The organism is uncultured Helicobacter sp. (assembly GCF_949282165.1).
Taxonomy (GTDB): Bacteria; Campylobacterota; Campylobacteria; order Campylobacterales; family Helicobacteraceae; genus Helicobacter_F.
This window is the reverse complement of record NZ_CASDOV010000006.1, coordinates 1-57,671: the sequence shown is the minus strand read 5'-3', so window position 1 is coordinate 57,671 and position 57,671 is coordinate 1. Positions and strand designations below refer to the sequence as shown.

The following is a 57,671-nucleotide window of genomic DNA, read 5'->3' as shown; positions in this document are numbered from 1 at the left end:
GATACGCTACAATATATCGTGTTTGGCGTGCGTGCAGTGAATCTAGCAGAGCGTGTGCTCTGATGGTATCCTTTGGGACATTTTGATTATATCTTCCATAGATTTTTGTGTTTTTGGTTGGGGTTTTTAGCCCCTATATCTCACAAAGTTACAAAATGTAATATTTAGATTCTTGTATTGTTGTTACAATTTATGAGCCACGAGTGTATTAACTTTTTTAGAGAGATAATGCGGCACAGACTAAATGAGAGAAAGGATATGTATGATTCTAAAAAGATTGTCATTACTTCTGGCTAGCTTGAGTATTTTTGCGCTCCACACACAAGCCGCGAGCTATCCACCAATCAAAGATAGCACAGGCACAGGGCTTGCGATGACTTCTAGCCCATATTGCACTACAATAGGCAAAGCAGTGTTGGATTCTGGTGGGAATGCCATTGATTCTGCTGTGGCAGTGGGCTATTGTCTGGCTGTGGTGCATCCTGCTGCGGGGAATATCGGCGGAGGCGGCTTTGCGTTGTTGCATTTGGCCAATGGGGAAAATGTTGCGTTGGATTTTAGAGAAAGAGCCCCTATGAAGGCGCATAGGGATATGTATCTGGATAGTAAGGGCAATGTGATTGCTAATGCCTCTACCATAGGCTATTTGGCCGCTGGTGTGCCCGGGACGGTGAAGGGTATGAGTGCTATGCTAGAGAAATACGGGACTAAAAAGCTAGCTGACTTAATAGCCCCTAGCATAGAGTTGGCGCAAAAGGGCTTTGTGGTTACTGACAGACAAAGCGAAACCATGAAAGAAGCACAAGAAGATTTAGCAAAGTTTGCAAGCTCTAAAAAATACTTTCTCAAAAAAGATGGGAGTGTGTATAAAGGTGGGGAAACTCTCGTGCAAAAAGACTTAGCAAATGCCCTTGACTTAATAGCAAAAGAGGGCGAGCGTGCCTTTTATAAGGGCGCGATAGCGGATTTGATAGTCAAAGATATGCAAAAAAATGGGGGCATCATCACTAAGGAGGATTTGGCAAGCTATGAGGTTGTGTGGCGTAAGCCAATAGTGGGGAGCTATCGTGGGTATAGTATCGTGTCTATGCCTCCGCCAAGTAGCGGTGGGGTGCATATCCTGCAGATTCTAAACACCCTAGAAAATACGGATTTAGGCAAACTTGGCTTTGGGAGTTCAAAAAGCATTCACATTATTGCTGAAGCCATGCGTCAAGCGTATGCGGATAGATCGGTATTTTTGGGAGATCCTGATTTTATCAAAGTGCCTGTGAGCGAGCTTACAAGCAAGGCGTATGCTAAAAAGGTATGGGATTCTCTGGATAAAAAGGGAGCAAAACCAAGTAAGAAGGTTACCCCCGGGCTTGGGGTTATCAAGCAAGAAAATACCCCAAATCTCAAAGAGGGCAACCACACGACACATTATTCTGTGGCGGATAAATGGGGGAATGCCGTGGCGGTTACTTACACAATCAATGCGAGTTATGGTAGTGCAGCAGCGGTAGAGGGGGCTGGATTCTTGCTCAATAATGAAATGGATGATTTTTCTATCAAACCCGGAGTGCCAAATATCTATGGGCTAGTGGGAGGTGAGGCAAACGCCATAGAGCCAAATAAACGCCCTCTAAGCTCTATGTCGCCAACTATCGTGTTTAAAGATAAGGAATTGTTTATGGTAGTGGGCAGTCCGGGCGGAGCGCGGATTATTACCACGGTGTTGCAAGTGATTGTGAATGTGATTGATTATAAGATGGATTTAGGCAGGGCGGTGGAATATCCGAGATTCCATATGCAATGGCTACCCGATGAGCTGCGCGTGGAGGAATATGGCTTGAGCGAAGATGTGAAAGACAATCTAAAGAAAATGGGCTACACAATCACGGAATTACCCGATATGGGCGATGTGAATGCCATTATGCAGAAAAATGGCGTGTATTATGGCGTGAATGATCCTAGGAAAGAGTTTTAAAGCAAAAAAGGGCTTAAGGGAAGAAAGCAAAGATATTCTATGAGGCTTAGCGGGGATTAGATACGCTGCAAAATATCGTGTTTGGCGTGCGCGCAGTGAATCTAGCAGAGTGTGCGCTCTGATAGTATCCTATGAGCCCTATCCAAATCCTCTAGCGAATCGATATCGATACTTGAGGTGCTATCCATCACATAGTAGCTTGTGTGAGGCTGCAGGAAGCTTGGATTGTCCAAAAATGCGCGTGTCTGCACGATATAAATCGCCCCATTGCTTTTGTAAGTCTTTGGGAGCTTTTGGCGTGGCATAAAGGGATAAGCATCGTTGCAGATTCCGCGCAGATGTCCCCTCTCGTCAAGCACGAAGGCTTTGAGGATTGCATTATCGCATTGCGTTACGCTAATGAGCGCCTCACTGCCCTCTTTTGTAAATCGCTCAAAGGCTTCATCGATATGTCTCGCACTCCTAAGCGGCGAGGTGGGCTGGAGCAATATGAGCGTTTCACACGCATAGTGCTGCAGTGCGTGCGCGACTACCTTATCGCTTGTTGTGCTATCAAGTGCGAGCTCTTTAGGCCTTTGTAGCACCTCAATGCCCTGTGTCCTGCCATACTCTAATATCCCATCGCCATCACTACTTAGCACGATAGAATCCACACAAGCCGCCTGTTTTGCCGCCTCTATAGTGTAGTGCAGTAGCGGCTTATCGCCTAGGGGTGCGAGATTTTTGTTTGGTATGCCCTTGCTCCCTGCGCGGGCTGGTATGAGAGCTAGTGCCACTTTTGTGCCCTGATGGTATTAAACACCTTTTGCGTGGGTATGTCAAAAAACGCCCCACTTTGCAAATATTCAAAAAACCGCTCAGAGCTATTGAGAATCTCTGTGTGTTTTGCATCTGTCCTATCGATTTTGTGAATCTGCCCTATGGCCTCAAGTATCGCGCTAGATTGCGCCTCTACCTTGAGCACGCTTTGGCTTCCTGCTCTGCCATTTTGCCTGCTACCCACTAGGATTCCGGGTATGCCTAGATAGGGCGCTTCTTTGAGGATACAGCTAGAATTGCCGATGACAAACTCGGCATTTTTAAGCAGCGCGATAAAATACTCAAAGCGCAGCGAGGGAAAAAGCCTAAATCGCGCTAATCCACGCAATGCCTCATAAGATTGTGTAATAAACTCAAAGCCCAAGTCGTTGTTTGGATAAATCACGATATAGTTTTTTCCACTTGATTTAAGGGCGGAGACGAGATTTTCACTCTGGGCTTTCATATCCATAAATTCCGTGGTTACGGGGTGAAACATCACGATAGCGTAGTGCTCAAAGTCTATATCATAGTAGCGTTTTGCCTCATCAAGCGAGATGGTGCTCTGCTCCAAAAGCTCCATATCAGGCGAGCCGATGACAAAGATAGAATCTTCGCTCTCGCCTAGCTGCATAAGGATTTTTTTGGCGTTCTCATCATTGACTAGGTGGATATGGGCGAGCTTGGAGATAGCGTGTCGCAGGCTATCATCAATCGTGCCAGAGATTTCCCCACCCTCGATATGAGCAACTAGGATATTATTGAGACTGCCCGTGATCGCCGCAGCGAGTGGCTCTATGCGATCGCCATGCACGACTATGAGGTCAGGCTCTACCTCACTAACAAATCTTGAAAAGCCATCGATAGTCGTGGCAAGGGCTTTGTCCATTTGGTAGTATTTGTCGTAATTGATAAATTTAAAGATATTTCTAAAGCCATTTTTTTCTACTTCCCCAATTGTAGAGCCAAAATAAGAGCTTAAATGCATACCGGTAACAAACACAAAAAGCTCAAAATCGCTAGAATCTTCGACTTTGTGCATAAGCGATTTGATTTTTGAAAAATCCGCGCGCGTGCCTGTGATAAAAACGATTTTTTTCTTAGGGCTTAGCATTTTATTGCAATTTGCTTGGGGCAAATTGCTGCTGCTCTTAGATTCTGTAATGTCGCCAGTAGCTTTAGATTCTATTTTTTTCATCACTCTTTGCCTTATGCAAAGTCTTCATAGCGCAATTGCGTGTTGGATTCTATATCCTTTAGTGCCCTCTTGCCTAGCAGGGATTCAAACTCGTGGGCGGGGATTCCGCCTTTACCCGGGCGTTTTACCCAAATGTTTTGCATGCTGAGAATCTCCCCCTTTTTGATAGGTGCGATACTCACCACACTTGCGAAGGCAAAGTCTATGGTTACTTGCTCTTCCTTAGCCGCCTCTTTAGATTCTGTTTGTGTGCCACGCATTATCGCCATTTGCTCACTTTGGATGATGAGCTCCCTTAGGGCGTGCTCATCCATCGAGCAGACTATATCAGGTCCCTCTCTTGTCATAGAATCTGTGAAATGCCGCTCTAGCACACACGCTCCCAAAGCTATAGCTCCAAGGCACGCGAGATTATCTCTTGTGTGATCGCTTAGCCCTACGAGGCAGCCAAAGTGCTCTTTTAGACGCAGCATCGCATTTAGTCGCACGAGATGGGGTGGCGTGGGATAGAGATTAGTCGTGTGGAGTAGCACGAAAGGCACTTCATACTCTCGCAGTATCGCCACGCTTTTGGCGATAGATTCTAAATTATTCATACCTGTGCTTAGGATTATGGGCTTTTTGAAACTTGCGATGTGTTTTAGGAGCGGGTAGTTGCTGCACTCGCCCGAGCCGATTTTATACGCACTCACCCCCATATCTTCTAGGCGATTTGCCCCCGCACGCGAAAAGGGCGTGCTAAGATACACAAGCCCTAGGCTTTCAGTGTATTCTTTCAAAGCTCGCTCGTCTTTGTCACTAAGCGCGCATTGCTTCATAATCTCATAAATGCTCTTATCAGAGTTGCCCGGTATGATATTTTGGGCTTCCTTGCTCATCTCATCTTCAATGATATGCGTTTGGTGCTTGATGAGCCTCGCCCCCGCTCTTTTGGCAGCATCTACCATCAGTTTGGCAATCTCTAAACTACCATTGTGGTTTATGCCAATCTCTGGCACGACAAGCGGCGGAGCGGATTGGGAAATGGTAATGTTTTGGATATGGATTGTGTCCATATGCTTTCTCCTGAAGTGATACCGACACTTTTTGAAAAAATACAAAAAGATTGAAAATGGTAATTTTCATAAATGCCTTATTTGTGGAGTGTAGGAGAATTTTAAAAAGAGAGAAAATGCAAGTTTTTTGGCTACATAGGGATAGCCCTATGTGATTTTATTGTTTGCTAAATTGTGCGATGAGTGTGTCGGTAGCACCAAGTGATGCAAGGGTTTGCTCATAGGCATTTTGCAAAAGTGGATTATCGATGAAAGTTCCCCATTGTTTTTGTCCATTTGGCGCGCTGTGAGCTAACCAATAAAGATGGTTTGAGAGTGGGTAGCGTTGGATACATTTGATAAAATCCACTTTAAGCCCTGCTTTTTCTCCCAAAAGCCTTAAAGTATGTGGTGTGAAACAATACAAATGCACATTGGTGTAGATAAATTCTGAATACGCTTTGTTTTTATAAATGCTCAAAAGTGCTTCATTGCCATTTGGCACTTCAATAATCATTTTGCCATTGTCCTCAAGCAGTGCGGTAAGTTGCCGCAAAATCGCGATGGGATCTTCCAAATGCTCCATCACATGAAAGGCAGTGATGAGATCGTATCTTGCCCCCCCCCCCAATTTCGTTTAAATGACTAAATAGAGGAATGTTATTGTCTTTATAAATATCTTTAATGCGAGATTCTAATTCTACTCCCGCCACTTGGTTTGCTACTTCTTTTGCTTTGATGAGAAACTGCGCTCTACCACTTCCAAAATCCAAAAGACTTTTGCCCACAAGAGATTGCTTTATGAGATCAAAGCGTTTTTCCACAAACACGGCGTTGTGGATATAGAACTCACGCATTTTTGCATCGAGATTTTCACCCCCTCGCTTTGTGGTTTCAAAGAACTTTTCATCAATCATATTGTTGTTTTCATAAAATGCATCACCGGTATTTTGTTTATCCAAAAATACTAGGCCACAATCCCTGCATTCTAGGATATTTATGTTGTGATCCTCTCGCACTTTTCCTTCTCTTTTGAAGTGGTTTTCACTCCCGCACAGATAGCATTTCATCATCTCTCCTTTTTGATTTATTTTATGGTTGTGCATTATAACACATCACAAACACTTCGAAAATTTAGATTCTGTAAGGCAGGTAATTTTAGCAGTATGCGTGCGTGTTTTAATGTATTCTTTTAGCATAGATTCTATTTGGGCGTTGATGTGTTTTGTCTCATTTGGAGTGAGGCTTCGCTCTAGCTCCTCATCAAAGTAATTTTCCTCTATCAACTCATAGCCATCAAATCCAGCGATATGGATAGAATCTAGAGCAAAACTATCAAGCAATCGCAAAAGCAAAATCATAGAATTATCCAAATTCTCCCAGCCTTTTTTTATCACTCTTTTGAGGTTTAGGATATAGCTATTTGTCGATATATCAGGCTTGATATTTGAGAGCAAAATTTTAGGAATCTGTGCAAAATCCGCATCGTTTTGCCAAAATTGATACCGCTTTATATTACTCAAAAACATAAAGTCATTGCTAAAATCTTGATGGTAAAAATTGACACTGATTACGATGAGATTCTTGGTTTCTTGTATAAAGGTTTGTATTTTTTGCTTGTGCGTGAAAAGCGATTTGCCCGGCGCTAAAATCAAAACATTTTTGTGTGTTAATACATTTTCTAGCGCACTAAAAGCGACACTATCATCAATGCTTTGTGTGATATGCTCAAGGTATGTGGATTCTAACAAATCATAATCGTATCGTTTCCTTGTTTGTGAATCCACCTTATCTAGTATCGCCATAAGATCTTTTGAAGCGATATTATTTTTTTCTAAAAGATAGGTGATGTTGTTTGTATGTGCGCTACACATACCCGTGATATAGTAAGGTATGCTATATCCCCAAGTGCATTGTTTTTTGAGGGGATTGAGATAAATATCAATAGAATCTAAGATTTTGTCTAAGCCATAGTTATAGGCAAATTTTTCATTCATATACAAAGCCACAAGTTCTGTGCAGGTGTTTCCTGCCCCACGTCCCATACCATTGAGCGTGGCGTCTAGCACGATTTTTCGTGTATTTTGACTAAGGCGCACAAACTCTTGAGCAAGCGCACTTGAGAGCTGTAAGTTATTATGTGAATGGAAGCCTATTTGTATGTCTTTGTGTAGATTATGATTAATCAGCGTCCAGATTCTGCGCAAGTCCTCAATATACATTGAGCCAAAGGTATCCACAATGCTAAAAGCAAATGGCATAGCTTCATTAGCAATTTCTATAAGCTGCAAAATTTCCATATCGCTATACCCTAAAATATCCACGGGTTGGATAAAAAGTTTGTAGCCTTTTGCTTGGATTTTTTGTATGAGTTTTAGGCTCTCAAACCTCTCGTGTTTGAAAAAACAAAGTCGGATATTTTGAATCTTATCACTCGGACTATAGCTTTCTAGGTTTGTAAAATCATAGCGGCTAAAATCAGCCATCAGTGCAAATTCTGTAGATTTTGTATCTTTAGGGATATATTTAGCGGCTTCTTTGGGAGTCTTAAAGACGCTTTTGCCCTCGCCAAAACCCTCATTTTGCAAAAATCCTAACTCGATGATATCAATTCCTGCGTTGATAAGGTTGTTTATAATGCCTCGTTGTGTGTTTTCTCCAAAAGTCTTATCGACTAGATATGCCCCATCTCTTAGGGTGCAATCAAGTATTTTTGTATGCTTCATTTTTTTCCTTTGATGATATGTTTATACACAATATTTGCAAGCTCGAAGTCTCGTGGATAGTCGATGTCTATGCTTTCAATCTCGCTACATTCACATATATAGGGATTTGCGCCTGTCCTTCCTCGATATGTTTCAAAGGTTTGCTGTGTAAAGACATAGGGCGAGGAAACCTCGTGATATACGGGGGACATATCCTGTGTGCGTAACGCCCTATCGAGAGAAAAGTTTAGAGGCTTATTGCGATACCACACAAAATTTTGGTATTTTCTTGCTCCAAACGCAGAATCAAACATACCGGACTTGACAGATTCTATACATTTGATATAGGTTTGTGCATTGACAAATGGCGCAGTAGCATGTGCTAGGACATAAATATCAGATTTGATTGTATTGATAAAGGAATCTATGATATCCCCGCATAGCGTTTGTTGAGTGTCTAGGGACTTTGAGCGTTGCAAAAACTGCACGCCTTCAAGCAGATAGGGCTTTATGGATTCATCGCTACAATACACATAGATTTGACTAATATCAGGGATTTGCAAAAGTGTTCTTTGCACAAAATGTATCAGTGGTGTTTTGTCAAAAAAGGTTTTGATATTTTTATTTGGTAGCCGCTCATTGTTGAGCTTGATTGGGATATAGGCGACGATTTTCATCACGCCACCTCTTGCACAAATCGCACAGAGCGTGATAGAGAGCAATATGGGGATTGCAAAAAGTGTGCTAGACATCTACTGCCCCCCCCCCCATTTAGAATATTCTTATAAATAAGATTTGCAAATTCAAAATCTTGTGGATAGTCAATATCTATGGCCTCTATGTGATTGACTTCATAAAAAAAGTGCTTATCGCCACTTCTGCTGCCGTGTTTGAGAAACACATCTTTGCAAAACACGCAGGGTGAAGCTACTTCAGAAAATACGGGCTGCAAGTCTTGTGTCCTAGGAGGTTTATCAAGCTTGAAATTAAGTGGTGTGTTTTTAAACCAAACGAGATTTTGAATCTTAAGTGCTGGCATTGATGAGGTGTAGAGTCCATTTTTTACTGCTTTGATACAATTTTCATAAGTTTCAACGCTCACAAATGGCAGTGTGGCATGCGCTATAATGTAAATATCTGAATCTACTGCATTTATAAACGCTCGTATCAAATCCCCACAGAGCGTTTCTTTGCTATCGAGGCTTTCACTTCGCTTAAGAAACCTTATGCCATCTAGTAGATATGGCTTTATGGACTCGCTACTACAAAAGACATATCGCTCATCAATATCCTTGCACTGAAGTAGAGTTTTTTGCACAAAATGCACAAGAGGGGTCCCGTCATAAAATGTTTTTAGATTCTTTCCGGGTGTTCTTTCGTTATTGAGCTTGATTGGGACAAAGGCGACTACTTTCATCACGCCACCTCTCGTGTAAATCGCGCAGGATCTAAGGATATAGGGGCAAATATAGAATCTAACGCGTGCGCTGCTATACAATCTCCAAATGTAAGCCGCCAAGATTCCCAAGCAGATTGTGAGATTTGCGTAGTCTTTAGCGAGCATTTATCTCCTGCCCCCCCCCCTATATGATATTTTTTATACAAAAACTCTGCAATCTCAAAATCTAGCTCACTGTCTATATCCACGCCTTCAAGCTGGCTGAGGGTGAAAAAATATGGCTTGTCTCCCACGACATCGCATTTTTGTAGCATGAGCGTGCGGGAGATGATATAAAGTGCGCTATTGAGCACCAAAATATCTGGCAAATCTTGTGAGCGTGGTTTGTGTGTGGGATCATAATTGAGAGCTTTGCCATTGAGATAGAGGAATTCTTTGCAGAGATTTGTCGTAGCAAGTGAGTCGTAAGTTGAAAAATTTTTCTTAAATGTCTGTATGCACGCGATAATACTTTCATCTGTGATGAGCGGACTTGTGGCATTGCACAGCAGTATATACTCGCCCGGTGCGTTACTCGCGAAGTTATGCAATGCTTCGTTGATAGGCACTTCGCTGCTTGCGTAGTATTTCTCGCGCTCTATGGGTGTCGCCCCAAGTTTGGTAGCTAGCTCGAGCATAGCCTTAGAATCTGAATTGACAATCATTTCATCAATATGCCCAAGTGCCTTGATGCGCAGCATTTGGCGTATCTTTATCTCAAGCAGGGAGCTACTCGCAAAGGGTTTGGTATTTTTGTTTTTTACGCGTTGTGAGCCTTCACGCACTGGGATAATCGCCACATACATCATTTATCCTTTCAAAGAGCTTTATTCCACATTGTGCAAGATTGTAAATGGTAATTTTCATAAATGCAAAATCCCTATTTTTAGGGCTTTGTCGTTTTGTGATTTACAAAAAGTAGCACAATTTTTAAATAACTTTTAAGAAAAAAACACTAAAATACGGGGCTTAGCAGGCTTAAGATTGTATGAAAATTACCATTTTCAATCTTTTTGACATTAGGCGTATCGTGTTTAAGGAAGATTCTATGGAAATAACGGCTGTTGTGGTAGCGCGCAAGGGTTCAGTGAGGATAAAGTCCAAGTCTATGCTAGAGCTTGGTGGTCAAAGCCTCATAGAGCGCAAAATTCTCCAACTAAGAGCTACTAAGCAGATTCACAGAGTGGTTTTTGGATCAGATTGTGAGCAGATGCGCTCCATAGCACGAGGCGCAGGAGCAGAAGTTGTAGAGCGTGGGGCGTATTTTTGCGATGAGAGTAGGGCAAGTGCTAATGAAATGATAGGAGAGATGATGTCTCTTATCTGCACTGATGTTGTTGTGTGGGCGCACTGCACCAATCCACTCATTAGCGCGCCCACATACGATACCGCCATCAGCGCGTTTTTGTCCAATATCCCAAGATATGATAGCTTGTGCTCGGTAGTGGAGCTTAGAGAGCATCTGTGGCGCGGCGATAAGCACACACCGCTAAATTACAATCCATACGCACTCCGCCACACTCCAGCCAAAGCCCTGCCACCTCTGTATATGCAAGATGGTGGGATTTTCATACAACCTTATGCGCAAATGAAGGCAAATAGTTATTTTTTTGGCAAAAAGCCGTATTTGTTTGAGATACCAAAAGAGGAATTTTTGGACATTAATGAAATGCGCGATTATCTCCTAGCGAGGGCGATTGTAGAATCGTATGCTGCGAATGCTATGCAAGAGCGTGACTCTCGCGATACTCACGATGAGAGAATAGAATCTAGTGTTGCCAACGACATTGCAGAATCCAAAAAATCCCAAAACGATGGCAAATCCGCTCTCGGGGGGGGGGCAAATAGATATAGCTTATTTAGCTGCCTAAAAGATATTTATCCCGCCAATTCCTGCCTCAAGACACGCTCCACTTTGGGCAATCCGCTCGCATTAGTTGCCCCTACCAAAAAGGCGGCATAATGAAAATCGTGAGTGTTATGCCTATAAAATTACACAATAAAAGACTTCCAAATAAGAATCTCCTAAAGCTTGGCGACACATTTTTGCTTAATCACAATCTTAAAACACTGCTTTCCCTAGAGATTTTAGATGATATTTATGTGTATTGTAGTCAGGAAAGCATTATGGAGTATGTCCCAAGGGGAGTGAAGTTTCTCCAAAGAGATACAAGACTAGATAGCGATGAGAGTAATTTCACGCAAATTTTTGAAGCTTTTAGCGCTGTGGTGCGTGCGGATGTGTATGTCTATACGCACGCTACCGCGCCGTTTTTGTCACCAAAAACCTTGCAGGCTTGTATCGATAGTGTGCTCAAAGAAGGCTACGACTCGGCATTTAGTGCGACTAGGATTCAGGATTTTTTATGGACAAAGGATTTTATGCCACTAAACTTTGATGCGCGCAATGTCCCAAGAAGTCAAGATCTAGAAGTGATATATCGGGAAACCTCGGGTGTGTATGTGTTTAAAAATGAGGTTTTTGGGGAGCTACGCAGGAGGATTGGTAATAATCCCAAAGCCATAGAGGTGGGTTTGAAAGAAGCGATTGATATCAATACCAAAGAAGATTTTGAGCTCGCAGAGATTATCCAATCCTGTGAGTCTCGACAATCTCAAGATTCAAACAAAGGAGTCCAAATGCCAAAAATACTTGATTGCACCTTGCGTGATGGGGGCTATGTAGTCGATTGGGAGTTTGGGGAGCACAATATCATACAGATGATTGATGGGCTTTGTGGGGCACATATAGACTTTATAGAATGTGGGTATGTCAATCCACACATTCACGCGCCCAATAAAAGTATTTTTGCTAGCATTGAACGCATTGCGGATTTTTTGCCCACAGATAGGGGAGAGAGTAAATTTTTGGCGATGGCTGATGTAGCGCAGCTTGGCCCTCAAGATATTACAAATCGCAGTGGCAAGTCCATTGATGGGCTAAGGATTGTGTTTTACAAACACCAGATACAAGAGGCGCTAGCACTTTGCCAACAAAGTATCCAATGTGGCTATGAGACTTTTATGCAACCAATGGTAACCATAGACTACACGCTGCAAGAATATGAGAATCTAATCCGAGAGCTTTGTAAGTTTGACATACAATGTATTGCGATTGTGGATAGCTTTGGGTATATGACTAAGCGAGACATTAGGCGGTATTTTGATGTGATAGATTCTATCGCGGGCGAGAATGTGATGGTAGGCTTTCACTCACACAACAATATGGATTTAGCCTTTAACTGCGCTCAAGATGTTTTAGAATACGACACCAAAAGGACGCTTATCCTCGATGCTTCCCTAGAGGGTATGGGACGCGGTGCGGGCAATCTCTACACCGAGCTTATCGCGCAATACTACAATGCAATGCGCACTCCAAAATACGATATTGAAAAAATCCTAGATTTGATAAGTGCCTATATAGAACCTATCAAAAGATATAAAAAGTGGGGATATAGCCCATATTTTTTCATCACAGCTTTGTATGGGTGCCACCCAAATTTCGCTACCTATCTGCTAGAGATAGAGCCTAGTGTGAGTGTATCGGAGTTTAAGGAATTTGTGCGCCTCATACCCGCAGATATGAGAACAAAGTGTAAAAAGCCCTATGTGGAGGAGCTATATAGGATATTTAGCTCTCGGGGGGGGGGGGCAATTTAGTAGCCCTTATGGGCAATTATGGAGCAGCAAAGCTCGCGTCCATAAGAGCGCAATTTGCGTGGGAGAGTCGCCTCGCCCAAAAGCGCGGCGTATGTGTGGATAAGGCTGCCTAATGCGTATCGCACTCCTTGATTGCACCTTGCGTGATGGCGGGTATATCAACAAATGGGCGTTTAAGCAAAGCCATATCACAAAAATCCTCCGTGCCCTGCTAGATTCTAAGGTGGAGGTTATCGAGTGTGGGTATCTTAGTAATAAGGGCTTAGAGCGCGATAGCACGCTTTTTAGGGACATTGCTAGCATAGATAGGCTGCTAGATTCTGTAATCTCTAGCGACGCTATAGAATCTAAGCCCATAGATTCAGAGAGGGTGTGCGCGCCAAGATTCAATAATGGCGGAGCGAGTGGAGATTTACTCTCCACGAGCGGCAGCAATTTGCCCCAAGAAAATTTGGTTTATAAAAAAGGCGTTAGCCCAAGCGGCGTTGATGAGGTGGCGACACCAAAGCGCGATTTAGATTCTGAAAAATCTGCTGTATGTTCGCGCAGCGGAGCGAGTGGAGATTTACTCTCCACGAGCGGCAGCAATTTGCCCCAAGCAAATTGCAATGAGATGATAAGCTCAAGCTCGGTTTATAGAGAATCTGCCAACCCAAATCGCGTTCCTGACGCGCAGACACTAAAGATTCTAGAATCTCGCACTAGATTGAGTGTATGTTCGCGCAGCGGAGCGAGTGGAGATTTACTCTCCACGAGCGGCAGCAATTTGCCCCAAGCAAATTGCAATAAAACAATGTTTGTCGCAATGATAAATCTCGGAGACTTTAGTCTCTCGCATTTAAAGCCAGCGCAGGATTCACACATTACAGGTTTGCGTCTAGCGTTTCACAAGGAGCATTTATCTGAGGCACTTACCCAAGCTAAGATTTTGCAAGATCTGGGCTACAAAGTGTTTTTCCAGCCTATGGTTACGAAGCGATATAGCGATATTGAGTTTCTCACGATGCTAGAATCGCTCAATGCCCTGCGTCCCCACGCCTTTTATATCGTCGATAGCTTTGGCTCGATGACACTGCGTGAGTTTGGGCGATACTTGCTACTTAGTGATAGCAATCTGGATTCACAAATCGCGCTAGGCTATCACTCGCACAATAATATGCAGCTAGCCTTTGCCAATGCTATCAACCTTACCCAAAGCAATCTCAAGCGCGAGGTGATTTTGGACGCTAGTATCTATGGTATAGGCAGGGGTGCGGGCAATCTCAATACCGAGCTTATCGCGGATTTTCTCAATAAAGAGATGGCAAAGCACTATCACATCACGCCACTACTTGAAGTGATAGATTCTCTGCTAGAATCTCTTATGGCAAGGCATTCGTGGGGGTTTTCTCCGGCACAATACCTCTCGGCATCGCTTGAGATTCACCCAAATTATGCCAACTTCCTCACGCGCAAAAACAACACCCACATTGCCACGATTCAAAAAGTCCTCCAAAAAATCCCAGAATCCAGTCGCTCAAATTTTGACAAGGAGCTTATAGAAAAGCTCTACATCGACACACTTTTAGAATCTAAGCTCAAAGCACGCGGTGCATTGCTAAGTGATAAAAAATTCTTACTACTTGCCCCGGGTGCGAGCGTGCTAGAGCATAGCCAATGCATAGAATCTGCGATAAAAATGCAAGAGCACATAACTATAGCCATAAACCACAAAGCAGAATTTGTGTGTGATTATTATTTTTTTGCCAACCAAAAGCGTTATGATGAGTTTGCATCCACCCTGCCTTGTGAAAAAATCATCATCACCAACAATATCAAAACCACCAAAAGCCCATCGATTGTCCTAGAGTATCGTGATTTGGTATTTATCGATGGAGAGTTTTTTACCAATGCTACGGTGCTTTTGCTGCACTATCTCGCACGACAGGGCGTGGAGAGCGTGGAGATCGCGGGGCTTGATGGCTACCGCGTGGGCGAGCAAAACTATGCGTATGATGAGTGCGATATACAAGCCTATGATGAGGCGATGAGGGAGCAAAATAGCATTTTGCAACGCGCCCTTAGGAAGCTAAAAGGCAGGATAGACTTTAGCTTTCTCACGCCGAGTATTTTTGAGGAGTGCGTATGAGTGTGAATGTCTTTTTGCCCTGCAGGAGGGGGAGCCAGCGTGTGCCACACAAAAACACCAAGCCCATTGGGAGATTTGCAAATGGGCTTTTGGAGCTTAAGCTCTTACAGCTCTCAAGCACGCGTGAGATTGATAGGATTTTTGTGAGTTCTGATGATGAAAAAGTGCTAGGCTTTGCCCAAAGTCTTAAGAATGCCAAAATCATCACGCACAAACGCGATGAGAATCTATGCGCTAGCTCTACTAGCACAGATTCTCTCATCGCTTATGCGCGTGAGCTCATAGGCAAGGGGGAGATCCTCTGGACGCATGTAACTTCACCATTTTTTGGGAGCAAGCAATACAGCGAGGCTATAGAGCGATATCGCGCGTGTTTGGAGCAGGGATATGATTCGCTTATGAGTGTCAATGCGCTTTATGGATTTTTGTGGGATAGTGGCAAGCCCATTAATTACGACAGGAGCAGATTCAAATGGCCCCAGACACAGAATCTCACGCCGATTTTTGAGGTAAATAGCGCGTGTTTTTTGGCAAATGCGCGTATCTATCGCACACAAGGAGATAGGATAGGGCAAAAGCCCTATTTGTATATCACGGACAAAATCACGGGCTTTGATGTGGATTGGCAGGAGGATTTTGCCATCGCTCAAGCCATTTTAGAGTTTGCACAGAGCCAAAGAGTGAGCGCGCTAGATTTGTCCTCTTTCGGGGGGGGGGGGTAATTGCCTATAGGTCAAAACGAGAATCTGCGCTAATTTATACACGATCTTTTTACTCACATTACGCCCTCAACACCCCAAAACCAAACAACAATCTAGATTCTAAAAAACTTCTTGTATGCTCGCGCAGCGGAGCGAGCGAGGATTCACTCCTCGCAAGCGGCAGCAAGTTTGCTAGGGCAAACTTGCATAAAATGATAAGCCCTAGCTCGGTTTATAGCAAAGGTGCTAGCCCAAGTGGCGTTCCTGATGCGCTGACACTAAGGATTCTAGAATCTCGCAAAGATTGTAGTGTATGCTCGCGTAGCGGAGCGAGCGAGGATTCACTCCTCGCAAGCGGCAGCAAGTTTGCTAGGGCAAACTTGCACAATATGATAAGGCGCGCGGTATGATGAAAAATACAATTTGTGTGATTCCTGCTAGGTATGCCTCTAGCAGATTTCCGGGTAAGCCTTTAGCGGATATTTGTGGGAAGCCTATGGTGTGGTGGGTGTATCAAGAAGCCAAAAAGCTCACAGATGTCTGTGGAGTGTATGTCGCCACCGAGAGTCCCCTGCTGCTGCGTGAGTGTCAAAAAATGGGCTTAGAGGCGATACTCACTGCCGATACACACGCCAGCGGCACGGATAGAGTTGCTGAAGTTGCGCGTAGCATTAAGGCGGATTGGTATCTCGTGTGGATGGGCGATGAGCCACTTATCAGAGCCAAAGAGGTTGCAGAGCTTTTGTCAAAAGCGCGCACAAAGGCGGGCTATGAAGCCTATATGCTTGCAAAAACTTTTGATAATCCCGTAGATGTAGTAAATCCCACGACTATCAAGCTCGCGCTCAACAAACGCCAAGAGCTTGTGTTTATGTCGCGCTCCTGCATACCATTCCCCAAATCCGCACTGCATTATAACTACTACAAAAATATAGGCGCATACTTGATGAGTGCGAGGGCTTTGGAGTTTTTTGCACGCACAGAAGTTGGGGATTTGGAGCATATTGAGGATATTGAGCTTTTGCGCCTTTTAGAAAATCACAAAAAGATATATGTGAGCGTGCTTGAAGATTGTGTGTCTATGTCGGTGGATACGCCCAAAGACTTACAACGCGTTGTGAAAATCATAGAATCTCATATGGCTAGCGACACTACAGAATCTAAAGCCCAAAATAACCACAGATTTTTATCCTCCGGGGGGGGGGTAAATAGATATTCCCTTAAAAGACAACATTCAGAATCTAGTTTTAGCACTTTAGATTCAAATTTAGAATCTAAGGCAAACTTAGAATCTAGCCTTTTAGATTCACTTTCTCACGGATATTCCCTAGATTCTCATCATCGCTTGTTTGCGCAAAAGAAAAAGGGGTGTTATCCCCTCCCCGCTCCCCTTAGCCCCGAAAAAGCCGCCGCTTTTTGCGCAGCCAAAAGTATATCTTTTGGCGGGAGTGCCTCGCTGTATCCTTGTCTAGGCAAAAATGCTAAAAATGCACTCCTGCATTCTCTTAACGCATTTTTTCTAAAGAAGCTTGCGCTTTGCCACACACGACAAGGGCGAGAGGCGGTTGGTGCTATCGCACCTACATATTGTAATGGGGCAAAGCCAAGCGCGGAGTTTAGAGAAAACATAGAATCTCGTGTGGGCTTAGGCTCTAGCTCGGTTTATAGAGAATCTGCCAGCCCAAGTGGTGTTCCTGACGCGCTGACACCAAACAATACTTTAGATTCTAAAAAATCTGCTGTATGTTCGCGCAGCGGAGCGAGCGAGGATTCACTCCTCACAAGCGGTAGCAAGTTTGCTAGGGCAAACTTGCACAATGTGATAAGGCGCGCGGTATGATGTTTGGCACAGAAAAGTTCCTCTATGAGCAGCTTTGCAAACTAAAAAACGCATTTGGGCTGCAGGGCATTAAGGCTGAGTTTGAGGCGGAGGGCGCGAGCTTTCGCGATATTATGCGACTTAGGCGGCTTACCTCGAGTGCGGGCGTGAAGCTACATATAAAAATCGGTGGTGTGGAAGCCCTGCGGGATATAAAAGATGCGATAGAAATCGGTGTAGATGGGATCATCGCGCCTATGGTAGAGAGTGTGTTTGGGGCTAAAAAGTTTTATGAGGGCATTAAGAAATTTTACAAAGACACGCCTATCCACACTACGCTTAATATCGAGACTAAAACCGCCATCGACAACCTAAGCGAGATTTTGGCGTATGCTAATGGAAGGTTTCATAACATCAATATCGGGCGTTCGGATTTAAGTGCTTCGTTTTTGGATTTGGGCATTACGCCAGAGAGTGAGCAAATCTATGCCACTCTCTCTAGTGTGGTTTGTCAAATGCGAGGCTACCCTCTCACGCTTGGCATTGGTGGGGGACTAAGCCGCGCTAGCATTGAGAATCTAAACACCACCTACGCCACGCTTAAAGCCCATATCAATCAGCTTGAAACGCGCAAAGTCATACTCCCCACGCAGAGCTTTTGCGAGAAGAGTGAGGCGATTACAGAGGCGTTGAGGTTTGAAGAGCTCTATATCCTCTCCAAAAAAGAATTTAGCGATTTGCACATAGATTCTGAAATCGCGCGCCTGCCCGAACTCAAAAGGAGAATGCTATGAACAAAGACAATGTGTGTGTGATAATCCCCGCACAAGATTCTAATCGCTACCACAAAGAGGGCGATCTCGCGCCATTTGGCGATACGACACTGCTAGAGTGGAAAATCGCCCAATGCAAAGAGTTCGCCCCAAAATCCCAAATCTACATCAGCTCCCAGAGCCAAAAAATACGCGATATGGCGTTGCGTGAGGGCGTGGAGTTTGCCCCACGCGATAGCACAAAAAGCTATATGCAAAATATCCAAGAGTTGCTTGGGTGTCTTAAGTTTGAGGATATTGTCTATGCGCATTGCACGACGCCATTTGTCAGTGCTAGCGTGTATCAGAGTATGTATGAGGAGTTTGTGGGGGCAGGGCATAGCGCGCTTGTCTCGGTTAGGGAGCTCCACGAGTTTGTGTTTTACCAAGGCAAAAGGCTCAATGTAGAAAACGCCTTTGCTCTGCGCACGCAAACCCAGCCAGTGCTACTAGTAGTCAATGGGTGCTATATCTTTAAACGCGCCAAAGCTAAGAGGACACAAAATTTTATCTTTGCAGATTCTGCATTTTTTAGGCTTGAGAATCTCGCAAGTATCGAGATTAAAGACATAGAGGACTACACGATAGCCAGAGAGCTCATCACGATGTATTTTGCTAAGGAGGTTGGATATGGGCATAGGCATTAGTGCGATTATCCCTGTGCGGGAGGGATCAACGAGGCTAAAACACAAAAATATTTTGCCCTTTGGGGAGTGCAATCTCCTCATACATAAGATTCGTCAGCTTAAAAAAGTGGCGGGGATAGATGAGATCATCGTCTCATCAGATAGCGAGCTAATGCTAGAGATGGCACGGAGTGAGGGGGTGGCTACACACAGACGAGCGCGAGAGTTTGCCGATGAGCGCACTAAAAGTTTTAGCGAGCTCATCGAGCATTTAGCAAGTGAAGTGGGGAGTGGGGAGCATATCTTGTATGCGCCCTGTGTGTGTCCGCTCTGTGATGAAAAAGACTTAGCAAACGCCATAGAAGTGTATCAAGAGAGAGTGCTAGGCTCTAAGCCAGCTTGCGACATTACAGAATCTAGAGAATCTAAGCCAATGGATTGGGGCAGTGTATGTTCGCCAAGATTCAATAATGGCGGAGCGAGTGGAGATCCACTCTCCACGAGCGATAGCAATTTGCCCCAGAATCTAGCGTATAGAAAAGATGTTTGCCTAGAACGCCTTGATGACGCGCTGACACCAAACGATACTTTAGATTCTAAAAAATCTTTTGTATGCTCGCGCAGCGGAGCGAGTGGAGATCCACTCTTCACGAGCGGTAGCAATTTGCCCCAAGCAAATTGCAATAAAATGACAGGCTCTAGGGAGTTTGATAGCGTGATTTCTGTGCGGAGTTTTAAAGAATATCTGTGGGATAGTTTTAAACCCATAAACTACCGCACAGGCGTCCATCATACGCCCTCACAGAATCTCCCCGAGTATTTTGTGGTAGTCAATGGATTTTATCTCGCTGCGCGTGAAAATATGCGCAAATGGCGGTATTTTTTTGGCGCACGCCCTTATTTGGTGTGTTTGCCCCAAGCCCACGCTATAGACATTGATACGGAGTTTGATTATATCTGTGCTAAGGCGGGCTATGCGTATTTAAGGGAGCAAAACCACTTCCAAAATCGCTCTCGGGGGGGGGGCAATTTAGAATCTAGTTTCACAGACTCACAATCCACAAGCGATAGCAAGTTTGCCCTAGCAAACTTGCATAAAATGATAAGCCCTAGCTCGGTTTATAGAGAATCTGCCAGCCCAAGTGGCGTTCCTGACGCGCTGACACTAAGGATTCTAGAATCTCGCACTAGATTGCGTGTATGCTCGCGCAGCGGAGGCAATGGGGGCTTAGCTCACATTGCCGATACACAAGTTTTGTGTAGCAAAACTTGTGTAAATAGAATGGAATGGGTGGCGTGATGAAGATCTTAATCACTGGCGGAGCGGGGTTTATCGGCACGGCGTTGGCACGCAAGCTCACAGATTTAGCTTATGAAGTGAGTTTGCTTGATTTGCCCCAAAGGTTTAAGCCCTATCACAAAGAGTATGAATGCTATGAGGTGGATATCCGCGAGGCTGCAAATTTTGGGATTTTGCACCACAAGAGCTTTAGCCATATTTTTCATCTAGCTGCCCAAACCTCCGGGGCTATCTCACAAGAAAATCCAACCCTAGATGTCGATACCAATGTCAAGGGCACGCTCAATGTGTGCAACTTCGCCCGCGCTTGCGGGGCGCGAAAGATTATCTTTAGCTCTTCTATGGCGACATATGGCAACCAAGAGGGCGAAATCTCTGAATCTACCCCCCTCGCTCCTCTCTCAAACTATGGCGTCTCTAAGCTCTGTGGCGAAGCCTATATCAAAAGCTTTGGGCAGTTTGGCGTGAAATGGAGCATTTTTAGGCTCTTTAATGTCTATGGAGCTGGGCAGGATATGCACAACCTTAGGCAAGGCATGGCAAGTATCTTTATGACACAAGCCCTTACATCAGATTGTCTGCGCGTAACGGGCTCGCTGCAGCGATATAGGGATTTTGTGTATGTCGATGATGTGGTGCAAGCCCTGCTTTTGGGGCTAAAATCCCAAACAGATTCACAAATCTATAATGTCGGAAGTGCGAAGCCTACGCGTGTGGGCGAGCTCATCGAGTGTATTTTGTCGCTATGTCCTAAGCCTAGAGAATCCTTTGAAGTGCGTAATGTCGGAGGGCACGAGGGCGATACATTTGGCTCGCTCGCAGATATTGCTAAGCTCCAAAGCCTTGGCTGGAGTCCCAAAGTCTCGCTCACAGAGGGACTTAGCAAAATGTATGCGTATGCTAAGGACGTGCTATGAAAGTCGCGGCATTGCTCACAGGCAGGGGGAATAACACATTGCCAGATAAAAATATCCTCCCGCTTTTTGGCGCGCCGCTTTTGAGCTATCCGGCAAGGGCGGCGTTGGCGGTGGAGGGCATACAGAGGCATTTTGTCAGCAGTGATGATGAGAAGATTTTGCGTATCGCACAGGATTTGGGCTACACGCCCATTAAACGCCCACAGGAGCTAGCTCTGCCCACTTCTCAGCATATCGATGCGATAAGGCACGCGCTTGAGTTTATGGATTCACACTTTGGCTTTGTGCCCGATGTGCTTGTGGTATTGCTCGCAAACTCCGCGACGATTAAAAGTGAGTGGATAGCACAAGCTATCGCGATGATAGAGCGAGATTCTAGCATTAGCGCAGTCGTGCCGGTGCAAAAGGATCAGGACCATCACCCCTATCGTGCCAAGCGACTAAACGCGCAGGGAAGCCTCGAGCCGTTTTTTGAGTTTGGCGATATGGAGATTTCTACCAATCGGCAGGATTTGCAATCTTGCTATTTTTTGTGCCACAACTTTTGGGTGCTCAATCTCACAAAGTCTCTGTATGCCAAAGATGGGCAAAAGCCGTGGGTGTTTTTGGGCAATAACATAAAGCCCATTTTCACACAAGGCTGCTTTGATGTGCATACGCTTGAGGATTTGGCTAAAAGTGAGCAGTGGCTAAGGGAAAATGGCGGAGTGCCTCTTTCGGGGGGGGGGGGGTAAATACATATTCCCTTAAAAGCAGCGTAGCGCTCGCGCAATTTTTTAGAGATTCACGCAGAGATTCACACACAGGCTCGCACACAAACTCTCTGGCAAACATTATAGAATCTCACAGGATTTACGCCTTTAGCGTCGCTAGATTCACTTCGGCGGTGCGCTATGCTTGAGAGTTTGGCAGTGGTGATCCCCGTGCGTTTGGGGAGCTCTAGGATTAGGCACAAAGCCCTGCTGCCCTTTGGCAATATGAATCTGTTGGAGTGGAAAATACGGCAGATTCTAGAGATTATGCCACCAAACAATGTGTTTGTGAGCACCGAGAGCAAGCAGCTAGCTCTAATTGCTAAAAAATGCGGCGTGCGCGTGCATCATAGGGAGAGATACCTCGCTATCGGGCATAGGGCGAGCTTTAGTGAAGTGATAGTGGGGATTGTGAGGGATATAGAGTTTGCGCATATCGCGTGGGTTACAGCCGTAGTGCCGCTGATGAAACCTAGAGAATACCAAGAGGCTTTTAGAATCTATGCTAAGTGCGTGGCGGGGGAGCGGCGATACGACTCGCTTTTTAGCGCGAATTTGCTAAAAGAGTATTTTTGGGATAGCCATAAGCCCCTAAACTACCAAGCCAACAGACATCACACCATTAGCCAAGAGCTACCCGATATCTTTCGTGTAACCAATGGCTTGTATATGAGAGATAGAGAATCTATCCTAAAAGAGGGCTATTTTTTGGGCAAAAACCCTTATAGATTCTGTGTCTCAAAGCTTGCGGGGATTGACATCGATGAGTATGAGGACTATGAGATGGCACGAGCGCTTCTAAGCTTGTATCACGGCTAGAGTCGCTATAATGGCGGCTTAGAATCTAGCAGTAGATTCTATAATTTTTCTAAGGAGCGCAAAATGCAAAATGTGATTATATTTGGTGCAGGCAGTAGTGCAAAAATCCTCGCCCAAGAGTTGCTAGGGCAGGACAATGGGCAAAATCCACTTCCGGGGGGGGGGGGGCAATATACTCTTCTTTGTAGATAACGATTCTAAAAAGTGGCATACACAGCTAGAATTTCGTGTAGCCGATAAATCCTTTACCTTCAGCGTGCAACCTCCCAAGCAGATTCTAAACACACAATTTGACAAGATTATCCTAGCGACAATGGTGGGCTATGACGATGTGCTAGCGCAGCTAAAATCCTATGGCGTGCCGATGGAAAAGATCGAGCACATACACCTTAGGGTAAAGCTAGAGGCGCGCATAAACTTCTTAAAAAGCTTTGCTAAGGAGTGCAAGGATAAGAGCATAGAGGGCGATATAGCTGAAGTGGGCGTGTTTCAGGGGGATTTTGCCAAGCATATGAATGCGTTGTTTGCCGCTAAAACTCTCTATCTCTTTGACACCTTTGAGGGCTTTGATAAGCGGGATTTGGATAGTGAATCTCGTGAGGTTAAAGAATACTTTAGCGAGGGGCATTTGGGCGATACTTCAATAGAGCTTGTGATGAGCAAAATGCCAAATCCAAGTAAGGTGGTTATCAAAAAGGGCTATTTTCCACAAACAGCGGCGGGGCTAGAGAATGAGCGATTTTGCTTTGTCAATCTCGATCCGGATTTGTATGAGCCTATTTTAGCGGGATTAGAGTTTTTTTACCCTAGGCTTTCACGCGGAGGAGCGATCCTCATACACGATTATTTTAATTCCGCATATCCGGGTGTTAAAAGGGCAGTTGATGAGTTTTGCACCAAGCATAACATCTTTGCCATACCCATAGGCGATGACATCAGTATCGCGGTGTGCAGGGCATAGGAGTTGGCTTGTGGTATAATGCGCGCATAAATTTAGTGCAAGGAGTTTGTATGCAGTGCTATCTATGCGGAAGTGAGAGGTATTTTAGGCGTGAGGGCAAGGTGCGCGATAACCCTAGTATCGAGATTTTGGAGTGTGAATCTTGTGGTTTGGTGTTTTTGAGTGAGCAGAGCACAAGCGATGAGTTTTATGCTCAAGGCGGTATGCACAACCAGCAGCAAGTCTATGAGCTAACAGGACGCAAGGACTTTATCAATGATATGTATAAGTTCAATCGCTCACGGCTAGAGTTCGTGCTAGATTCACTCATTGGCAAGGACATTGTGGATTTTGGCAGTGGGTATGGGGGATTTCTTATCCAAGCCAAGCCCTTTGCCAAAAGCGTGCTAGGTATCGAGCTAGAATCCCAAGTGAAACCTGTGTATGAACGCTATGGCATACCGCTAGCTTCTAGTTTGGAGGAGGCATTTGCAATCGCGCAATCATGCCAAGCCCAGCAACAAAACCACCCCGATAAAACCACTTCCGGGGGGGGGGGAATTATGATCTCTTAACAGCCTTTCATGTCATCGAGCATTTGGCAGATCCTATCGGGATTTTGCGCCAGCTCGCCTCACTGCTTAAAGACAATGGCAAGATGATTATCGAAGTGCCAAACGCCAATGACGCCCTACTGACTATCTACAAAAACAAAGCTTTTAGTGAATTTACCTATTGGAGTCCGCATTTGTATCTCTACAATCCCCATACCTTACGCAAACTTGGGCAAAAGGCGGGATTAGCGGTGGATTTTGTCAAATGTGTCCAGCGCTATCCACTCTCAAACACGCTGCATTGGCTTAGCAATGGCTTGCCAGCGGGGCAAAAGATATGGGGAGGGTTTTTGGATTCTCAAATCCTGCAAGAATCTTATGAATCCGCTCTCGCCTCCGTAGGCGCGACGGATACGCTCATCGCGCAGTTTAGGAAGCGATAAATCTTTGGCACGCTTTGGCTTAGAATCTTTAATGTTTTTTAAGGTTTTTTAGTTACAATCCGAGCCTTTTATATTTAGATTCTAAAGGATTTGTAATGCAGAGATTTAAGCCTAACTTCGGGGGGGGGGCAATTTAGTAAAAATCCTTCCCATTACATACTTTCTACCAAACGACTTCCCACGCGCCGAGCCGTTATCTGGCTGGGGCAGACTTGCAACCTTAGCTGTTATTTTTGCTACTTCGCTTCGAGGATTGCCGATAGGACACACCCAGAGCACCCCTTTTTCACATTAGAGAAAGCCAAAGCAATGTGCAAGATATTTGTAGAAGAATACGGCTGCAATAGTATCGATATCCAAGGTGGCGAGCCCACGATTTATCCACATATTTTTGAGCTTATTGAGTATTGTGTGAGTATCGGGCTTAAACCCACGCTGATTACCAATCTCATCGCTCTAAGTAAGTTTGAATACGCCAAAAAATTTAAAGAGGCTGGGATTTATGATTTTTTGGTGTCTTTGCATGGTATAGGGGAGAATTATAATAGGATTGTGGGCAAAAAGGGGGCTTTTGAGAAGCAAATGCAAGCTTTGCAAAATCTCAAGACTTTAGAAGTCCCTATCCGCATAAACGCCGTGTTAAGCAATGAAGTGATTGAGGATTTGGAGTCTCTTACGGATATTGCACTAGATTCACACGCGAGGGTAGTGAATTTCCTCGGATACAACAACTCGGGCGATCAGAAGCGACTTCGTGATACATACCAAATCCCCTATTATGACATCATCGCTCAAAAGCTCATGCCCTGTATCGATAGACTAGAAGCCAATGGCATAGAAGTGAATCTGCGCTTTTTGCCATTTTGTGTGGTTGATGAAAAATATCGCAAAAATATCTACAATGGCTTACAGAGTGTGTATGATATACACGAGTGGGAGCATAGCCTACGCCTATGGACAGATAGGGCAGCCCAAAGGCAGGCAAAGGCACTCATAGAGCCACGATCTACACGCTACTATCTCACGCGCCTTAAATTAGGGCGTGCCTTTAGGCTCAAAAGCCTTATGTGGCTTAAAAGGGCAATTATGCCATTTGTGAATCTTGCGCCACGATACGCACCCACAGAGGATTATCAAGATAAGATTGTGCGCAAGCTTAGATTCTATACGCCCTTTTGTGAGCTTGATCCAAGTCTAAGTAAAGTCGAGCATTTCTACAAAGAGCAGCATAAGGTTTTTAGGGATCTCACACACGAAAAGATCCACACCAAAAAGTGTCAAGAATGCAGTATAAAAGCCATTTGTGATGGATTTGCTTGTGATTTTATTGAGGAGTTTGGGAGCGCGAGTGTCAAGCCAATCAAGCTTGATAGGGAGGTAAAAGATCCCAAGTTTTACTCCAGACATCAACTAAAAGTCATCGAAACACAAGAGTGGGAGTGGTATTTTACCCCTCAAGAGATTGAGGAGATAGAGAGAGGCTAATGAGTGCGCAACCACAAGTAGAGGTCATCATCTCCTTATACAATTATCAAGACTATATCGTGCAGTGCGTGGATTCTGTCCTTAAACAAAGCTATACAAACATCATAATAAATATCATTGATGATGGGAGTAGTGATAAGAGCGTAGAGGTATTAAGGCGTGCATTTCCTAGTGAATTTCCCACTTCCGCGCGCCTAAAGCTCATCACTCAAGCCAATCAAGGGCAGCTAGGCGCGTTTAACACAGGCTTTGAGAATCTTGATAGTAAGAGTGAGATCGTGCTTTTTTTGGACGCTGATGACTATATGCAGCCCGAGTATGTAGCGCACATCGTGGAGCAATTCCAAAGCCAACAATGCGATTATATTTTTTGCAACCCAAAGATTTTGGATATGGGCATAGAATCTAAGCCCATTAGCGACATTATAGAATCTAAAGAATCTCAGCACATAGATTCAGGGCTGACATGTGCGCGAAGCGGAGCGAGTGGAGATTCACTCTCCACGAGCGATACCAATTTGCCACAAGCAAATTGCGTAGAAATAATAGAATCTCAGCCCATTAGCGACATTATAGAATCTAAGCCATCTAAACGGGTAGATTTGGAACTAGCCAATAGCTCTTTTGATAAGGTAATGCCCTCACGAGGGCTTGCATTGCCTATAGGGGACTTGTCCTTTGGGATTTTTCGCACCTACTATTTGCTCACATACTTTGGCACAAGCACTTCAAGTATCGCTATCACACGCGAGACCTTAGCCAAGATCCTACCGCTTAGGAGTATAGAATCTAAGTGGCGGATTCGGGCTGATGATTGTATCATTTATGGAGCTGCGCTGGTGGGGGCTAAGATGTATCGCACTTCATATGAGGGTATCGTGTATCGGGTGCATACAACTAATAACTATTGTGGCAAGAGCTTTAGCCCAAGCTATGAGTTTGGCAGGACTTTGGCTGTGCAGGAGCTTTTTGCTCAAATTATGGAGAAAAATGGTATTTTGCTCACATATAGGGTGTTTATGCAGGAGTTTCTCCTTGCACCTAAGCCCAAAAAGCGTGATTATCTCAAGATTTTGAGTTTGTGTGATTTTACACTAAGTCAAAAGATTTGGGCATTTTTTAGGATTGTGTTGCACTAGTCTAAAGAAATATTGTATTTTTTGACATAATCCGCAATGTTGTTGTAATTTTGTATATCGTTTTTGATGATATCTCTAAATGCTAGGATACATTCTTCAAAAAAATGGAGGTTATCATCTGATAGCTTTTTATCTAAGTGCCCATTGATCACATATTTGCAATACAAGTCTATTGCCATAAGGAATTGTGTTCTAGCTTCCTGTCGGTATTCATCACTTGCATTTTTATCATACATTGTGCCTACATATTCTTTGTAGGCATTGAGGATAAAAATCTCTGTTTGGAGAGTGGTTGTTCTTTGGAAAGATATTCTTGAGAGATGGATATTTTTGATTGCTGCGTATGCACTTATAGCCGCTATAAAGACAGCTATAAGAGATATAAGAAATTCGCTATTTTGCAGTATTGCTTGCGTTATATCCATCATTTGTTACATTTTGTGTTTGTCTTTGTTTGGTTGCTAGCATTCGCAAGGTTTTAAGTCCAGCATTAAAACTACCTGTGAGCTTTTTGGGAGCTGATTTTTTTTGGGTGCTCATAATTCCCCCTAAGGCATTGATACCGGGATTTTTCTTTAAGGGCGTTTTATTCATAGGAAACTCCTCTTACTGATTTTGGCTGATTGTAGCTCAAGAAACTGAATCTAAATTTATGCTACCATTGTGGGATTTTTTCACAAAGGAGTGCTATGCCACAATGTGTTATTTGGGATTTTGATGGTGTGATTCTTGATAGTCTCGCGGTGCGAGATTATGGGTTTAGAGAGATTTTGCGCGGGTTTGAGCGTGCGCATATAGAGGAGCTCATCGCCTATCATCATCGCAATGGCGGACTTTCTCGCTTTCACAAAATCGCTTATTTTTTTGATGAGATTGTGCGTGAGCCTATTAGCGATGATGAGGTGGCGCGCTATGCGGCGAGGTTTAGCGAGATTATGCGCCGTGAGCTTAGCAATCCAAACTACCTCATACACGACAGCCTAGAGTTTATCAAACAAAATCATAAAGCAATGCGCTTCCATATCGCCTCAGGCTCGGAGCATAATGAGCTAAACTTTTTGTGCCAAAATCTTGGCATAGCGCAATATTTTCACTCCATACACGGCTCGCCCACGCCCAAAATCGATTTGCTCGCGCAGATTCTCTCGCAAAATCGCTATGAGTCTAGAGACTGCCTGCTAATTGGCGATAGTGTCAATGACTACGAGGCAGCGAGGGCTAATGCCATCGCCTTTTATGGATACAACAATCCGAGTTTGCGCGAGCTTGGCGCGGGCTATATAGAGAGCTTTGGGGACTTTGTGGTGGGGTAGGAGTGAGAGTTTATGTAGTTTTTTGACTATAACTCCGCACGAAGTTTTCAAAATCCTCGCGTATATCGAGGTTGCCATAGTAGCGAATCTGCGCGGGAGTGAGCATATCGGCAGGCAGCACCTCGATGATACCGCGCAAGCCGTCATTGCGCCGATAAGATTCTAAGCGCAAAAGCGCGCTGAAAGTCTCCCCGATGAGGTGGAGGTCTTGTTTGCTTTGTGGGTGGAGATTTGGCAAGTCAAAGGTTTGGGCGAATTTGCAATCGAGGTTAAACAGATAGTATTTTATCGTCGTGTAGGAGTTTTGGGCGATAAAGGCGTCATCGATATTAAGCCCAAACAAAAATTCCTTATCCTCGCCAAAATGCACCGATTCTCGGAATTCCGTGAAGTTTTTGGAATCTTGTGGCGCGCCTTGGTGCTCGCGCTCGAGGTTTAGGAGCATATGCAGCAGCTCATCGATTTGCGTGCCAAAATGCTGCGCGTTGGATTCTATCTGTGCGATGAGTGCGTCCTTTTGCTTGATGGTTTGCAGGAGCGCGGCATTGCGGGATTCTAGCTCATCGATATAGCGGCTTAGCGAGGCGGTTTCTGAATCTTTTTGCGCGAGATTTTGTGTGAGCGTCGCGATAGTTTTTTGGAGATTCTCACACTCTGCGCGCAAAGTCTGAATCTCGCCCTTTTGTTGCTGGGCGATTTGGGCAGTGAAGTCAAACTTATCCACGCGCGCTCACCACATATTTGAGAGCATTGATATAGCTCTGCAGGCTTAGCTCCTTAGCCTTGTAGGCTTTGTCAAACGCCACGCCGTGATCGACAGAAGCGCGCAATATGGGGAGATTTAGCGTTACATTGATACTCTGCTCAAAATACAGAGCCTTAAGCGGGGCTAGCCCCACATCGTGATACATACTCACATAATGCTTAAAGCGCGCGCGATTGTGCGGGCTAAAGGCGGAATCTGGCGGCAGTGCCCCCACAAACATCGCCCTGCCCAAAGCCTCATTAGCCTGTGTGATAGCTTGCGTGATGAGCGCGTCCTCCTCGCCCATAAGCCCCCCATCGCCGCAATGGGGATTGAGCCCAAGCACCGCGCACTCGTTCATATCAGGCACGCACCGCGCAAGGTTTAGCAAAAACTCTCTAAGCGCGCGTGTGTGGATACGCGCGCTGACATCTTTTAGCGCGATATGATCGCTAAAGAGCGCGACAAAGAGAGATTCACAGCCTAGCATCATAATCCCCTCGCTCCCATAGCGGCTTTTAAGCGCGTCGGTGTGCCCTATGTGGGGGATACCTGCCATCTGCCACGCGAGCTTGTGGATGGGGAGGGTGAGCACTGACGCACATTCCCCGCTATCTACCAAATCGCACGCGTGTGTAAAGCTCGCATAGCTATACGCCCCGCTTAGTGAATCTAGCGCGCCGGGCGTGATGAGTGGGATCTCGCGTGTGGGAGGGGGGCAGAGGGAGGACTCGGGCAGTTTTGGTAGCTTTGATAGGGCTTTGGTGGATTGTGTGGTGTGGGATTTTATCATACTAGATTCTATAGCACTAGATTCTAAAAGCGCGTAGGCTTGCTCTAAAATTTCCTTATGCACGCAATACATTGGCGTGGCGTATTGGCTAATGTGTGCGTGCGCTCTGATGGCAATCTCTAAGCCTACGCCATTGACATCGCCGATACTTATCGCCACTTTCTTTTTTTGCATAGCTCGCCTATGTTTGCCTATGGTGCGGGTTTTGGGGGGTGCGTCTGCAGAGGGTTAGCATATCGGCTATGGCGCGCTCTAGCCCCACAAAAACCGCGCGCGCGATGATAGAATGCCCGATATTGAGCTCGCTAATCTCATCTATGGCGCGTATTGGCGCGATATTTTGGTAGTTTAGCCCGTGCCCAGCAAAGCACTCTAGCCCCACTTCACGCGCGGTTTTCGCGCTATTAGCAAGCAGGGTGAGCTCAGAATCTAGCAGAGATTCTAACTCGCTAGCGGGGAGGGCAAACTCGCTAAGGCTATGATGGGTTTTGGGGAGGTTGGAGCTGCGCATAAGGTGGAGGTTGGCATACTTGCCCGTGTGGAGCTCGACGCAATGCGCGCCTAGCTCTTTAGCAAGTGTAACATTCTCAACGCTAGGATCGATAAAAAGTGCGGTATGGATACCGTGCGCGTGGTAGCGCGAGAGGGTGCGCGCGATAGAATCTTGGTGGGCTTTGAGGTCTAAGCCTCCTTCAGTCGTTACTTCTTGACGTTTTTCGGGCACGAGGGTTATGCGATGCGGAGTGAGAGCGCAGAGAATCTCGGTGATAGATTCTGTGAGGGCGCATTCGACATTGACAGGTAGCGGGGATTGGGCGATGATGGAGCGCACATCACTATCGTGGATATGGCGTCTGTCTTCGCGCAAGTGGATTGTGATTTGGTGCGCGCCCGCATTTTTGGCGACAAACACCGCTTCTAGCGGATTTGGCTCATTGATAGCCCTCGCCTCTCGCAAAGTCGCGATATGATCGACATTCACACCAAGTCGCATACGCTGCCTAACGCTCTATGGCGACTACGCCACTGCGGATGACTTCTTTGGGCTTGTATTGCTCTAGGGCGCAGAGGAAGCTATCGATACGAGCGGGCTCATCGGTGGCGGTGATGATGATATGCTTATCGGTCGCATCGGCGATGAGTCCGTTGTAGGATTCACACAGGGCTTTAATATCGGCGAGAGGCTGCTTGATAGGGAGTTTGATAAGCACCATTTCTTTTTGCAAAAGCGTATCGCTCTCCACGACGCTTAGCACGGGTATGAGCTTGTGGAGTTGCTTGACAATTTGCTCAAAGACTTTGGCATTGCCCTTTGTGGTAATTGTGATATAGGAGAGATCGGTATTTGGCAGGGGCGCGACGCATAGGGTTTCGATATTATACCCCCTACCGGCAAAAAGCCCCGATATGCGCGCTAGCACGCTATGTTCGTTGATAACTGTTACACAAATTGTTCGTTTGGATTCCATCATTTCGCCTTTTTAAACAAAATCATTTCATTAAGCGCGCCGCCCGCTGGCACCATAGGCAGCACATCCTCGTATCTGTCGATAATCACTTCCAAAAAGCACACTTTTTGAGAATCTATGCACGCTTGCAGAGCCTTGGCAAAGTCGGCTTTGTCCTTGACTATCACGCCATAGCCGCCAAAAGATTCTATAAGCTTGATAAAGTCTGGCTGCAGGCTCAAATCGGTGTGTGAGAATCTATGATCGTAAAAAAAGCTCTGCCACTGACGCACCATACCTAGGTAGTTGTTATTTAAGATGATATTTATCACAGGGATTTGGGACTCCACACAAGTCATCAGCTCTTGGATATTCATAAGAATGCTGCCATCGCCGCTGATATTGAGCACATAGCGGGGTGTGAGCCCTCCCTCACGCATAGCACAATACGCGCCCATCGCCGCAGGTAGCCCAAAGCCCATCGTCCCAAGCCCGCCGCTTGTGAGGAATTGACGCGGAAAGCTAAAGGGATAAAACTGCGCCGCCCACATCTGGTGCTGCCCCACATCGGTGGCTATGAGTGCCCTCTCTCCTAGCATCTCGCCTAGCTTTTGGATAACCCATTGGGGCTTTATCACTTCATCGCTATCTTCATAAAGCAGTGGGTTTTCTTGAGCGCAGAGGGCGAGCTTTTCTTTCCAAGATTCTATCTTTGTCGTATCATAGGAGTGCAAGCTAGCGATGAGCTCCTCTAGGACATTTTTCACATCGCCCACTATGGGAAAATCCACATCGACGATTTTGCCAATGGAGCTAGGATCTATATCGATATGCGCGATTTTGGCGTTTTGGGCAAAGGCGCTAAGCCTGCCTGTGACGCGATCGTCAAAGCGCACGCCAATGCCAATAAGCAGATCGCACTCACTCATCGCGATATTTGCTGCGTAAGTGCCGTGCATTCCCACCATACCGAGCAAAAACGGATTGTCATAGCCCAAAACCCCGCGCGCCATAAGGGTTTCAACCGCTGGAATCTGCGTCTGTGCCACGAGCGTGCGCAAAAGATCGCTCGCATCGCTTAGCACCGCGCCCCCGCCGAGGTAAAAGAGAGGCTTTTTGGCAGTATGGAGTGCTTGAGTGAGCTTGGCGATTTGCCGCGCGTTGCCTTTAGTCGTGGGCTTGTAAGTGCGCAGCGTGATAGAATCTGGATAGACAAACTCCCCCAAAGTCCCGCTAATGTCTTTGGGCAAGTCAATGAGCACGGGTCCGGGACGCCCCGTGCGCGCGATATAAAAAGCTTCTTTTAAGATTCTAGGGAGCTCTTTTATGTCTTTGACTAGGTAGTTGTGCTTGGTGCAGGGGCGCGAGATCCCCACTGCGTCGATTTCTTGGAATGCGTCTGTGCCGATTTGTGTGATGGGGACTTGTCCGCTGATGACTACTAAAGGGATAGAATCCATATAAGCTGTGGCGATGCCCGTGATGGCGTTGGTAAAGCCCGGACCGCTCGTGATGATAGCCACGCCCACCTCGCCACTAGCGCGCGCATAGCCATCGGCGGCGTGGATGGCGGCTTGCTCGTGGCGCGTGAGGATATGGCGGAAGTGTGTTTGCTTATAAATCTCATCATAGATATGCAGCACTGCCCCGCCCGGGTAGCCAAAGATCACTTTGACGCCTTCTAGTGCTAGAGATTCTATTAGCATTTGCGAACCTGTAAGTTTCTTGCTCATCGTGTTGATTCCTTAGAGAATGTGATTTGGTAGCGGGCTAGATTATAGCAAAAGATGGGGGAATTTTCTACTATTTTTTTGATGTGTGGGTGTGGCGTGGGCTTGGTGTGGTAATTGTGTAGTGGTGTGTGTGAGTATGATAGCCTGCATTGAGGCAGCGGCGGTGATGAGCTTTGCCCTGCTTGGCACAAGGTATTTATGGCTTGATATTGTGGGATTTGTGCTTATTCTCTTTGCCGTGTTTTTTAACGCAAGATCAAGGCGGTAGCAAGCCTCTAGGCGTTATAGTTTTTGCGATATACCACACAATATTACTTATATCATAGCCCATTTTCCCACAGACTCTTCAGTAAGGTGATATAGTGAGGTTGATTCTTGGCTAGGACTTTGAAAGATTCTAGCATAGCACACAAATCCTCTTTATCAAGTCCATAGAGTTTAGCAATCTGTATATCAAGCCTAGCCCTTAGCGTATCATACGCCTTTTGTGTGCTTGGAATCTGTGCTTTATCAATCCCAAAGGCACTTTGCAACTCCTTAAAATGCCCCGCCTTATCATTATAAAGCTGCAAAAGTAAAGCCGTGGTATAGATCTCTTTATAGCTGGCATTAGATTCTAGCTCCTCATCACTTGGCTGTGGCAGTGGAATTCTCACAATATAAGTTTTATTTAAATGGATTTGCACCATACCTCTAGCGATATAATCTACGACTAGAGAATTACAAATACCTAGAGCAAACAAAATCCTTTTATAACTCATGCTTTGTGCCGTAACAGCATTTTTAGAATCTAAAACATATTTTTTAGGGATACTCGCCCATAAAGTATTGCCACAACCTACATTTTTTGGTATTAATGAAAAAATAGCCGTGCGTTCATCGGTATCCCTTGCCACATCTCTAAACCCCAGTCTAAAAAACTCCCTATCATAGCGGATGATAGAATCTTCTAGCTCTTCTTTTGTCATTTTAGATTCTTTGCCCTCTAGCATAGATTCTAATAGTCTCTCGTATTCCTTGCTATTTAGTCCCAAGTCTTGCTTTAATCGGTGGATTTCCTTGCTTCTTAGCCTCTTATCAAAGGCTTTAGAATCTAAGAAATATTTAGCCTCGCTAAACTCGGCACAAAACTGATGTATCATCTTGCCCTCATAGAGCGGCAAAAGCCCATCGCTATAAGATTCTCTAAATAAATCCTTATCCGTGGTCATATTGAGATCTTGTTTAAAATCCAACCATTCAAGACTAAGAGGTGCGTAAGCCTTGTAACATTTGGCTAAAATCGCTAAATCTTTAGCATCTCTCACTTCTTGCAAAGCAAGCTGCTTTGGGCTTAGAGCCCTTATGTCTTGCAGGCTTGTGTAGAGAATATTTTTGGGGTCATAGGCAGATTCTATATCTGTCTTATAAAACATCGTTTTTATGGTGTGAGGAGTATTATCTGATTCTATAAGAGAAGTGTTTAGCACCTGCATAAGAGCAAATTTATAGCGTGAATCCACATCTCTAAAAATCCCCTCACGATTCTCAAAACCATAAAAAAACATAAGTTTTTTGTTCTCTAAGATTTCCTTGCGTAAGGCATAGCTACCCTCCTCTAGCATTAAGGCACTTGGTAGAACATAGTTGAGGCTAGCATCTTTGCTTAAAAGCCATAGATTGCGTTCCACAAAAAGACGAAAAAGATTTATATCCTTGCCACCATGATTTAGTGGATATTTCTTTTTATAAAAAATATTTAATGATTCTATAAAGCCCTCTTGTTCTTTGTATTGGGCTTGTATATAAGATTTTGCAAGATAATTGCTTTGTATTTCTTGCTTTTTACTATTTAGTAAAGTGCGGTAGTTGCTCACAAACTGTGGGAAAAGTCATTATCACTGAATTCTGATTTATCCCACGGTGGATTGCCCACAATGACATCAAAGCCCACAAATGCACCCTCCTCTACAATCTCGGGAAACTCTATCTCGTAATTAAAAAAGCGGTATTTGCGGTTTAAGGATTCTATAAGCCATCTAGCCTGCGTTACATCGTTTTCTTTGCTTTCTGTTAGAACTTGGAGTTTGTCTGTTTGTAGATTTAGGAGAATCTGCTTTTCTTGGGGGTTTGCAAAATGCTTGGCATTTTCGTAGTTTAGATAGAGATTAAGCTTCTTTAGTGTGGGGAGAATCTCCTCATTATAAAGCCTCTTGCTCTCTTTGATGTCAGATTCGGTATTGTCTTTGAGAGAATCTAGCTTATAAAAGACTTCTTGCAAGACATTAAAAGCAGAATCTAAATCCCGCAAGAAAAGGCTTTGTTTGCTTGACTCTAGGGTGTTTTGCTTAAACTCTGCTATGCTGCTACCCACAAGGGCATTGCCACATTTGATATGATGCTCTAGGAAACTTAGAGGCGTGCCAAAGATAAAGCTATCTATCCACAGGGCAAGTTTGGTTAGCTCAACACTAAAGGGATTGACATCCACTCCATAAATCACGCGTTTGAGCAAAAGTCGCTTGAGAATATCACTCTCATCGATTTTGTAGTCTGGAATGAATTGTGCGACATTTTGCGTGATAGAATCCTTTTGGCTTTCATAGAGGGCTTTAAAACTAGGAAAAGATTCAAAGTTCTCTAAGACGATTTTTGTAATGGCATTTAGGGATTCTATGAGGAAATGCCCACTCCCACAGGCATTATCCAAAATCTTAAAATGCAGCAGAGTGGAGTCCTTTAGCCTTTTCTCTAGGGCTTCTTGCAGGGCAGATTGGCAGAGGAATTTGGTAATAGATTCTGGCGTGTAGAAACTTGCTGTGCTTTTTCTTGAGTTACTCGTGTTTTTGAGGTAGATTTCTCCTTTTTTGTAGCTTTGAGCTTTGTGAATCTGCAAGGCTTTATCATTAGCGATGTGTGCGTAGTCATAGCTATCAAAGTAGCCCTCTATGCTTTTGCTCTCTTGTTTTTTAGCCCTTTTGGGTGTGTATTCTAGGTAGAAAATATCTTCACTAGCTATCTCAAAAAAGTAGGAGAGCAGCCCCTCATAAATCGTGCCAAGATGGGCGATGCTTAGGGTGCGATAATCGCGTCTGTAAAGATTCAAGCCGTCTTTGAAGTAGAAAAGGGATTCTAAAATATCTATGAGTTCTTGGTCGTTAAAAATCTTTGGTAGGCTAAGTAGCGGGGTCTTGGTGCTATCAAATAGCCCGCCATTAAAGATTGGCATATCATAGTTTGGCTTGCCCTCATTGTAGATTCTAAAAATATCTTCTAGTTTGCCTATGCCTATAAAGCTTTTCTCTTTGGTTTTAGAATCTTGCAGCTCTTTTAGGAGGGTTTGGAGGCTCATTCTTGCTTTAAAGCAAGAATGCTGCTCTAAAACCTCATCGAATTTATCCTCAAAATAGGCGATAAAAAGCAGGCGAAAGGTAAAATACAGGGTGTTTTCATAGATGGCATTGAGATGTGCTTTTTGGTCTTTTTCAGGATTTTGCGTTTTTTCTTGCGTTGTGCTGCTGTGGGGTGAAGATTGAGATTTGTAGCTCATCTTAGCCCTATACAGACAAGCTCCGATTTTCTCAAATACAGAATCCTTGCCATTAATACCATAGATAAGCGAACGCAAATCCTCCTCTATGAGGGTTTTAGATTCTGTATTTTTCTCTAGGCTGTGTTCTATTGTTGCTTTATTTTGTGAATCTTGTGAGAAATTCTTTGCGTGAAAGATATGATAGAAGTAGTTAAAGGCTTGGAGTTGCTCTGCGCCCTCACTAGAGAGTTGCAAGATGGCTTCTACATCCACTTCATAAAAAATTTTTGTGCTACTAAGCTTTGAGTTGTCATAAAATCGCCAAATGCGTCCGTTGGTTAAGATTCCATAGTCTTTTTTGAGATTTGAGAGATAACGCAGGATTTGAAAGTGTGGGTTGTCTTTGATTTTTTTTATTATCTATTTCTACTTTGTAGGCTTTAGATTCTGCGATGACACTAAAATGCTCGTTATTTGCCGTGCGTTGCTCTTTTGGGATTTGCAAATAGGTATTTTTAGAATCTTGATTTGTGAAAAGCAAAAAATCTGGCTTTTCTAGCTTACCTTGAATGATTTTCTCCTCTTGTCTTATAAAGCTCCAACCTAGAATCTCTAATACTTCGCTAATGAAATCATCTTCAAACTGGTGTTCATTTTGGCTTATAAATTTTTCTTTATTATATATAGCTTTTATGGAATCTAGGGCTTTTTTAGCTTGGTCTTTATTGCCCTCAAAGTCATAAATTTGTGGGAAATCAACTTCTAATGTGTAGCTGGTGAAAAGATTATTGCGTAAAAAGCGAAAAGCGTGTGACATTGGGATTCCTTAGAGCGTTAAAATATCTGATAGTATTTTAACATTTTTGATATTGTATGCTAATTGATTTATCGTCGTATTTTTGCCCTAAAAGTAGCTCTATCTTTAAAAACTCAGAAATATTTTTAATAGTCCCTATAGCTATAAAATTATACTCTGTATCTGTTTCTATGTCTTTTGGTATAAAATGTTTGGGGATATAAATATTGAACTTTTGTTTATTTTTAGCAAAAATTTTCAAGAAAGCATAGTGTTTCTTATCTTGAATTATCTCCTCAACACTTAGCTTAACTCTTCCGTAGAAAATACAAATACAAGCCAAATCTTTTTCGTTGATAGCTATATTAAAGCTTTTTCTTTTTATCGCTTGTATTTCCTTTGTTTCTTGTGATTTTTGTGTTTTTATGAGCATTGGATTATGCTCTACATTATTGCTTGAGGTATTTTCATTTCTTGTGTGTTGTGCTACGCAAAGATAGCGCATCATAGAATTAAGCTTATTTTCTATTTGCTCACTAGTTAGATTTGTAAAATATTTGATTATTGTTTTATTAGAAGCTACACTGTAGCTATAGGAGCAGCCTTGAGTGTGTGTGGAATTTTGTTTTGTTCGCAAATGAGGAGTCTTATTTGTATTACTTACAAATGATAGTTCAGCACTATGACAATCTGGACAAAACATTTCATTTTGATAGTATAAGTGGTTGTTATTTATATCCATAATACTTACTATGCGATTTTCACGCCTAAAGAAAAACTCATCATATTTTAAGTCTCTACTCATTTATTATTTCCTCATCGTAGCTTTAGTATTTATTTTAAAGCGTATGGTAGCTGAAAGTCCTAAATCATTAAGAAATGATATTCTTATACATCTTTTCTGTAAGCCACAATCTTATACTCCACATCATTTTCCTCTAAAAACTTTTTTACCATAATCTAGATTCTCACAGCTAGTTATGAAAACTCGCCTTATATTCTTTTTAGCAAATATTTTTTGGTTTTTTCTAAATACGCCGTGTAATCGCCACAAGAATATACATAAATGGCAGGATTATTAAATAGCGATTCTTAAATATTCTTGCCTAACCTGCGAGTATTCCTAATTTTTACACTTAAAAAGCCACATTAACACACTATCTCATCAATAATTTCTTTTACGCTACTCTTTTTGTATTTTTCAAAGCCTATAAATTCCCCCACATTTTTATTATAATAAAAAAGATAAGTTTGAATCTTTTTACCTCTATATAAAAATTCCTTATCCTTAAATATCGCTTCAAAGCCTTTTATTTTATCTCTTGGGTTTGCCTCTATTTTAAGCCCCTTTGGGTCTATGAAAATGATTGTATATTCTCCATTTTCTTTACTTTTAAACCAAAATATGAAGTCTGGATAAAACTTTCTTTCGCTTTGTGCCTCATTATCAAAATATGGGATATAAATAGTATCGATATTTTCTACAAGTTTAGAAAAGCACCATTCGTATTTAATAAGTTCTTTAGAATCTCTTTGCAAAAACTCCTCTAAATCTTGTAAAAATTCCCTTTCACTCTCCTCATTTATTGCAAAATTAATCCCAGAATCTCTATCGTTTTTACTATAAATAATAAGCGGATTATAGTAATGCTCTCTTAGTTTTGCACTGATTTGATAAGAATCAATAATCCTACTTTGTTTTTTGGCTTCAGATTCTAAAATAGCTGGGATATATTCCTCTGCTACTCCCTCTTTTTGCAAATCCTCTCTTGTTTTTAAGGCTTTATGTGCATTGAGAGTTTTTATAATCCCATTTATCTCATTTGCGAAACTTTCTCCCAAAGTGGTTTTAAAGCTTTGATAATGATTGATTTCATCGCTTAAATCTACAAATTCTTTAAGCTCTCTGTTTCTAACATTTAAGATTCTATGAATATGGCTAAAAGTCTTATTTTTATCAAATTCTTGAAAATCCCCGTATTGGATAATTCTCTCGCTTTTATCGTCTAAAAAATCTTTAATTTCTCTTAATGTTTCATAGCTACATTCTTTACTTATCACGCATTTACTAAGGGCTAAAATATCCTCATCATAGCTTTGCACATAAGCCCTTAGTGCCTCTGCCTCATCTATACCGATTTTATATCTTCTCTCTTTAGATTCTGTATTTTTATACTTTGGAGTAGGAAGAGGGCTTAGAGTATTTGTCTTTTTAAAGCCTTTTAGTGGATATTGAGTGATGAAGCTTTCAATCTCTTCTAAAATATATTTAATAGCCTCATTATCGCTCGCTAAGATAAACAAAGTCTCTAGCCCACAAGCAAGATTATTTAAAGTCTGCCTTGTGTTATACTCATACATCTCACAATATCGCATTCTCTTTCGCACATTAGAAAAAGGCTCGATTCTAACACCTCTACCGATAGTTTGCAAAACATATTTTTTAGCATTTTTGCTGCCAATGTTGATAAAATAGATAAGATTCACGCGGTTGCTATCCCACCCTTCGCTAAAGACTTTACTTCCAAGCATAATATTAATGCTTGAATCGCCCTCATTGATATGTTTAAAATAACTCTTTTGCAAATCCTTAAAGCTCTCTACTCCAAGCTCTAATAAATGCTCTTTCTCCCATTTTTTAGCCTCTGCGATATTAAGTAGCATAAAAGACTCATTGGCATTCTTACTTTTAAAAGCTAACTCTTTTTCATTTGCCCTAAAGCACTCTAGGTGTGAGGGCTCACTCGCATAAAAGATATTTTCCCTCACATTTTTAGAATCTGTATTTTTCACATATTCTAACAACTCATCGCTTAAGACATCTTTTGCAAAATACAGCTCTTGATTTTTTAGTTTTTCATAAAGATTCTTGGCTATCTCTTGTATATCTTTATCTTCTTTTAGAATCTGTAATATCGCTTTAAAATACAGCTTTATCCCAGCATCTTGGGTATTGACCTTATCAGATACGGCGATGATTAGGGGATTATGATATTGTATATTTGAGATACCAAAGTCCCTAGCCTTACGCAATAACTCCTTTTTACTTTGTTTGATAGCACTAAAAAGTATAAAGCCCTCGATGATTCGTATTATCCGTTCACTCTCATCACTCTCTTTACTAAAAGATTTGAGATGAGAATCTAGCACAGCGATATTTTTGCCATATCCATCATTATTAAACTTTTCTAAATTATAATTAAAAGCACAAGTAAGAAAATCTAGCTCATCGCTAAAAGTCGCTGAAAAATTAAAAATAAAGCCCCTAGAGTAGCCATTATAAGAGTAGCCCTCATACTCCCTAAGCTTATCCCCGCAAGCTATCTCATTGATGTAATATTTTCTAATAGATTCTTTGCTATCGCCTCTGTGGGCTTCATCTAGCAGGATATACCAGCCCTCATTGTTGCAGTAATTTTTATAATCAAGTCTTTTGGCACTTTTATCTTTGCCCACATTTTGTGCGCAATCTAGCAAATCGCTCCTTGCAATAAAAACAGTAGTCTCTCCAAACAAACCACCCTGTGTTGCACTCTCATATTCTCTAAGCTCTTTGAGGGTGATGAAATCTGTATTGTGATTATTGTATTTTGCTACATTGTCTTTAAATTGTGCTAAAATCGTATCATTTGGAGCAAGTAGCATTATGGGCTTATTTGGAATCTTTTTCTCTCTCACTGCCTTACCCAAGAGTGAGAGTAGCTTTATCATCACTATGCTTTTGCCACTGCCTGTCGCCATCCAAAAGGACGCACGGTTAATCTCCTCTTTTTCTAGCTTACAATCTTTGTATTGTTCTTTATAGATTCTATAAAGCTTTTCGCCTCTAGTTTTTATATAATCAGAATCTTTATAACACATATATAAGTCTAAGGCTATAAGGGCATTTTGCAAACTTGCTATTTGATAATCTTGCAAAGCAATATCCGCACTAAAGCTTTTTAAATCATAGTTTTCATAGCTTTCTTTATATTGCACTCTTTTGTTGTTGCATATTTCACTTAAAAGCAAATGTTTTTTTATACTTGTGTGCTTTGGCATTATCTATCCTTTAGAGCCTTGTAGGTTTTTTCTAGCATTTTTTCATCTTCTAAATCAGCTTTGATTCTTGTTTCTTCTTTTCTCTTTTTATCAAAAATTTCATATCTTTGCCTTACGACTTGCTCCATTTTTTCATTGGAAATGCTACCATTGCCCTTTAATATATCCTTGCCTTGAAAGGTAAGCAAACTATCTACATTTTCTTTCCAAAAATCCATAGTCAAAACTTTATTGTCCCTTACTCTAAGCTCTGCTGATTCCAAAAAGACATTGACAAGCCTATTTAAATTATCTAACTCATCTTTAGAAAGATAGTTTTTAGCGATGATAATATCGCCCTTTCGCACCTTAGTCCCTTTCCAAGAAGTAAGCCCCATATTTGGCTTATTAGGATTAGCCCTATTGCAGATAATTTCAGCCGCAGTTTGTTTGGTAATGGCATATAAAAGCTTGTTTTGCGTATTGGCAAAAAACATTTGTGTAGCCTTATCACTAGAATCATAATCTACACACAAAGCAAATAAATCTCTTATCTTTTGATAAAACCTTTTCTCACTAGCTCGTATATCTCGTATTTGCTCTAACAGCTCATCAAAATAATCTGTTCTACCATTTGAATTTTTAAGCCTATCGCTATCGATGATAAAGCCTTTTTGTAGATAGCTCTTTAAGTGTTCATTAGCCCAGATTCTAAACTGCACTCCCCTTTTACTTCGCACTCTAAAGCCAATGGCTAAAATCATCTCTAAAGAATAAAATTTTACTTTATATCGTTTGTTATCTTTAGCAGTTGTCAAGTATTCCTTGACAACTGAATCTGCATTTAATTCGCCTTCTTTAAGGATATTTGCGATATGCAAACTTACATTTTGCTTTGAGGTGTCAAAAAGTTTTGCGATTAAATCCTGTGTGAGATACACACTCTCACCAAACTCATATAACTCGACTTTAATTTTTTTATCTTGCGTGGTGTAGAGGATTAGGTTATTTTGCATTATTGATTACTTCCAAAAAACTCATATCCATCTATATCACATTTTCCATTATCATCTACTTCTGTTTTACATTGAATTAGGTTATCCTCTGATGAATATGTAGGTCTTTTTTGTGACATAGAAGCGGGATAAAGAATAAGACTTTTTGCATTTTCTATGGCTGTATTAAAATCAATATTTTTACTGTATTTATGCAAATAACTTTTATAAAGATATTCAAAAAATATTTTAGAGCTTTCTATTTGTCGTTTAGCCTTTTCTCTAGTTTCCCTAGTGTTGCTAGATTTTATTTCACAAAAAAATATTTTTAAATCTCTATTTTTTGTTAAGAGTACAATAAAATCACAAGATTCTATTCTATTTTCATTGTTACCAAATAAATTTGTGATTGGAGGACAATTCTTAATGTCCTGTTGAATAATTAAAACGTTATCTCTTTGGGCAAACTTGAAAGTGATTTCCTGTATTACACTTTCTTCTTCTTGTTCTTTAACAACAAGATGTATACCTTTTTGCATAGCTTTCAGACTACCATGCAAACAATTTTTAAAATCTTGCAACTCCCTATTTGTCATCTTGTTTCCTATACATTTCTTCAAAAATCAAGCCTTGATTTTCATTCTGCCATTCAATGGCTTCATCAAAAGTCTCCATAAAAATACCTTGCTTCTGTGTTATATTCACTTTTTCTAAAGTATTTTTTCCTTTAATATTTTTTGCTACATATGCTTTAATCTTGTCGCTATTTAATTTATATTCTTTGCAATAACCCCTATTTTTAAGCTTTTGTATTGCTTGGTCTGTTAGATTACTAAGCATGATACAATTACTCAATTCTCTCACAATATAATCACTATGAGTGGTGATAAAAATTTTAATCTCCGCATTTGCTAGTAGTGCAAAAAGTCTTGCCAGCAGAATCTGATTTTTAGGATGCAAGTTAAGCTCTGGCTCATCTATCATCAAAATATCGCCTTTTTGAGCTTGGTGTAAAATATAAAAATATAACATCAATAAAGATCTAGCTGAACTTGAAGCTACTTCAATATTGAAAAATTTTTTACTACCTTTTGGCTGAAATAAAATACCATAATCTGTAGCTTTATACTTTCCACCCACAATATTTCCTAATAAATTCAGGATATTTTTATATCTTTCTTTGTCTTTCTTAAACATACTTTCTAATTTTGTTTTTTGTTGTATATCTCTTATAAAATTTATATTGTCTCTTACGGGTTTTGGATAAAGCTGATTTTTTTCTTCTAATTTTTTTTGAAACTCAAATAAATCAACATCTTCTTCTTTTAGCATTTTTTGCATAGCTTCTAATTTTGCTATTTTAATAAAATCTAATTCATCTTGAAAAATAGAAGCCCCTGTTCTTTCAACACTTAAAATAAAATTTTTTATAAAAATATAACTTAATAAAGAATCAAGAAATATAATCAAATATTCATCAAATTCAAGTTCATTTAAATCAAAAAAACCAATACCATCATCGTATACTATATGCTTAACCTTTATCCTACGTTTTTGACTTAAATTCAAATCTTCTAGGTATTGTTTTATAGACTTTTTCACGCTTTCTAAAGATATTTGAATAGTTGCTTTAAAATCCGCATTTTCAAAATCCTCATTTTTCCCAGCTAAAATTTTTACAAGTATACGATCACGATATAATCTCGTTTTGTTGCTTATATGGTTTTCTAGTTTATCTTTAATATCGACATATGTTAATTTTCTTTCTCGTTTATTTTTAATATTCTCTTCTTCTAGTTTGTCAGTATCAAAAAGCTTTCTTCTTCTAATAAACAATCCTTCTCTAGCCAATCTCATAAAATCCAAATAACCATATAAACTATAAGTTGCATAAGTTTTTCCAGTATTATTTTCACCGCAAATTAAAGTAATATCGCCTATTTCAAATTCAGCTTCATCAAGCATTCCTATATTTTTTAGTTGAATTTTCATTTTACCTCTCCCACCAAATGAGATTTGTTAGCTTTGGATATTTACATAAATCCACGCTATCACTAGATACTATATCGCCATTGTCAAATTCTACGCATTCTATGCCTTTAGAATCTAAAAAGAGTCTTTGTATCCTTAGCCCTAAAACATTTGCCATAGTATGCAGTATATCAAAGTCTTTTCTATACCCGCTCATATCTAGGCTTATAGTCTCGCCTTTATTTAGGGCTTTTATGAGTTTTCTTGATTTGCGGTAGTCAATGATTGAATCTTTATCTAGCACATACTCGCAGTTACTTAAACTTTCCTCATAAGATTCTAACTCATAATATCTAAAAGCACCGCCTCCTTTAAAATTTATCATCTTTGAAAGAGATGATCTTCTTTGTTTATCAACAGCACAAAATTCAATATCACCAGCCAAAACATTTTTTATTCTACCAAGCAATCCTAATCTATGCTCATATTGTTTAGTATCTTTATTAAATACTCGATATTTCTCATAGAAATGTTCCCCCATTTCTACTCCTAAATATTTCCTATTAAATTTGTGAGCAACAGCTAAGGTTGTTCCACTACCTGCGAAAAAATCCATCACGATATCATCTTGATTTGAACTAGATTGTATTATTCTTCTTAACATATTTTCAGGCTTTTGAGAACTATAAAAAGATACATTTTCACTAACTCTCATTTCAGACTGAGTGAAAGAATATAAATCATTCCAAATATCGCCTAATGGATATATTTTCTCATCTTTTATATCAATATCTTTATAATCCAATTTGCCATTGCTCCATTTTTCAATCTTGTATTCATAATCGATTATCTTTTTTGGGGATTCTATTTTAGGAATCCCTATCAAATCAAGCTGTCCCAAATTTAATAAAGATGTATTTCTATTTGGTTTCCATAATTTATTAAAAATACTATTTTCTTTTTTACAAAAAAGAATAGTTGAACTTTTCAAAACAAAATTATTTCCAAAGCTTTTGTAACCAAATAAATCAGCTTCATCGTCTTTGGTAGCATTTGTATCAAATGTAATCTTTTTATGCTCCATATCATCGAAAAATTCATTAAAAAGCTCTTTACCTCTGTAATCAGCATTTTCATCTAAATGCAAATAAAAACTTCCTCTATCACTTAAAAATTCTTTCGCTAATTCTAAGCGATTTTCCATAAGGGTAAGCCATGTAGAATCTTGAAATTTATCTTTATACTCAAAGTCGCTTCCTGTGTTAAATGGTGGGTCGATGTAGATTAAATCCACCTTGTTTTGATACTTTGGCAGCAAGGTATTGAGAGCTTGAAAATTATCACTTTTTATCAGCTCACCATTGAGGGTAGATTCTATATCCTTAAAAGAGCTTAGAATCTTGTATTTTGTCGTTTTACTAAAATGTTTGGTATCAAGGGGTAGAAATTTATACTTTTCATCACTAATATTTTTGATTTCAAAATATTCATCTACTAGCTTTAGCTCCTGCCATTCTTTTAGCTGTGCTTTAAAACCCTCATCGTTGATGATAGAATCTAATAAGGCAGAATCTATCCTATCAAGGCTAAAGACATACTCCACCCTCTTAGCAAATTTTGGCTTACACCATATCGCCTTTAGCTCCTCTTCAAAATCTGCGATGAAATCAATTATCTTAAAGGCTACTCTTTTTAGGGTATTTAGTTCATCGATTTTTTCTTTACTCCAGTGCGTAAGCTCATCTACTGTGTGCTTAAAGAGCCATAGAGAAAACTGCTCCTCTAAAAAGGCTTTGGCATTTTTATGGATAAAAAAATCTATCTCATTTTGTCTTTTATAAGAGTTTAGAATCTTTTTTATCTCCTCTTCTTTAAGCATAATTTTCTCATTTTTTAAGGCTTTGAGAAAGTCCTCACTTAACTCCGTGCTATTTTGCTTAAATACAGGGGGAAGGTCTTTTAAGCTTTCTTTATCATTTAGCACATAGATTCTTATATTTTCCTCTATTGTAAATTTAAAAATAGCCTTGTTTTTGGCATTATCAGCATTTGGGGCAAAATAGCTTGTATCAAAGATAAAAGTGTATGCAAAATCCTCGCTTGTAATCTCTGCATCGTGGTAAATTGTATCGGATTTGACATAGTAGAGGTTTTGAGTTTTATAAAAAAGGCTTGTGTCTTTTGAGTTGGTATAGACTTTAGCATAGATGTTTTTATGCATCGGCGTATCGTAGAAAAAGGGCGTGCCTGTCTCGTTGAGATAGCTTGAAAAGAAATTATAGAGCTTGGTGTAGATATTGTGATTTAGCTCCTCTTTTTCTAAGAGGGTTTTGATATGCTGAAAATACTTTGATTTCATTTGCAATAAATTGATAAAGCCACTCTTTTTGAGGGCTTCCTTTGATAGTGAATCTTGTGAGCCCGAATCCTGTGAGCCTAAATCTTGCGAGAACAAATCTTTTGCATCTTGTATCTGCACACCAAGATAGCTATTTTCTAGCTGTGATAAAAAGGCTTGTTTGTAGTCCATATCCTTACTTCCTTAATAGTTTTGCTTATATTATTTGTTTTTGCCTATGTAATTTTTACATTTTTTAGCTTTTTTTGCGCTTTTTTGCTAGATTCTAGATTCTGTAAATATGTCATATTGAGCGAAGCGAAATATCTAAGGATTCTAGAATCTCTAAAGAGTCTTCATATAGTCATTGCAAACTTTGCTATGTAAAGTTCAGAATCTCATTTCACTTTCTCCCGTCCTCTAGCACTTTAGAATCTCCATTAGAATCTATTTCAAGCACGACATAAGGTAAGCCTTGCTTGTTTAGCTCACGCATAAAGGGGTCGGGGTCGTTTTGCTCCATATTCCACACACCGCTTCCATTGTTAGAATCTATGCCTTGATACTCCCCACCTTGAGGCATATCGGCATTCAAGGCAAGTCGCTCTTGTACGTAATTAGATTCTGTATGTTTAGATTCTTCGCTTCGCTCAGAATGACGATTATCAGATTCTGCAATTCTAGTATCTTGCGTAAGAGATTGCTGTGTTTTAGAATCCACACCACTATTTTGGCATTCTAAGATTTTAGATGAGAAATCGTTGTTATCAAGCGAGGGGTGCAGGGAGTTACCTTGAGGGTAATGACCAAGCCCCGAGCGTAGATTCAATGATTTATCGCTAAAAGCTGAATGCCCCCCCAAAGACGAATTTTTAGACGCACCTACGCCCCATTTTCCCTCACATATCAACTTTGCTCCTATCATCGCTGGCACTCCTGTGGTGTAGCTTACCCCTTGTGCATTTACCTCTTTATAGCACGCCTCATGGTCGCAAATGTTATAAATATAAAACGTGCGTTCTTTGCCCTCTTTCACGCCCTTTATATAGCAACCGATGTGTGTTTGTCCTTTGGTGCGGGGCGCTAAGGAGGCTGGGTCTGGTAAAAGTGTCTTTAGCACTTGGATTGGCACGATTTTTTGCCCATTATGCTCCACCTCATCAACGCGTAAAAGCCCGACATTTTCAAGGCATTTCATATGCGTTAAATAACTCTCGCCAAAGGTCATAAAAAAGCGAATTCTGCGTAAGCCTTTGATATTGCGTATCAAAGATTCTAGCTCCTCGTGATATAAAAGATAGCTATTTTTCACGCCTACTTCAGGGTATTCCCACTCTTTCATTAACGCTAGAGGTGCCACATCTTTCCACTGCCCACCAAAATAGTTCTCGTTTTTCAAATCCTGCGTGTTGGATTCTAGTTTAAAATGCTTTTCCTCTCGCTCAAATTTGCGGTAAATTTCATCTTTTTTTAAGTCAGGATTTAGGGCTAAATTTGCTTTTATGTTAAAATCTAGGCTATTAAGTTTGTTTAAAAGCTCTGCTTTTGTGATAGAAAAATGAATGATGGCAAAGTCTCTGCCACTTGAGTCTTTTTCGCTCCTACCAAGCTGCTTAAAGCCTAGTTTTTGATAAAATTTCAAGCCTCTTTCATTTTGCTCGTTGCAATCTACCAAAATTTCATCTTGCTTAGCAAAAAAGGCATTGCAAGCCTCTAAAATCAGCCTTTTACCTAGTCCTAGATTAAAAAATTTAGGGCTTGCAAAAAGCATTTCAATCATCTTTTCGCTCACGCCGATAAAACCTGCAAACTCACCTTCTACCTTTGCTACAAGGATATTTTGTAAAGATGAAAAGGCAGCTTTTACCTCCTGTTTTATCTCTACAATGTCGCTATCTTTTAGGAAAAAATGCGAGGCTCTAACTGAATCTTCCCAGATTGTAAGCATAGAATCTAGCATAGAAGGCTCATAGGGAATAATGCTTATTTTATCTCCAAGATACTGACGCCTAGAATCTGTGTTACAAGATTCAGTAATTCTAGTATCTTGCGTAAGATTTGAATGTTTTTCAAGGTGAGGCGAAGGGAGTTTATTAGACATAAATGACCGAGCCGAACCGCCGAAATCATTCAAAGATTGCGTAAGAGACGAATTACTAACCCAATAACGGGCTTTTGAACTCACTTCGCGTAAATTAATCTCTGGATTAAAATTCGTAGCAAAGGCATAGCCGTGATCCCCTGCATTACAATCCAAAATATCGATAGTATGTATCTCATCAAAATAATGTTTTTGTGCATAGGCACAAAAGACATTCGTAACTCCCGGATCAAAGCCGCTGCCAAGTAGGGCAAAAATCCCTGCTTGTTTATAGCGTGTATCATACGCCCACTGCTCTTTATACTCAAAGTGTGCAGAATCTGGATGCTCGTAATTTGCAGTGTCTAAGTAATGTGTCTTTGTCTCTAGGCAAGCTTGCATAATACTTAAATCCTGATAGGGCAGGGCGACATTTATCACTAAAAATGGCTTGTATTTTTTTATAAGGGCTACAAGTTCAGCCACATTATCCGCATCCACAGAATCTACTTCTATATCTCCTAAGCCCTTAGCCTTGATAGAATCGGCTATCGCCCTGCATTTTGCCACATTCCTAGAGGCTAAAACAATGCGAGTAAAAACATCTCTATTCATAGCCATTTTGTGTGCTACCACACCGCCAACGCCACCAGCACCGATTTGCAATACACAAGCCATATAAGTCTCCTTAAATCTCATAAATTTATAGAATCTAATAGCGGATTATAGCAAGGTTTTACTGAATTTGCCCGCGAGCCTTGCGCACATCACGCCCTGCTATTTTTAAGAATGTATGGTTTATAATACGCCAAATTCGCATTGGAGTTAGGTGTTATGCAATCCACACAATCCCCCAAATCCACAAAACCCAAATACATCTTCGTAACTGGTGGCGTGCTAAGCTCGCTTGGCAAGGGCATTACCTCTTCTTCTATCGCCACGCTTTTGCAGCACAGCGGGTTTAATGTCAGTATCTTAAAAATCGATCCCTATATCAATGTCGATCCGGGCACGATGAGCCCACTAGAGCACGGCGAGGTGTTTGTGACGAGCGATGGGGCAGAGACGGATTTAGACATCGGGCATTATGAGCGATTTCTCAATAAAGACTTCCATAAGACAAACAACTTCACAACAGGGCAGATTTATCTCTCCGTCATCGACAAAGAGCGCAGGGGCGAGTATCTGGGCAAAACCATTCAGATAGTCCCCCACATCGTCGATGAGATAAAGCACAGAATCCACCTCGCAGGCGCGCAGAGCGACTTTCTCATCGTCGAGCTTGGCGGCACGGTGGGCGATATGGAGGGTATGCCCTACCTAGAGGCTATGCGTCAGCTCAAGCACGAGCTAGGCTCTAAGCAAGTCATTAGCGTGCATGTTACGCTTATCCCGCTTATCCGCGCCGCAGGGGAGCTAAAGACTAAGCCAACCCAACATAGTGTCCAAGAGCTGCGCCGCATAGGGATTTCCCCACAGATTCTCGTGGCGCGTTGTGAGCGCACACTCGATAAGGAGCTAAAGAAAAAGCTAGCTATGAGCTGTGATGTCGATGATGATAGCGTGATTGTGGCAAAGGATTCACAGAGTATCTACAAATGCCCGCTAGATTTGTTGCAAGAGGGGATTTTGGTGCCTATCGCGCGCCGTTTTAATCTAGGCGAGCTAAGTCCCAATATGGACGAGTGGGATATGCTTGTCAAAAAAATCATCTCGCCCAAAGACAGCATTACCATCGGTTTTGTGGGCAAATACCTCTCGCTTAAAGAATCTTATAAATCCCTCACGGAGGCACTTATCCACGCTGGGGCGCATATCAACACACGCGTAGAGATTTTGTGGATAGATAGCGAGAGCCTCCAAAATAGCGCGCAAGAAAGCGCGCAGGAGGGGGGCAAATGCGCGCTTGATGAAGTGGATTCTATCCTGATCCCGGGGGGCTTTGGCGAGCGCGGGATAGAGGGCAAGCTCCAAGCGATCAAATACGCGCGCGAGCGCAATATCCCGCTGCTTGGAATCTGCCTTGGTATGCAGCTAGCCATCATCGAGTATGCGCGCAATGTCCTAGGCATAGCCGAGGCGAACTCCACGGAATTTGATAAAGAGGCTAGAGAGCCCATCATCTATCTCATCGAGGATTTTATAGATTCACAGGGCAAAAAGCAGGTGCGCACGCACAGCTCCCCTATGGGCGGCACGATGCGCCTAGGCGAGTATGCCTGCGCTATCAAAAAGGGCAGCAAACTCCACGCCGCCTACAAGCAAGATTGCATCAAAGAGCGTCATCGCCATCGCTATGAGGTCAATCCCGCCTACAAGCAGAGACTAGAGGAGGGCGGTATGCTCATCAGCGGCGAGTCTAATGGGCTTATTGAAGCTATCGAGCTTGCAAACCATCCGTGGTTTGTCGCGGTGCAATTCCACCCAGAATTTACCTCAAGGCTCAAAAACCCAAATCCCATTATCCTAGAATTTTTGCGCCAGAGCCTAGCGCATAAGAGAGTGCATTGAAATACCTTAGCAAATCCCAGATACGCGAGATTCTCTCACAACGCGATTTGGAGCGTGGCATAGCGGGGCTAGCGGACTTGCCACTGCCCCATAGGCTAAAAGGCGTGCCAGAGGCTGCAAAGCTCATCGCCACGCATATGCAGCGAGATTCAAAGATTCTCATCGTGGGGGATTATGACGCTGATGGCGTGAATGCGAGCGCGATTATGCAGGGGTTTTTTGAAGCTTTAGGCTATGCGCATTTTGAAGTGGTTTTGCCCAATCGCTTTAGCGATGGCTATGGGCTTAGCGTGAATCTCTTAGAGCGGCTTGAGGCCCCCAGACACTATGGGCTTGTCATCACTGTGGATAATGGCGTGAGTGCCTTTGAGGCGGGCGAGTTTTGCAAGGCGCACAATCTCGCACTTATCATCACCGATCACCACACGCCCCAAGATTCACTGCCCACTTGCGATGTGCTCATCAATCCCAAGCAAGAGGGCTGTGGCTTTCCCTTTAAAGACATTTGCGGGGCGATGGTGGCGTGGTATCTGTGTGCGGGGATTAAGCAAGAGTGTGGCGCGCGCATCGATATGGGCGCGTTTTTGCCCTTTGTGGGCTTAGCTACGCTTGGCGATGTGATGCCGCTTGTGGGGATTAATAGAATCGTAGTCAAAAAAGCCCTGCAGATTCTGCGCACCTCCGATACGCCCTTTGCACAGGTGCTACGCCAGAATCTAGGGGCGATAAGCGCGCAAACGCTAAGCTTTAGCCTCATTCCTTTGCTAAATTGTGCGGGGCGCGTGAGCGATGCGCGCGTGGCGTTTGAGTTTCTCACGCTAAAAAGCCTGCCCCAAGCCCTGCAGGTTTATGCCCAGCTCCAATCCCTAAACAACGAGCGCAAAGCCCTCCAAGCCCAAACCCTCCAAAAAGCCCAAGATTGCCTCACGCAAAGTGACGCGTTTGTGTGTGCGATAGGGGAGTGGCATATCGGTGTGGTGGGGATCGTGTGTGCGAGGCTTGCCCAAACGCACCAAAAGTGCGCCTTTGTGCTAAGCGATGGGGGCGATGGGGTGCTCAAAGGCTCGGGGCGCGCCTATGGCGGGGTAAATCTCATACAATCTCTCCAAAAAGCCCAAGGGCTAAAGCCCCTTTTGCTCGAGTTTGGCGGGCATCAGGGCGCGGTGGGGCTGCAGATTCACAAAGATGATTTAGATGAGTTTATGGAGATTTTGGATAGATGCGTAGTGAGGGAGGCGCAGGGAGAATCTAGCGCGGTGCTAGGCTATGTGCGCGCCGATGATATCGATATGGAGCTTTTTGCTCTCCTAGAGGAGTTTGAGCCCTTTGGCGCGCACAATCCCCTGCCTCACTTTATGTGTGACGATCTTAGGCTACTAGATTCAAAGCCTATGGGCAAAAACAAAGAGCATTTGCGCCTAGAATTTTGCGCTCCTAGCGGCAGGAGGCTCTATGGCGTGGAGTTTTTTGCTAGCGGAGTTTGCGCGCAGGAGTGGTGCTTTGCCCTCGCGTATGATAGGTATTTCCAACGCCTATGTTTGCAGATAGAGGGCTAGTATGCCTTTTGTGTGTGAGGAATACACCATAGAGCAGCCGCTAAGGGCGTTTGTGTTTTTGGTGCGCGCACTAGGGTTTAGCCCAAAGGCTGCACAAAGGCTTATCGACAGAGGCAGAATGACGCAAAATGGCGTGAGGGTGCTCAAAGCACAAGAAGTGCAGGGCAGGGTAGAGATCGCGCGCTTTGTGCCGCAGGATTTGGGCTTAGCGCCGCTTTTTGTGCATAGGGATTTTTGCGTGTATGACAAGCCACATCATCTGCTCACCCACCCCAAGGGCTTGTATGCGCACCCTAGCCTTAATGACGCGCTAAAGAGCACCTTTGGCGTGCAGGCAAACCCTATCCATAGGCTAGATTCACTCACAAGCGGGCTTGTGGTGTGCGCGCGCCACTCACGCAGCGAGCAGGAGCTCAAAAATCTCTTTTTGCACCAAAAAGTGCAAAAGACTTATACGGCAATCGTGCGGGGGATTGTCAAAGACGATGAGCGCGAGATTTGCGCGCCCATTCTTACCCAAAAGGGCGGCGGGGATTTGAGCATACGGAGTGTGATCTCGCCTATGGGTAAGAGCGCGAGGACGCGCATTAGGGTGATTGAGCGCGATTTGGCGCGCGATCGCACGCTCATAGAGGCACGCCCGCTCACGGGGCGCACGCACCAAATCCGCGTGCATTTAGATTCTATCCAGCACCCTATCGTGGGGGATTGTCTCTATGGCGTGAGTGATGAAATCTCGCGATTTTTTTTAGAATCTAGCGCGGGGGAGAGGGAGTTCGTGCGGCTTTTGGGTGCGCCGCATTTGATGCTCAATGCCTCAAGGATTGTCTTTCGCTACGATGATAAGGAGTTTTGTATAGATTCTGTGCTGCGCGCGGGGCTGCTTGCGTTTTTTTATAACACGAGTTTTGATCACACAAGCGAGCGCGTATGCCGCTAAATGCCCTAGCAGCCTATACCCTAGAGCGCAAGATTCTGCCGCGCCGCTATGGTATCACTCCGGGCAAGAGCTTCCTATATGGCGCGCCGCGCTCGGGCAAAACCTCCCTAGCCCTGCAGTTTGCGCTTGGGTTCAAAAAGCCTATTTATATTGATTTGGCTCGGATACAGGGTGAGGAGGTGCAGGGCTATCTGCTGAAAATGCACCTAGAGAAAAATGTCGATGCGCTTGTGCTGGATAATTATCAGGGCTCTATCGCGCTGCCAAATATCCCAAATATCGTGCTTATAGGCGATAGGCGGCACTGCCCAGCGGGGTTTGGGCTCAAGCGTATTTTGCCGCTGTGTTTTGAGGAGTTTGTGAGCTTTGATAGCAAAAATCTCTCACTTAAGGCACTTTTTAACGCGTTTTTAAAAAGCGGCAATCTCCCAGAGATTCAGGAGTTTGGGGCGTATAAGCGGCTTGAGCGGCTCTATGAGGTTGTGCGGGTGGGATTTGGCAGTGATAGCGAGATGTTTTTGGCACTTTTGGCTTTTCAGTCCCAAAACGCCACGCCACACAGAATCTACGCCCAGCTAAAGCCCATAATGAAGCTCTCAAAGGACAGAATCTACGCTAGGCTTGCGCAGTGGCAGGAAAATGGCGTGGTGTTTTTCCTCCCGCACGCGCACAAGACTAATGCCAAAAAGCTCTATTTTGCGGATTTTAGCCTTTCGCATTTAAGCCACCATAGCCTTGCCGCGCAGCTAGAAAATATGCTTTTTTTGGAGCTATTAAAGCTTAGCGAGCAGGGCGGGGGAGTGCTAAGCTATGGCGATAGCGGGGAGTTTTTGTATCAAGATCGCGCGTTTGTGAGCATTCCCTTTGCGACACAAGAGCTCATAGGGCGCAAGATTCACAAAATCCCTGCCAAGGAGATTTGTATCATCACGCTGAGCTTTGAGGGCGAGGGCAGAGTGGGGCAGAGGCAGTGGCGCGCGATGGATTTTATTGACTTTGCGCTTGGGGAGTGGATTGTGTAGATTGTGCTTTGGTTAGAAGTCAGCCTAAGGGATTGTAAATCATTGCAGAATCTAAGGAGATTCTAAAAAAGCAAAGACAGAATCTAAACTCCAAAAACCTTACAGAATCTAGCGTAGATTCAGAATCTAGAGCATTTACAGAATCTAAATCTAAAACAATTACGCAATCCCACTTCAAAAACTTTGTGCAAGGCTTTGCCAAATATCAAATAATGTGGTGTGCGGTAGCACGAGCCTAGCGCAATTGCAAAATTGCGCCATTTTTGCGGAGCAAAAATCAAATCAATGTGGAAGTGCGTCAGCGCAAACCGACACTCGCCCTTGTCGTGGTGGCAAAGCGTAAGCTTCTTTAGAAAAATGCGTTAAAAAAATGCAGGAGTGCATTTTTAGCATTTTTGACTAGACAAGGAGATAGCGAGGCTCTCTCCTGCCGAAGGCTTGCAAGCAAAGCGCAGCAAAAACAGCGGCGGCTTTTTCGGGGCTGGGGAGAGCGGGGAGAGGGGAATACCCCTTTTTGCGAAAAAACAAAACAATACACAGAATCTAGAAAATATCCGTGAGAATGTGAATCTAAGAGGCTAGATTCTAAGTTTTGATTGGATTCTATTGCTATAGATTCTGCTTAGGCCTCGTGCTACCGCACGCATTATTATTGGTATCGCACAAGTTTTTTGAAGTGGGGGGAGCTGTGAATTTGTTTTAGATTGTGAATCTGTCTCTAAAAGCTCACGCCTAGCTTGCCCCTTGGCACATGTGGCTGCGTAAGTTTGCTAAAAAGCTTCGTTTTCTAAAAAATCTTTGCTCTGAAAAATTTGGAGCAAGGTTAGCACACAAACTAAGCGTGCCTTTACAAAAATCCACAAATCTGCGCATTGTAAGCCTGCGGGGAGTCCTTTTCCACACAAAGCCAATTTTCTCTAAGACTGTAAGCCCCCTAGGGCTTAAAAATCATAGCGCATCTCTGCGCGTGCCTTGCTATAAGTCACATCGCCCAGATTTTGCCCATAGTAGGCGGTGACACTCACTCTGCCGACTTTGTAGCCAACCGATGGCGCAATCTCGTGGAATGTGATCCCCTTGCCACTTTGTGCCCTAGTGCGATCTGCTGCAGATAAGATGGCCTCTATATATGGATAGCTATTATCCCCACCTACGAGCGAGTAGTCTAGCCCTATCTTCCAAGCTTTGGTAAGTCCATACTCTAGCGCGAGATAGCCCACCTGTATGCTAGAGTCAGTGCGTCCGCCCGCACCCATAAAGCCAAAGCCATCATTAGTGGCATCCCAGCTATCCCTCCAGAACTTCCCAGCGATATTTATCCCGCCTATGTGATCAAGCAGAGTGCCATAGCCATCGCCAAAGCTCCCCAGATAGCCGAGCTTAAAAGAGAAAGGATTTTCTTTGTTTTTGTAACCAATTTGGAAGTTATAAAGCCCGCGGCTCTTTGCCCAATCTTGGTTGGCAAAGCCGCTGTATTTATCCACGCCTTGCCCATCATTTGGACTTAGCGTAAAGCCCCAAGTGGTGTTGGTGTAATCCCCCTTGCCTGTCATAAAGTTCGCATCATCTGCCATATCCGCTGCTGAGACTTGCCCTAGCACATAGAATCCGCCAAACTCGTATTTGGCCTCACCAAAGGCCATATAGTTAAATAGTCTATTGATATGGGCTAAAGAGACATTGTAGCTAAAGCCCCCGAGATTCTCCCCGCCTAATGAGAGGCTGATGAGATCGTTGCCCATAGAGCCTTTGCTAACCTCAGAGCTCCCCAGAGCTACGCCATTCTCTCCGCGGAGGTTGTAGATGACATGGCTTGTGATCCAGCTATCATAGAAGTTTAGGGCGAGTTTTGTTTTGTCCATTTGGATTTTGGCGATAGCACCCGTGCCTATATCTGTATTTTTATCGCTAAAGATAGGATCCATAGAGATCCGCCCAGCGCGAAACTCGGCTTTGGTATCCTCGCCCTTTAGCTCCTTATTAACCGAGAGTTGGGAGATACCAAATCTGTCGTTAAACGCTCTACCCACAACCACTGCCATACTCCCCTGTGCGGCGCCATTTGTGTTGCTCACATCTGTGGGAGTTGAGCTTCCGTAGTTAAACATTAATCCTGTGGTGAGGCTCCACCCATCGACTTTGCCCGAAGTGAGATCGATTCTAAATCTGTGCTGCTGATCCGCGCCGCTATCGCCGGGCCCATCAATCGTGGTAAATCGCATACGCGCAAAACCCTTAGCCTCCATGCCTTCAAAAAAGCTGCTCGCTGCCTTTTTACTATCGCTTGCTTTACTATCGCTTGGCGCGGGGGCTTGCGCACTCTGTGGGGCTTGCGCGTATTGAGCAGCCTGCGCGCTTGGTGCCTCATTGGCGGTAAGCAAACTCACACTAAGCAATCCTGCTAATGCTAGGCAAATTTTGTTGTTCATTGTTTTCCCTTGGTTGAATTTTGAGGACGGGAAAATTCTAACGATCCAATTTAAGATGCGTGTGTAGGGTGCGTAAGGATTGTGTAAAGTGTGCTAAAAGTGCGGCTTGTGCTACCGCATGCATTATTGTTTGTATTTGGCAAAGCCTCGTTCAGGTTTTCTAGCGTTGTGGATTCTGTAAATTGCTTAAATTCTGAATCAGTGGGGGATAAAATCTAAGGTTTTGAATCTAG

Annotated in this window: 54 protein-coding genes; 25 read left to right on the top strand and 29 right to left on the bottom strand. The window is 42.9% G+C overall.

Features of this window, described 5'->3' with window-relative positions; genetic code table 11:
- The first annotated feature begins 262 nt into the window (after positions 1 to 262).
- Entirely contained in the window at positions 263 to 1,969 is a 1,707-nt protein-coding gene (ggt, locus tag ACH2BK_RS04785; protein WP_395002304.1) for a gamma-glutamyltransferase, read from the top strand.
- Positions 1,970 to 2,070: 101 nt separating this feature from the next.
- On the opposite strand, the gene ACH2BK_RS04780 is transcribed toward ggt, so the two are convergent.
- The 9 genes from ACH2BK_RS04780 to ACH2BK_RS04740 all read right to left on the bottom strand — a co-directional run bounded on the left by ACH2BK_RS04780 (position 2,071) and on the right by ACH2BK_RS04740 (position 9,951).
- Positions 2,071 to 2,745 (bottom strand): cytidylyltransferase domain-containing protein, encoded by a 675-nt coding sequence (locus tag ACH2BK_RS04780; RefSeq protein WP_395002303.1) that lies wholly within the window; start codon positions 2,743 to 2,745, stop codon positions 2,071 to 2,073.
- Positions 2,736 to 3,881 (bottom strand): UDP-N-acetylglucosamine 2-epimerase, encoded by a 1,146-nt coding sequence (neuC, locus tag ACH2BK_RS04775; protein WP_395002345.1) that lies wholly within the window; start codon positions 3,879 to 3,881, stop codon positions 2,736 to 2,738. Before neuC ends, ACH2BK_RS04780 begins: the two co-directional genes overlap by 10 nt.
- 95 nt (positions 3,882 to 3,976) lie before the next feature.
- Positions 3,977 to 5,020, bottom strand: coding sequence for an N-acetylneuraminate synthase family protein (locus ACH2BK_RS04770; RefSeq protein WP_394909592.1), 1,044 nt, complete (start codon positions 5,018 to 5,020; stop codon positions 3,977 to 3,979).
- Positions 5,021 to 5,177: 157 nt separating this feature from the next.
- A complete protein-coding gene (locus ACH2BK_RS04765) occupies positions 5,178 to 5,576 on the bottom strand; it encodes a methyltransferase domain-containing protein (RefSeq protein ID WP_395002302.1) in 399 nt (132 codons plus the stop codon).
- On the bottom strand, positions 5,530 to 6,069 hold the full coding sequence (locus ACH2BK_RS04760) for a hypothetical protein (RefSeq protein ID WP_395002301.1): 540 nt from the start codon (positions 6,067 to 6,069) through the stop codon (positions 5,530 to 5,532). Before ACH2BK_RS04760 ends, ACH2BK_RS04765 begins: the two co-directional genes overlap by 47 nt.
- A 45-nt stretch (positions 6,070 to 6,114) precedes the next feature.
- Positions 6,115 to 7,725 (bottom strand): aldolase catalytic domain-containing protein, encoded by a 1,611-nt coding sequence (locus ACH2BK_RS04755; protein ID WP_395002300.1) that lies wholly within the window; start codon positions 7,723 to 7,725, stop codon positions 6,115 to 6,117.
- A complete protein-coding gene (locus tag ACH2BK_RS04750; RefSeq protein WP_395002299.1) occupies positions 7,722 to 8,381 on the bottom strand; it encodes a cytidylyltransferase domain-containing protein in 660 nt (219 codons plus the stop codon). The genes ACH2BK_RS04755 and ACH2BK_RS04750 overlap by 4 nt, the downstream gene beginning before the upstream one ends.
- On the bottom strand, positions 8,381 to 9,121 hold the full coding sequence (locus ACH2BK_RS04745) for a cytidylyltransferase domain-containing protein (RefSeq protein ID WP_395002298.1): 741 nt from the start codon (positions 9,119 to 9,121) through the stop codon (positions 8,381 to 8,383). Before ACH2BK_RS04745 ends, ACH2BK_RS04750 begins: the two co-directional genes overlap by 1 nt.
- Positions 9,121 to 9,951: a cytidylyltransferase domain-containing protein gene (locus tag ACH2BK_RS04740; protein ID WP_395002297.1), complete on the bottom strand. Its 831-nt coding sequence runs from the start codon at positions 9,949 to 9,951 to the stop codon at positions 9,121 to 9,123. Before ACH2BK_RS04740 ends, ACH2BK_RS04745 begins: the two co-directional genes overlap by 1 nt.
- 179 nt (positions 9,952 to 10,130) lie before the next feature.
- Between ACH2BK_RS04740 and ACH2BK_RS04735 the strand changes: the two genes are divergently transcribed.
- Both ACH2BK_RS04735 and ACH2BK_RS04730 read left to right on the top strand, forming a co-directional pair.
- Positions 10,131 to 11,105 (top strand): cytidylyltransferase domain-containing protein, encoded by a 975-nt coding sequence (locus ACH2BK_RS04735; protein ID WP_395002296.1) that lies wholly within the window; start codon positions 10,131 to 10,133, stop codon positions 11,103 to 11,105.
- On the top strand, positions 11,105 to 12,802 hold the full coding sequence (locus ACH2BK_RS04730) for a cytidylyltransferase domain-containing protein (RefSeq protein ID WP_395002295.1): 1,698 nt from the start codon (positions 11,105 to 11,107) through the stop codon (positions 12,800 to 12,802). Before ACH2BK_RS04735 ends, ACH2BK_RS04730 begins: the two co-directional genes overlap by 1 nt.
- Here ACH2BK_RS04730 and ACH2BK_RS04725 read toward each other — a convergent pair.
- On the bottom strand, positions 12,799 to 12,927 hold the full coding sequence (locus tag ACH2BK_RS04725) for a hypothetical protein (RefSeq protein WP_395002294.1): 129 nt from the start codon (positions 12,925 to 12,927) through the stop codon (positions 12,799 to 12,801). The two genes, ACH2BK_RS04730 and ACH2BK_RS04725, sit on opposite strands and share 4 nt — an antisense overlap.
- Between ACH2BK_RS04725 and ACH2BK_RS04720 the strand changes: the two genes are divergently transcribed.
- From ACH2BK_RS04720 to ACH2BK_RS04645, 16 genes are all read left to right on the top strand, one after another.
- Positions 12,915 to 14,930 (top strand): hypothetical protein, encoded by a 2,016-nt coding sequence (locus ACH2BK_RS04720; RefSeq protein WP_395002293.1) that lies wholly within the window; start codon positions 12,915 to 12,917, stop codon positions 14,928 to 14,930. The genes ACH2BK_RS04725 and ACH2BK_RS04720 overlap by 13 nt on opposite strands.
- A complete protein-coding gene (locus tag ACH2BK_RS04715) occupies positions 14,927 to 15,652 on the top strand; it encodes a cytidylyltransferase domain-containing protein (protein WP_395002292.1) in 726 nt (241 codons plus the stop codon). Before ACH2BK_RS04720 ends, ACH2BK_RS04715 begins: the two co-directional genes overlap by 4 nt.
- Entirely contained in the window at positions 15,553 to 16,041 is a 489-nt protein-coding gene (locus ACH2BK_RS04710) for a hypothetical protein (protein WP_395002291.1), read from the top strand. The genes ACH2BK_RS04715 and ACH2BK_RS04710 overlap by 100 nt, the downstream gene beginning before the upstream one ends.
- On the top strand, positions 16,038 to 17,471 hold the full coding sequence (locus ACH2BK_RS04705; protein WP_395002290.1) for a 3-deoxy-manno-octulosonate cytidylyltransferase: 1,434 nt from the start codon (positions 16,038 to 16,040) through the stop codon (positions 17,469 to 17,471). The genes ACH2BK_RS04710 and ACH2BK_RS04705 overlap by 4 nt, the downstream gene beginning before the upstream one ends.
- A complete protein-coding gene (locus ACH2BK_RS04700) occupies positions 17,468 to 18,244 on the top strand; it encodes an aldolase/citrate lyase family protein (RefSeq protein ID WP_395002289.1) in 777 nt (258 codons plus the stop codon). The genes ACH2BK_RS04705 and ACH2BK_RS04700 overlap by 4 nt, the downstream gene beginning before the upstream one ends.
- The gene (locus ACH2BK_RS04695) at positions 18,241 to 18,909 is read left to right on the top strand and encodes an NTP transferase domain-containing protein (protein WP_395002288.1); all 669 of its coding nucleotides are present in this window, start codon (positions 18,241 to 18,243) and stop codon (positions 18,907 to 18,909) included. The genes ACH2BK_RS04700 and ACH2BK_RS04695 overlap by 4 nt, the downstream gene beginning before the upstream one ends.
- Complete coding sequence (locus ACH2BK_RS04690) at positions 18,893 to 20,188, top strand: cytidylyltransferase domain-containing protein (protein WP_395002287.1); 1,296 nt, start codon at positions 18,893 to 18,895, stop codon at positions 20,186 to 20,188. The genes ACH2BK_RS04695 and ACH2BK_RS04690 overlap by 17 nt, the downstream gene beginning before the upstream one ends.
- Positions 20,188 to 21,105, top strand: a complete 918-nt coding sequence (locus ACH2BK_RS04685) for an NAD-dependent epimerase/dehydratase family protein (protein WP_395002344.1) — start codon at positions 20,188 to 20,190, stop codon at positions 21,103 to 21,105. Before ACH2BK_RS04690 ends, ACH2BK_RS04685 begins: the two co-directional genes overlap by 1 nt.
- Positions 21,102 to 21,839, top strand: coding sequence for a cytidylyltransferase domain-containing protein (locus ACH2BK_RS04680; protein ID WP_395002286.1), 738 nt, complete (start codon positions 21,102 to 21,104; stop codon positions 21,837 to 21,839). The genes ACH2BK_RS04685 and ACH2BK_RS04680 overlap by 4 nt, the downstream gene beginning before the upstream one ends.
- Positions 21,791 to 22,006, top strand: a complete 216-nt coding sequence (locus ACH2BK_RS04675) for a hypothetical protein (protein WP_395002285.1) — start codon at positions 21,791 to 21,793, stop codon at positions 22,004 to 22,006. Before ACH2BK_RS04680 ends, ACH2BK_RS04675 begins: the two co-directional genes overlap by 49 nt.
- Positions 21,999 to 22,676, top strand: a complete 678-nt coding sequence (locus ACH2BK_RS04670; RefSeq protein WP_395002284.1) for a cytidylyltransferase domain-containing protein — start codon at positions 21,999 to 22,001, stop codon at positions 22,674 to 22,676. Before ACH2BK_RS04675 ends, ACH2BK_RS04670 begins: the two co-directional genes overlap by 8 nt.
- Before the next feature lie 136 nt (positions 22,677 to 22,812).
- Positions 22,813 to 23,637, top strand: a complete 825-nt coding sequence (locus ACH2BK_RS04665) for a TylF/MycF/NovP-related O-methyltransferase (RefSeq protein ID WP_395002283.1) — start codon at positions 22,813 to 22,815, stop codon at positions 23,635 to 23,637.
- Positions 23,638 to 23,687: 50 nt separating this feature from the next.
- On the top strand, positions 23,688 to 24,191 hold the full coding sequence (locus ACH2BK_RS04660) for a hypothetical protein (protein ID WP_395002282.1): 504 nt from the start codon (positions 23,688 to 23,690) through the stop codon (positions 24,189 to 24,191).
- Positions 24,192 to 24,214: 23 nt separating this feature from the next.
- The gene (locus tag ACH2BK_RS04655; RefSeq protein WP_395002281.1) at positions 24,215 to 24,613 is read left to right on the top strand and encodes a methyltransferase domain-containing protein; all 399 of its coding nucleotides are present in this window, start codon (positions 24,215 to 24,217) and stop codon (positions 24,611 to 24,613) included.
- Between the two features lie 156 nt (positions 24,614 to 24,769).
- The gene (locus ACH2BK_RS04650; RefSeq protein ID WP_395002343.1) at positions 24,770 to 26,098 is read left to right on the top strand and encodes a radical SAM protein; all 1,329 of its coding nucleotides are present in this window, start codon (positions 24,770 to 24,772) and stop codon (positions 26,096 to 26,098) included.
- A complete protein-coding gene (locus ACH2BK_RS04645; RefSeq protein ID WP_395002280.1) occupies positions 26,098 to 27,237 on the top strand; it encodes a glycosyltransferase family 2 protein in 1,140 nt (379 codons plus the stop codon). Before ACH2BK_RS04650 ends, ACH2BK_RS04645 begins: the two co-directional genes overlap by 1 nt.
- On the opposite strand, the gene ACH2BK_RS04640 is transcribed toward ACH2BK_RS04645, so the two are convergent.
- Together ACH2BK_RS04640 and ACH2BK_RS04635 are read right to left on the bottom strand one after the other, a co-directional pair.
- The gene (locus tag ACH2BK_RS04640) at positions 27,234 to 27,665 is read right to left on the bottom strand and encodes a hypothetical protein (RefSeq protein ID WP_395002279.1); all 432 of its coding nucleotides are present in this window, start codon (positions 27,663 to 27,665) and stop codon (positions 27,234 to 27,236) included. The genes ACH2BK_RS04645 and ACH2BK_RS04640 overlap by 4 nt on opposite strands.
- Entirely contained in the window at positions 27,631 to 27,831 is a 201-nt protein-coding gene (locus ACH2BK_RS04635; protein ID WP_395002278.1) for a hypothetical protein, read from the bottom strand. The genes ACH2BK_RS04640 and ACH2BK_RS04635 overlap by 35 nt, the downstream gene beginning before the upstream one ends.
- A 95-nt stretch (positions 27,832 to 27,926) precedes the next feature.
- On the opposite strand from ACH2BK_RS04635, the gene ACH2BK_RS04630 reads away from it, so the two are divergent.
- Positions 27,927 to 28,550 (top strand): HAD family hydrolase, encoded by a 624-nt coding sequence (locus ACH2BK_RS04630; RefSeq protein WP_395002277.1) that lies wholly within the window; start codon positions 27,927 to 27,929, stop codon positions 28,548 to 28,550.
- Positions 28,551 to 28,560: 10 nt separating this feature from the next.
- Here ACH2BK_RS04630 and ACH2BK_RS04625 read toward each other — a convergent pair whose 3' ends face one another.
- The 5 genes from ACH2BK_RS04625 to ACH2BK_RS04605 are packed head-to-tail and all read right to left on the bottom strand — an operon-like array spanning position 28,561 to position 33,269.
- Entirely contained in the window at positions 28,561 to 29,274 is a 714-nt protein-coding gene (locus ACH2BK_RS04625; protein ID WP_395002276.1) for a hypothetical protein, read from the bottom strand.
- Positions 29,267 to 30,262: a 4-hydroxythreonine-4-phosphate dehydrogenase gene (gene pdxA, locus ACH2BK_RS04620; protein WP_395002275.1), complete on the bottom strand. Its 996-nt coding sequence runs from the start codon at positions 30,260 to 30,262 to the stop codon at positions 29,267 to 29,269. Before pdxA ends, ACH2BK_RS04625 begins: the two co-directional genes overlap by 8 nt.
- A gap of 7 nt (positions 30,263 to 30,269) precedes the next feature.
- Positions 30,270 to 31,082 carry a pyridoxine 5'-phosphate synthase gene (locus ACH2BK_RS04615; RefSeq protein WP_395002274.1) on the bottom strand — a complete coding sequence of 271 codons (813 nt, stop codon included), beginning with the start codon at positions 31,080 to 31,082 and terminating at the stop codon, positions 30,270 to 30,272.
- A 7-nt stretch (positions 31,083 to 31,089) separates the two neighbouring features.
- A complete protein-coding gene (ilvN, locus tag ACH2BK_RS04610; protein ID WP_395002273.1) occupies positions 31,090 to 31,557 on the bottom strand; it encodes an acetolactate synthase small subunit in 468 nt (155 codons plus the stop codon).
- Positions 31,557 to 33,269 carry an acetolactate synthase large subunit gene (locus ACH2BK_RS04605; RefSeq protein WP_395002272.1) on the bottom strand — a complete coding sequence of 571 codons (1,713 nt, stop codon included), beginning with the start codon at positions 33,267 to 33,269 and terminating at the stop codon, positions 31,557 to 31,559. The genes ilvN and ACH2BK_RS04605 overlap by 1 nt, the downstream gene beginning before the upstream one ends.
- A gap of 91 nt (positions 33,270 to 33,360) precedes the next feature.
- Here ACH2BK_RS04605 and ACH2BK_RS04600 point away from each other — a divergent pair, with 91 nt between their 5' ends.
- Complete coding sequence (locus ACH2BK_RS04600; RefSeq protein WP_395002271.1) at positions 33,361 to 33,537, top strand: hypothetical protein; 177 nt, start codon at positions 33,361 to 33,363, stop codon at positions 33,535 to 33,537.
- A gap of 52 nt (positions 33,538 to 33,589) precedes the next feature.
- Here the strand turns inward: ACH2BK_RS04600 and ACH2BK_RS04595 are convergent, their stop codons facing one another.
- From ACH2BK_RS04595 to ACH2BK_RS04550, 10 genes are all read right to left on the bottom strand, one after another.
- Positions 33,590 to 35,125, bottom strand: a complete 1,536-nt coding sequence (locus tag ACH2BK_RS04595) for an Eco57I restriction-modification methylase domain-containing protein (RefSeq protein ID WP_395002270.1) — start codon at positions 35,123 to 35,125, stop codon at positions 33,590 to 33,592.
- On the bottom strand, positions 35,122 to 37,035 hold the full coding sequence (locus tag ACH2BK_RS04590) for an Eco57I restriction-modification methylase domain-containing protein (RefSeq protein WP_395002269.1): 1,914 nt from the start codon (positions 37,033 to 37,035) through the stop codon (positions 35,122 to 35,124). The genes ACH2BK_RS04595 and ACH2BK_RS04590 overlap by 4 nt, the downstream gene beginning before the upstream one ends.
- Before the next feature lie 55 nt (positions 37,036 to 37,090).
- The gene (locus ACH2BK_RS04585) at positions 37,091 to 37,597 is read right to left on the bottom strand and encodes a hypothetical protein (protein ID WP_395002268.1); all 507 of its coding nucleotides are present in this window, start codon (positions 37,595 to 37,597) and stop codon (positions 37,091 to 37,093) included.
- Between the two features lie 37 nt (positions 37,598 to 37,634).
- Complete coding sequence (locus ACH2BK_RS04580) at positions 37,635 to 38,381, bottom strand: hypothetical protein (protein WP_395002267.1); 747 nt, start codon at positions 38,379 to 38,381, stop codon at positions 37,635 to 37,637.
- A gap of 344 nt (positions 38,382 to 38,725) precedes the next feature.
- On the bottom strand, positions 38,726 to 41,617 hold the full coding sequence (locus ACH2BK_RS04575; RefSeq protein ID WP_395002266.1) for a DEAD/DEAH box helicase family protein: 2,892 nt from the start codon (positions 41,615 to 41,617) through the stop codon (positions 38,726 to 38,728).
- The gene (locus ACH2BK_RS04570) at positions 41,617 to 42,612 is read right to left on the bottom strand and encodes a virulence RhuM family protein (protein WP_395002265.1); all 996 of its coding nucleotides are present in this window, start codon (positions 42,610 to 42,612) and stop codon (positions 41,617 to 41,619) included. Before ACH2BK_RS04570 ends, ACH2BK_RS04575 begins: the two co-directional genes overlap by 1 nt.
- Positions 42,612 to 43,187 (bottom strand): hypothetical protein, encoded by a 576-nt coding sequence (locus ACH2BK_RS04565; RefSeq protein ID WP_395002264.1) that lies wholly within the window; start codon positions 43,185 to 43,187, stop codon positions 42,612 to 42,614. Before ACH2BK_RS04565 ends, ACH2BK_RS04570 begins: the two co-directional genes overlap by 1 nt.
- Positions 43,177 to 44,583: an AAA family ATPase gene (locus ACH2BK_RS04560; RefSeq protein WP_395002263.1), complete on the bottom strand. Its 1,407-nt coding sequence runs from the start codon at positions 44,581 to 44,583 to the stop codon at positions 43,177 to 43,179. Before ACH2BK_RS04560 ends, ACH2BK_RS04565 begins: the two co-directional genes overlap by 11 nt.
- Position 44,584: 1 nt before the next feature.
- The gene (locus ACH2BK_RS04555; protein ID WP_395002262.1) at positions 44,585 to 47,092 is read right to left on the bottom strand and encodes a DNA methyltransferase; all 2,508 of its coding nucleotides are present in this window, start codon (positions 47,090 to 47,092) and stop codon (positions 44,585 to 44,587) included.
- A 211-nt stretch (positions 47,093 to 47,303) separates the two neighbouring features.
- Complete coding sequence (locus tag ACH2BK_RS04550; protein WP_395002261.1) at positions 47,304 to 49,658, bottom strand: GNAT family N-acetyltransferase; 2,355 nt, start codon at positions 49,656 to 49,658, stop codon at positions 47,304 to 47,306.
- Between the two features lie 156 nt (positions 49,659 to 49,814).
- On the opposite strand from ACH2BK_RS04550, the gene pyrG reads away from it, so the two are divergent.
- From pyrG to ACH2BK_RS04530, 4 genes are read left to right on the top strand one after another with little or no spacing between them, the layout of a single operon-like run.
- Positions 49,815 to 51,491, top strand: coding sequence for a glutamine hydrolyzing CTP synthase (gene pyrG / locus ACH2BK_RS04545; protein ID WP_395002260.1), 1,677 nt, complete (start codon positions 49,815 to 49,817; stop codon positions 51,489 to 51,491).
- Positions 51,488 to 53,047, top strand: coding sequence for a single-stranded-DNA-specific exonuclease RecJ (gene recJ / locus ACH2BK_RS04540; RefSeq protein WP_395002259.1), 1,560 nt, complete (start codon positions 51,488 to 51,490; stop codon positions 53,045 to 53,047). The genes pyrG and recJ overlap by 4 nt, the downstream gene beginning before the upstream one ends.
- 1 nt (position 53,048) lies before the next feature.
- Entirely contained in the window at positions 53,049 to 53,987 is a 939-nt protein-coding gene (locus ACH2BK_RS04535; RefSeq protein WP_395002258.1) for an RluA family pseudouridine synthase, read from the top strand.
- Positions 53,978 to 55,009, top strand: coding sequence for an ATP-binding protein (locus tag ACH2BK_RS04530; protein WP_394998207.1), 1,032 nt, complete (start codon positions 53,978 to 53,980; stop codon positions 55,007 to 55,009). The genes ACH2BK_RS04535 and ACH2BK_RS04530 overlap by 10 nt, the downstream gene beginning before the upstream one ends.
- A 19-nt stretch (positions 55,010 to 55,028) precedes the next feature.
- On the opposite strand, the gene ACH2BK_RS04525 is transcribed toward ACH2BK_RS04530, so the two are convergent.
- Positions 55,029 to 55,187 carry a hypothetical protein gene (locus ACH2BK_RS04525; RefSeq protein WP_394998209.1) on the bottom strand — a complete coding sequence of 53 codons (159 nt, stop codon included), beginning with the start codon at positions 55,185 to 55,187 and terminating at the stop codon, positions 55,029 to 55,031.
- A gap of 763 nt (positions 55,188 to 55,950) precedes the next feature.
- Complete coding sequence (locus tag ACH2BK_RS04520; RefSeq protein ID WP_395002257.1) at positions 55,951 to 57,438, bottom strand: hypothetical protein; 1,488 nt, start codon at positions 57,436 to 57,438, stop codon at positions 55,951 to 55,953.
- Positions 57,439 to 57,671: the final 233 nt, after the last annotated feature.

Coding starts and splice junctions, on each gene's coding strand:
- pyrG (WP_395002260.1), top strand. CDS start 49,815: ATGCAATCCACACAATCCCCCAAATCCACAAAACCCAAATACATCTTC.
- ACH2BK_RS04720 (WP_395002293.1), top strand. CDS start 12,915: ATGCGTATCGCACTCCTTGATTGCACCTTGCGTGATGGCGGGTATATC.
- ACH2BK_RS04535 (WP_395002258.1), top strand. CDS start 53,049: ATGCCTTTTGTGTGTGAGGAATACACCATAGAGCAGCCGCTAAGGGCG.
- ACH2BK_RS04685 (WP_395002344.1), top strand. CDS start 20,188: ATGAAGATCTTAATCACTGGCGGAGCGGGGTTTATCGGCACGGCGTTG.
- ACH2BK_RS04605 (WP_395002272.1), bottom strand. CDS start 33,269: ATGAGCAAGAAACTTACAGGTTCGCAAATGCTAATAGAATCTCTAGCA.
- ACH2BK_RS04665 (WP_395002283.1), top strand. CDS start 22,813: ATGGGCAAAATCCACTTCCGGGGGGGGGGGGGCAATATACTCTTCTTT.
- ACH2BK_RS04660 (WP_395002282.1), top strand. CDS start 23,688: ATGCAGTGCTATCTATGCGGAAGTGAGAGGTATTTTAGGCGTGAGGGC.
- ACH2BK_RS04695 (WP_395002288.1), top strand. CDS start 18,241: ATGAACAAAGACAATGTGTGTGTGATAATCCCCGCACAAGATTCTAAT.
- ACH2BK_RS04630 (WP_395002277.1), top strand. CDS start 27,927: ATGCCACAATGTGTTATTTGGGATTTTGATGGTGTGATTCTTGATAGT.
- ACH2BK_RS04705 (WP_395002290.1), top strand. CDS start 16,038: ATGATGAAAAATACAATTTGTGTGATTCCTGCTAGGTATGCCTCTAGC.
- ACH2BK_RS04530 (WP_394998207.1), top strand. CDS start 53,978: ATGCCGCTAAATGCCCTAGCAGCCTATACCCTAGAGCGCAAGATTCTG.
- ACH2BK_RS04640 (WP_395002279.1), bottom strand. CDS start 27,665: ATGATGGATATAACGCAAGCAATACTGCAAAATAGCGAATTTCTTATA.
- ACH2BK_RS04555 (WP_395002262.1), bottom strand. CDS start 47,092: ATGGACTACAAACAAGCCTTTTTATCACAGCTAGAAAATAGCTATCTT.
- ACH2BK_RS04735 (WP_395002296.1), top strand. CDS start 10,131: ATGAAAATTACCATTTTCAATCTTTTTGACATTAGGCGTATCGTGTTT.
- ACH2BK_RS04760 (WP_395002301.1), bottom strand. CDS start 6,069: ATGAAATGCTATCTGTGCGGGAGTGAAAACCACTTCAAAAGAGAAGGA.
- ACH2BK_RS04575 (WP_395002266.1), bottom strand. CDS start 41,617: ATGCCAAAGCACACAAGTATAAAAAAACATTTGCTTTTAAGTGAAATA.
- ACH2BK_RS04645 (WP_395002280.1), top strand. CDS start 26,098: ATGAGTGCGCAACCACAAGTAGAGGTCATCATCTCCTTATACAATTAT.
- ACH2BK_RS04770 (WP_394909592.1), bottom strand. CDS start 5,020: ATGGACACAATCCATATCCAAAACATTACCATTTCCCAATCCGCTCCG.
- ACH2BK_RS04520 (WP_395002257.1), bottom strand. CDS start 57,438: ATGAACAACAAAATTTGCCTAGCATTAGCAGGATTGCTTAGTGTGAGT.
- ACH2BK_RS04730 (WP_395002295.1), top strand. CDS start 11,105: ATGAAAATCGTGAGTGTTATGCCTATAAAATTACACAATAAAAGACTT.
- ACH2BK_RS04635 (WP_395002278.1), bottom strand. CDS start 27,831: ATGAATAAAACGCCCTTAAAGAAAAATCCCGGTATCAATGCCTTAGGG.
- neuC (WP_395002345.1), bottom strand. CDS start 3,881: ATGCTAAGCCCTAAGAAAAAAATCGTTTTTATCACAGGCACGCGCGCG.
- ACH2BK_RS04560 (WP_395002263.1), bottom strand. CDS start 44,583: ATGAAAATTCAACTAAAAAATATAGGAATGCTTGATGAAGCTGAATTT.
- ACH2BK_RS04550 (WP_395002261.1), bottom strand. CDS start 49,658: ATGGCTTGTGTATTGCAAATCGGTGCTGGTGGCGTTGGCGGTGTGGTA.
- ACH2BK_RS04750 (WP_395002299.1), bottom strand. CDS start 8,381: ATGAAAATCGTCGCCTATATCCCAATCAAGCTCAACAATGAGCGGCTA.
- ACH2BK_RS04580 (WP_395002267.1), bottom strand. CDS start 38,381: ATGAGTAGAGACTTAAAATATGATGAGTTTTTCTTTAGGCGTGAAAAT.
- ACH2BK_RS04745 (WP_395002298.1), bottom strand. CDS start 9,121: ATGAAAGTAGTCGCCTTTGTCCCAATCAAGCTCAATAACGAAAGAACA.
- ACH2BK_RS04715 (WP_395002292.1), top strand. CDS start 14,927: ATGAGTGTGAATGTCTTTTTGCCCTGCAGGAGGGGGAGCCAGCGTGTG.
- ACH2BK_RS04570 (WP_395002265.1), bottom strand. CDS start 42,612: ATGCAAAATAACCTAATCCTCTACACCACGCAAGATAAAAAAATTAAA.
- ACH2BK_RS04690 (WP_395002287.1), top strand. CDS start 18,893: ATGGGCATAGGCATTAGTGCGATTATCCCTGTGCGGGAGGGATCAACG.
- ACH2BK_RS04740 (WP_395002297.1), bottom strand. CDS start 9,951: ATGATGTATGTGGCGATTATCCCAGTGCGTGAAGGCTCACAACGCGTA.
- ACH2BK_RS04755 (WP_395002300.1), bottom strand. CDS start 7,725: ATGAAGCATACAAAAATACTTGATTGCACCCTAAGAGATGGGGCATAT.
- ACH2BK_RS04670 (WP_395002284.1), top strand. CDS start 21,999: ATGCTTGAGAGTTTGGCAGTGGTGATCCCCGTGCGTTTGGGGAGCTCT.
- ACH2BK_RS04700 (WP_395002289.1), top strand. CDS start 17,468: ATGATGTTTGGCACAGAAAAGTTCCTCTATGAGCAGCTTTGCAAACTA.
- pdxA (WP_395002275.1), bottom strand. CDS start 30,262: ATGCAAAAAAAGAAAGTGGCGATAAGTATCGGCGATGTCAATGGCGTA.
- ACH2BK_RS04565 (WP_395002264.1), bottom strand. CDS start 43,187: ATGACAAATAGGGAGTTGCAAGATTTTAAAAATTGTTTGCATGGTAGT.
- ilvN (WP_395002273.1), bottom strand. CDS start 31,557: ATGGAATCCAAACGAACAATTTGTGTAACAGTTATCAACGAACATAGC.
- ggt (WP_395002304.1), top strand. CDS start 263: ATGATTCTAAAAAGATTGTCATTACTTCTGGCTAGCTTGAGTATTTTT.
- ACH2BK_RS04615 (WP_395002274.1), bottom strand. CDS start 31,082: ATGCGACTTGGTGTGAATGTCGATCATATCGCGACTTTGCGAGAGGCG.
- ACH2BK_RS04680 (WP_395002286.1), top strand. CDS start 21,102: ATGAAAGTCGCGGCATTGCTCACAGGCAGGGGGAATAACACATTGCCA.
- ACH2BK_RS04585 (WP_395002268.1), bottom strand. CDS start 37,597: ATGTCACACGCTTTTCGCTTTTTACGCAATAATCTTTTCACCAGCTAC.